The sequence below is a fragment of the Amycolatopsis acidicola genome (genome assembly GCF_007713735.2).
GTDB lineage: Bacteria > Actinomycetota > Actinomycetes > Mycobacteriales > Pseudonocardiaceae > Amycolatopsis_E > Amycolatopsis_E acidicola.
The window spans coordinates 1-46,034 of record NZ_VMNW02000076.1 but is presented as its reverse complement, the minus strand read 5'-3'; the positions used below and the strand labels follow the sequence as shown (position 1 = coordinate 46,034).

General features: G+C 70.5%; 47 protein-coding genes and 1 pseudogene. 18 read left to right on the top strand and 30 right to left on the bottom strand.

What is annotated here, in order from left to right; all coding sequences use genetic code 11:
* The first annotated feature begins 202 nt into the window (after positions 1 to 202).
* The 10 genes and pseudogenes from FPZ12_RS34645 to FPZ12_RS47150 all read left to right on the top strand — a co-directional run.
* Positions 203 to 1,087 carry an ABC transporter substrate-binding protein gene (locus tag FPZ12_RS34645; RefSeq protein WP_243770191.1) on the top strand — a complete coding sequence of 295 codons (885 nt, stop codon included), beginning with the start codon at positions 203 to 205 and terminating at the stop codon, positions 1,085 to 1,087.
* A 3-nt stretch (positions 1,088 to 1,090) separates the two neighbouring features.
* Positions 1,091 to 1,780: an amino acid ABC transporter permease gene (locus FPZ12_RS34640; protein WP_144759030.1), complete on the top strand. Its 690-nt coding sequence runs from the start codon at positions 1,091 to 1,093 to the stop codon at positions 1,778 to 1,780.
* A gap of 13 nt (positions 1,781 to 1,793) precedes the next feature.
* Positions 1,794 to 2,561, top strand: a complete 768-nt coding sequence (locus FPZ12_RS34635) for an amino acid ABC transporter ATP-binding protein (protein WP_144759033.1) — start codon at positions 1,794 to 1,796, stop codon at positions 2,559 to 2,561.
* Positions 2,562 to 2,565: 4 nt separating this feature from the next.
* Positions 2,566 to 3,270 (top strand): GntR family transcriptional regulator, encoded by a 705-nt coding sequence (locus FPZ12_RS34630; RefSeq protein WP_144759036.1) that lies wholly within the window; start codon positions 2,566 to 2,568, stop codon positions 3,268 to 3,270.
* Between the two features lie 22 nt (positions 3,271 to 3,292).
* Positions 3,293 to 4,519: a pyridoxal phosphate-dependent aminotransferase gene (locus FPZ12_RS34625; protein WP_243770190.1), complete on the top strand. Its 1,227-nt coding sequence runs from the start codon at positions 3,293 to 3,295 to the stop codon at positions 4,517 to 4,519.
* Positions 4,516 to 5,565, top strand: a complete 1,050-nt coding sequence (locus FPZ12_RS34620) for a mandelate racemase/muconate lactonizing enzyme family protein (protein WP_144759039.1) — start codon at positions 4,516 to 4,518, stop codon at positions 5,563 to 5,565. The genes FPZ12_RS34625 and FPZ12_RS34620 overlap by 4 nt, the downstream gene beginning before the upstream one ends.
* On the top strand, positions 5,562 to 6,719 hold the full coding sequence (locus FPZ12_RS34615) for a M20 family metallopeptidase (protein WP_144759042.1): 1,158 nt from the start codon (positions 5,562 to 5,564) through the stop codon (positions 6,717 to 6,719). Before FPZ12_RS34620 ends, FPZ12_RS34615 begins: the two co-directional genes overlap by 4 nt.
* Positions 6,716 to 7,498: a carbon-nitrogen hydrolase family protein gene (locus FPZ12_RS34610; protein ID WP_166463003.1), complete on the top strand. Its 783-nt coding sequence runs from the start codon at positions 6,716 to 6,718 to the stop codon at positions 7,496 to 7,498. Before FPZ12_RS34615 ends, FPZ12_RS34610 begins: the two co-directional genes overlap by 4 nt.
* Positions 7,479 to 8,627, top strand: coding sequence for a M24 family metallopeptidase (locus FPZ12_RS34605; protein ID WP_144759048.1), 1,149 nt, complete (start codon positions 7,479 to 7,481; stop codon positions 8,625 to 8,627). Before FPZ12_RS34610 ends, FPZ12_RS34605 begins: the two co-directional genes overlap by 20 nt.
* Positions 8,603 to 9,010: pseudogene (locus FPZ12_RS47150) on the top strand (Rid family hydrolase); the annotation flags it as partial. The gene FPZ12_RS34605 and the pseudogene FPZ12_RS47150, both read left to right, overlap by 25 nt.
* 36 nt (positions 9,011 to 9,046) lie before the next feature.
* On the opposite strand, the gene FPZ12_RS34595 reads toward FPZ12_RS47150, so the two are convergent.
* Positions 9,047 to 9,964: an alpha/beta fold hydrolase gene (locus tag FPZ12_RS34595; protein WP_144759051.1), complete on the bottom strand. Its 918-nt coding sequence runs from the start codon at positions 9,962 to 9,964 to the stop codon at positions 9,047 to 9,049.
* Between the two features lie 84 nt (positions 9,965 to 10,048).
* Here FPZ12_RS34595 and FPZ12_RS34590 point away from each other — a divergent pair, with 84 nt between their 5' ends.
* From FPZ12_RS34590 to FPZ12_RS34580, 3 genes are all read left to right on the top strand, one after another.
* Complete coding sequence (locus FPZ12_RS34590) at positions 10,049 to 10,630, top strand: TetR/AcrR family transcriptional regulator (RefSeq protein ID WP_166463002.1); 582 nt, start codon at positions 10,049 to 10,051, stop codon at positions 10,628 to 10,630.
* A gap of 103 nt (positions 10,631 to 10,733) precedes the next feature.
* Positions 10,734 to 11,027, top strand: coding sequence for a hypothetical protein (locus FPZ12_RS34585; RefSeq protein ID WP_144759057.1), 294 nt, complete (start codon positions 10,734 to 10,736; stop codon positions 11,025 to 11,027).
* Positions 11,028 to 11,127: 100 nt separating this feature from the next.
* A complete protein-coding gene (locus FPZ12_RS34580; protein ID WP_144759060.1) occupies positions 11,128 to 11,511 on the top strand; it encodes a Rossmann-fold NAD(P)-binding domain-containing protein in 384 nt (127 codons plus the stop codon).
* Positions 11,512 to 11,526: 15 nt separating this feature from the next.
* Here the strand turns inward: FPZ12_RS34580 and FPZ12_RS34575 are convergent, their stop codons facing one another.
* From FPZ12_RS34575 to FPZ12_RS34545, 7 genes are all read right to left on the bottom strand, one after another.
* A complete protein-coding gene (locus FPZ12_RS34575) occupies positions 11,527 to 13,002 on the bottom strand; it encodes a class I adenylate-forming enzyme family protein (RefSeq protein ID WP_208026121.1) in 1,476 nt (491 codons plus the stop codon).
* Positions 12,999 to 13,760: an SDR family NAD(P)-dependent oxidoreductase gene (locus FPZ12_RS34570; RefSeq protein WP_144759063.1), complete on the bottom strand. Its 762-nt coding sequence runs from the start codon at positions 13,758 to 13,760 to the stop codon at positions 12,999 to 13,001. The genes FPZ12_RS34575 and FPZ12_RS34570 overlap by 4 nt, the downstream gene beginning before the upstream one ends.
* Positions 13,757 to 14,695: an LLM class flavin-dependent oxidoreductase gene (locus FPZ12_RS34565; protein ID WP_150980624.1), complete on the bottom strand. Its 939-nt coding sequence runs from the start codon at positions 14,693 to 14,695 to the stop codon at positions 13,757 to 13,759. The genes FPZ12_RS34570 and FPZ12_RS34565 overlap by 4 nt, the downstream gene beginning before the upstream one ends.
* Before the next feature lie 139 nt (positions 14,696 to 14,834).
* A complete protein-coding gene (locus FPZ12_RS34560) occupies positions 14,835 to 15,455 on the bottom strand; it encodes a TetR family transcriptional regulator (protein WP_144762391.1) in 621 nt (206 codons plus the stop codon).
* Between the two features lie 62 nt (positions 15,456 to 15,517).
* Positions 15,518 to 16,099, bottom strand: a complete 582-nt coding sequence (locus FPZ12_RS34555; RefSeq protein ID WP_144762394.1) for an Rv1733c family protein — start codon at positions 16,097 to 16,099, stop codon at positions 15,518 to 15,520.
* Between the two features lie 13 nt (positions 16,100 to 16,112).
* Positions 16,113 to 16,604 carry a universal stress protein gene (locus FPZ12_RS34550; RefSeq protein ID WP_144762397.1) on the bottom strand — a complete coding sequence of 164 codons (492 nt, stop codon included), beginning with the start codon at positions 16,602 to 16,604 and terminating at the stop codon, positions 16,113 to 16,115.
* An 81-nt stretch (positions 16,605 to 16,685) separates the two neighbouring features.
* The gene (locus FPZ12_RS34545) at positions 16,686 to 17,318 is read right to left on the bottom strand and encodes a CBS domain-containing protein (protein WP_243770189.1); all 633 of its coding nucleotides are present in this window, start codon (positions 17,316 to 17,318) and stop codon (positions 16,686 to 16,688) included.
* A 137-nt stretch (positions 17,319 to 17,455) separates the two neighbouring features.
* Between FPZ12_RS34545 and FPZ12_RS34540 the strand changes: the two genes are divergently transcribed.
* On the top strand, positions 17,456 to 17,680 hold the full coding sequence (locus tag FPZ12_RS34540; protein WP_144762400.1) for a PLDc N-terminal domain-containing protein: 225 nt from the start codon (positions 17,456 to 17,458) through the stop codon (positions 17,678 to 17,680).
* Here FPZ12_RS34540 and FPZ12_RS34535 read toward each other — a convergent pair.
* The 3 genes from FPZ12_RS34535 to FPZ12_RS34525 all read right to left on the bottom strand — a co-directional run bounded on the left by FPZ12_RS34535 (position 17,664) and on the right by FPZ12_RS34525 (position 19,764).
* Positions 17,664 to 17,912 carry a hypothetical protein gene (locus FPZ12_RS34535; RefSeq protein WP_144762403.1) on the bottom strand — a complete coding sequence of 83 codons (249 nt, stop codon included), beginning with the start codon at positions 17,910 to 17,912 and terminating at the stop codon, positions 17,664 to 17,666. The genes FPZ12_RS34540 and FPZ12_RS34535 overlap by 17 nt on opposite strands.
* Positions 17,913 to 18,073: 161 nt before the next feature.
* Positions 18,074 to 18,865 carry a polyphosphate kinase 2 gene (ppk2, locus tag FPZ12_RS34530; protein WP_144762406.1) on the bottom strand — a complete coding sequence of 264 codons (792 nt, stop codon included), beginning with the start codon at positions 18,863 to 18,865 and terminating at the stop codon, positions 18,074 to 18,076.
* The gene (locus FPZ12_RS34525; protein ID WP_243770188.1) at positions 18,865 to 19,764 is read right to left on the bottom strand and encodes a universal stress protein; all 900 of its coding nucleotides are present in this window, start codon (positions 19,762 to 19,764) and stop codon (positions 18,865 to 18,867) included. The genes ppk2 and FPZ12_RS34525 overlap by 1 nt, the downstream gene beginning before the upstream one ends.
* A 177-nt stretch (positions 19,765 to 19,941) precedes the next feature.
* Between FPZ12_RS34525 and FPZ12_RS34520 the strand changes: the two genes are divergently transcribed.
* A complete protein-coding gene (locus FPZ12_RS34520; protein ID WP_144756501.1) occupies positions 19,942 to 20,601 on the top strand; it encodes a response regulator in 660 nt (219 codons plus the stop codon).
* Between the two features lie 4 nt (positions 20,602 to 20,605).
* Here FPZ12_RS34520 and FPZ12_RS34515 read toward each other — a convergent pair whose 3' ends face one another.
* On the bottom strand, positions 20,606 to 21,115 hold the full coding sequence (locus tag FPZ12_RS34515; RefSeq protein WP_144756499.1) for a flavodoxin family protein: 510 nt from the start codon (positions 21,113 to 21,115) through the stop codon (positions 20,606 to 20,608).
* A 196-nt stretch (positions 21,116 to 21,311) separates the two neighbouring features.
* Between FPZ12_RS34515 and FPZ12_RS34510 the strand changes: the two genes are divergently transcribed.
* A complete protein-coding gene (locus tag FPZ12_RS34510) occupies positions 21,312 to 21,536 on the top strand; it encodes a hypothetical protein (protein WP_144756497.1) in 225 nt (74 codons plus the stop codon).
* Here FPZ12_RS34510 and FPZ12_RS34505 read toward each other — a convergent pair.
* The 12 genes from FPZ12_RS34505 to FPZ12_RS34450 all read right to left on the bottom strand — a co-directional run bounded on the left by FPZ12_RS34505 (position 21,516) and on the right by FPZ12_RS34450 (position 37,651).
* Entirely contained in the window at positions 21,516 to 22,616 is a 1,101-nt protein-coding gene (locus FPZ12_RS34505) for an acetate/propionate family kinase (protein ID WP_144756495.1), read from the bottom strand. The two genes, FPZ12_RS34510 and FPZ12_RS34505, sit on opposite strands and share 21 nt — an antisense overlap.
* Entirely contained in the window at positions 22,616 to 24,991 is a 2,376-nt protein-coding gene (locus FPZ12_RS34500) for a phosphoketolase family protein (protein ID WP_144756493.1), read from the bottom strand. The genes FPZ12_RS34505 and FPZ12_RS34500 overlap by 1 nt, the downstream gene beginning before the upstream one ends.
* Positions 24,988 to 25,593 (bottom strand): CBS domain-containing protein, encoded by a 606-nt coding sequence (locus FPZ12_RS34495; protein WP_144756491.1) that lies wholly within the window; start codon positions 25,591 to 25,593, stop codon positions 24,988 to 24,990. Before FPZ12_RS34495 ends, FPZ12_RS34500 begins: the two co-directional genes overlap by 4 nt.
* A 107-nt stretch (positions 25,594 to 25,700) precedes the next feature.
* Positions 25,701 to 26,510 (bottom strand): SDR family oxidoreductase, encoded by an 810-nt coding sequence (locus FPZ12_RS34490; RefSeq protein ID WP_144756489.1) that lies wholly within the window; start codon positions 26,508 to 26,510, stop codon positions 25,701 to 25,703.
* Complete coding sequence (locus tag FPZ12_RS34485; protein WP_144756487.1) at positions 26,507 to 30,013, bottom strand: indolepyruvate ferredoxin oxidoreductase family protein; 3,507 nt, start codon at positions 30,011 to 30,013, stop codon at positions 26,507 to 26,509. Before FPZ12_RS34485 ends, FPZ12_RS34490 begins: the two co-directional genes overlap by 4 nt.
* Before the next feature lie 25 nt (positions 30,014 to 30,038).
* Positions 30,039 to 31,145 (bottom strand): enolase C-terminal domain-like protein, encoded by a 1,107-nt coding sequence (locus tag FPZ12_RS34480; RefSeq protein ID WP_144756485.1) that lies wholly within the window; start codon positions 31,143 to 31,145, stop codon positions 30,039 to 30,041.
* Positions 31,142 to 32,113: an ABC transporter ATP-binding protein gene (locus FPZ12_RS34475; protein WP_144756483.1), complete on the bottom strand. Its 972-nt coding sequence runs from the start codon at positions 32,111 to 32,113 to the stop codon at positions 31,142 to 31,144. Before FPZ12_RS34475 ends, FPZ12_RS34480 begins: the two co-directional genes overlap by 4 nt.
* Positions 32,106 to 33,095, bottom strand: a complete 990-nt coding sequence (locus FPZ12_RS34470; protein WP_144756481.1) for an ABC transporter ATP-binding protein — start codon at positions 33,093 to 33,095, stop codon at positions 32,106 to 32,108. The genes FPZ12_RS34475 and FPZ12_RS34470 overlap by 8 nt, the downstream gene beginning before the upstream one ends.
* Positions 33,092 to 33,991, bottom strand: a complete 900-nt coding sequence (locus FPZ12_RS34465; RefSeq protein ID WP_144756479.1) for an ABC transporter permease — start codon at positions 33,989 to 33,991, stop codon at positions 33,092 to 33,094. Before FPZ12_RS34465 ends, FPZ12_RS34470 begins: the two co-directional genes overlap by 4 nt.
* A 5-nt stretch (positions 33,992 to 33,996) precedes the next feature.
* Positions 33,997 to 34,941, bottom strand: a complete 945-nt coding sequence (locus tag FPZ12_RS34460; protein ID WP_144756477.1) for an ABC transporter permease — start codon at positions 34,939 to 34,941, stop codon at positions 33,997 to 33,999.
* Between the two features lie 5 nt (positions 34,942 to 34,946).
* Entirely contained in the window at positions 34,947 to 36,467 is a 1,521-nt protein-coding gene (locus tag FPZ12_RS34455) for an ABC transporter substrate-binding protein (protein ID WP_144756475.1), read from the bottom strand.
* Between the two features lie 74 nt (positions 36,468 to 36,541).
* A complete protein-coding gene (locus FPZ12_RS34450; RefSeq protein ID WP_144756473.1) occupies positions 36,542 to 37,651 on the bottom strand; it encodes an enolase C-terminal domain-like protein in 1,110 nt (369 codons plus the stop codon).
* Between the two features lie 206 nt (positions 37,652 to 37,857).
* Here FPZ12_RS34450 and FPZ12_RS34445 point away from each other — a divergent pair, with 206 nt between their 5' ends.
* Both FPZ12_RS34445 and FPZ12_RS34440 read left to right on the top strand, forming a co-directional pair.
* A complete protein-coding gene (locus tag FPZ12_RS34445) occupies positions 37,858 to 38,763 on the top strand; it encodes an enoyl-CoA hydratase-related protein (protein ID WP_144756471.1) in 906 nt (301 codons plus the stop codon).
* Entirely contained in the window at positions 38,760 to 39,917 is a 1,158-nt protein-coding gene (locus tag FPZ12_RS34440) for an acyl-CoA dehydrogenase family protein (RefSeq protein WP_144756469.1), read from the top strand. The genes FPZ12_RS34445 and FPZ12_RS34440 overlap by 4 nt, the downstream gene beginning before the upstream one ends.
* 12 nt (positions 39,918 to 39,929) lie before the next feature.
* Here FPZ12_RS34440 and FPZ12_RS34435 read toward each other — a convergent pair whose 3' ends face one another.
* The 6 genes from FPZ12_RS34435 to FPZ12_RS34410 form a co-directional block, all read right to left on the bottom strand.
* A complete protein-coding gene (locus FPZ12_RS34435; RefSeq protein WP_166463001.1) occupies positions 39,930 to 40,547 on the bottom strand; it encodes a TetR/AcrR family transcriptional regulator in 618 nt (205 codons plus the stop codon).
* Positions 40,548 to 40,575: 28 nt separating this feature from the next.
* Complete coding sequence (locus FPZ12_RS34430) at positions 40,576 to 41,247, bottom strand: TetR/AcrR family transcriptional regulator (RefSeq protein WP_144756465.1); 672 nt, start codon at positions 41,245 to 41,247, stop codon at positions 40,576 to 40,578.
* A gap of 140 nt (positions 41,248 to 41,387) precedes the next feature.
* Positions 41,388 to 42,224: a mycofactocin-coupled SDR family oxidoreductase gene (locus FPZ12_RS34425; protein WP_144756463.1), complete on the bottom strand. Its 837-nt coding sequence runs from the start codon at positions 42,222 to 42,224 to the stop codon at positions 41,388 to 41,390.
* A gap of 37 nt (positions 42,225 to 42,261) precedes the next feature.
* Positions 42,262 to 43,710 carry an aldehyde dehydrogenase gene (locus tag FPZ12_RS34420; protein ID WP_144756461.1) on the bottom strand — a complete coding sequence of 483 codons (1,449 nt, stop codon included), beginning with the start codon at positions 43,708 to 43,710 and terminating at the stop codon, positions 42,262 to 42,264.
* A 40-nt stretch (positions 43,711 to 43,750) separates the two neighbouring features.
* Positions 43,751 to 44,599, bottom strand: coding sequence for a mycofactocin-coupled SDR family oxidoreductase (locus FPZ12_RS34415; RefSeq protein ID WP_144756459.1), 849 nt, complete (start codon positions 44,597 to 44,599; stop codon positions 43,751 to 43,753).
* A gap of 29 nt (positions 44,600 to 44,628) precedes the next feature.
* Positions 44,629 to 45,564 (bottom strand): zinc-dependent alcohol dehydrogenase, encoded by a 936-nt coding sequence (locus FPZ12_RS34410; protein ID WP_144756457.1) that lies wholly within the window; start codon positions 45,562 to 45,564, stop codon positions 44,629 to 44,631.
* Between the last annotated feature and the right edge of the window lie 470 nt (positions 45,565 to 46,034).

Sequence of the window (46,034 nt, the reverse complement as noted above, 5' to 3'; positions counted from 1 at the left end):
ATCCCACACCCGAAGCCCCCGCCGCCACCCCGGCCAGCACCGGCCGTCACTGAAAGCCACGAGTCATCCGGTCTTCACCTGATCGGATTCATCGCAATCCGCCGTTAACGGCTCGGCAACGGGACCGACTCGATGTCCCCGCAAGCTTCTGGCAACTGTTTGCAGAATCGATTGACCTCGATATACAGCCCAGGGAGCTCGTGTGGGAACAGGTAAGACGCGGATCTTCGCCGTCGCCGCGGCGGCTCTGCTGGCGGTCACCGCGACCGCTTGCGGCAGTTCGGGAACCCAGTCCTCGTCACCGGCTGTAGTCGCTCCACCGGCGAGCCTGGTCAGTTCCGGGACCCTTACGTACGGCACGGCGGCGACCTTCCCGCCGTTCGAGTCGAAGTCGGCGGGCGGGGATTTCGAGGGCTTCGACATCGACATGATCAGCGCGCTGGCGGACTCGATGGGCCTCGGCACGAAGGCCACCGACATGGACTTCGACGGGCTCATCCCGGCGCTGGCCGGCAAGCGCGTGGACATCGTGAACTCCGCGATGTACATCAACGACGCCCGCGCCGCCAAGGTCGATTTCGTGCCGTACCTGGTGATCGGCGAGTCGTTGCTGACACCGGGCGGCAACCCGAAGCACATCACGCGGATCCCCGAGGACCTCTCGGGCAAGACGATCGCGGTCACCCGCGGCGCGATCGGCGAGACGTACATGAACGAGTACAACGACCAGCTGCGGCAACAGGGCCTGCCGGCCATGACGGTGATGAGCCTGCCCACCAACCAGGACGCCATGCTCGCCGTCCGCTCCGGGCGCGCCGACGCGTTCGACACCTCCACCCCGGGCGCGGCCACCACGCTCGCCAAGACCGGTGACGCCTTCACTGTCGCGGCGACCTTCAAGAACGAGACCAAGATCGGCATCGCCGTGCGCAAGGGCGACACGGACACCGCGACGGCGATCCGGAACGCGCTCGACCGGTTCGTCCAGTCCGGCGACTACGACAAGCTCCTGGCGAAGTACCAGATTCCGGCCGACTCCAGCCTGTTCAAGTCCACCGCCACCAGCACGGCGCCGGCGGGAGGCTGAGCGATGGGCATCCTGGACCGTGTCTTCTCCGGCACCTTCTTCTCCGCGACCCTGCTGACGTTCGAGCTGACCGTGCTGTCGATGCTGCTGGGCATCGCCGGTGGCGTGGTACTCGCCCTGCTCAAGGGCGGCCCGGCACCGCTGCGGTGGCTCGTCGACGGCTACGTGTGGCTCTTCCGCGGCACCCCGGTGCTGCTGCAACTGATCTTCGTGTTCAACGTGCTTCCCTTGTGGGGCTTGAACTTCACCCCGTTCACCTGCGCGGTGATCGCGCTGACGCTCAACGAGATCGCCTACATGGCCGAGATCATGCGCGGTGGCCTGCTGGGCGTGGACCGCGGGCAGCGCACCGCCGCGCGCATGCTCGGCCTGTCCGAGGTGAAGATCCTCCGCTGGGTCGTGCTGCCGCAGGCGCTGCGGCTGATCCTGCCGCCGACCGGAAACCAGTTCGTCGGCATGCTCAAGACCTCCGCGCTCGCATCGGTGGTCAGCGTCGGCGACCTGATGCTCACCGCGCAGCGGCAGGCGGCGGCCGACTTCGACTACGTGTCGGCCCTGTGCGCGGCCGCCGTCCACTATCTCGTGCTCACCACCGTGTTCACGCTCGTCCTGCGCTGGGCCGAGCGCCGGTTCGACGTGACCCGGCGCGCCGCGGCTCGGCGCTCGAAGCGACCCGCCGCCGTGGCGGCCTGAGGAGAGGCAGCAGATGAACGACCTCAAGCTCGCCCCGCCCGGGACCCCGATCGTGCTGGAGGCCCGCGGGCTGGGCCGCAGCTACCACGGCAAAGCCGTGGTGTCCGATGTGGACCTCGCGGTGCCCGCCGGGCAGACCGTCGCGGTGCTGGGCCCGTCCGGTGCCGGCAAGTCGACGATGCTGCGCTGCCTGGCAGGGCTCGAACCCATCCAGACCGGCAGCGTCGGGTTCCAGGGCGGCCCGCTGTCGGAGGCGGGCGGGCGACCCCGGTCCTTCCACGGCCGGATCGGCATGGTCTTCCAGCAGTTCAACCTGTTCCCGCATCTGACCGCGGTGCAGAACGTCGCGCTCGCGCCGGTCCGGGTGCGCGGGGTGGCGAAGGAGCAGGCGCGGTCCGAAGCGGTCGCGTTGCTGGATCGCGTCGGGCTGCCGGAGCACCGGGACCACTATCCGTTCGAGATGTCCGGCGGGCAGCAGCAGCGCGTGGCGATCGCCCGCGCGCTGGCGATGCGCCCGGAGCTGATGCTGTTCGACGAACCCACCTCCGCGCTCGACCCGGAGTTCACCCGCGAAGTGCTGGCGGTGATGCGGGATCTGGCCGAGGACGGGATGACGATCCTCGTCGTCACGCACGAGATGGAGTTCGCGCGGCGCAGTGCCGACCGCGTGGTGTTCATGGCGGAGGGCCGGATCGTCGAGGACGGCCCGGCGGCGACGGTGTTCGAGCAGCCACGCCACGAGCGGACACGCCAGTTCCTGGCCCAGGTGCTGGGAGAGTGAGCCCATGCCGAACACTCCTCCCGTCATCCCGCTGAGCCTGCGCAAGCAGGACTGGGCCTACCGGCAGCTGCGCGAACGCATCCTGACCGGCAGGCTGACCCCGGGCGAACAGCTCAGCCAGGAGGGCCTCGCCACCGAACTGGGCATCAGCCGCGGCCCGCTGCGCGACGCGCTGTCCCGGCTGGCGAGCGAGCACCTGGTAGTGGACCGCCCGCACCAGAAGTGGATGGTCGCCGACGTTTCCGCCGCCGACGCGCGCGACATCTACAACGGCCGCGCCGCACTGGAAAGCATGCTCGGAGCGGCTGCCACACAGGCTTCCGCCGCGCGCCGCGAAGCCTGCTACGGCCAGCTGGCCGAGCTGCTCGACGGGCAGCGTGCCGCGGCGGCGGCGGCCGCCGACCTGACCGAGCTGCGCGCGCTGGACCGCCGGTTCCACGACGCGATCTACCGCCTGGCCGACATGCCCGCGTCGATGGCGGCGCTGAACCACCTGCGCGCCAAGAGCGACCGCTACATCGCGTTGTACCTGGCCGATTCCGGGCGCGCCCACACGTCGCTCGAAGAACATGCCGGGATCCTCGACGCGCTGCGCGCCGGTGAGGCCGAGCAGTCCGCCGCGCTGACCAGGGCGCACGTGCTCGGCGGGCTCGGCCCGCTCATCGGCTCACTCGACCGCGAGCCGGCCAACCTGACCGAAACCCCTTGAAACAGCGAGAAAGAACGAGGAAGTGACCGTGCCCCACCTGCCCGAAGCCCTCACCCGCCTGTCCCTCCCGGAGCTGTCCGGCACGCTCGGCATGTCCCTGCGCGACGCCGAACGCGAGCTGGAGAACGCGCCGGGGCGAGGGCCGCTGCTCGACGCGACCTACGCCGACACGCACCGGTTCCCCGCGCCGGAGTGGGCACTGCCCGCGTTCACCGAAGCGGCGTCGGGCGGCGGGATGACGTACACCCCGTATCGCGGGGACCGGCCGGTGCGGGAAGCCGTGGCGCACAACGTTTCCACCGTGCTCGGTGTGCCGGCGACGGGCGCCGCGGACGTGATCCTCACCCCGGGCACGCAGGGCGCGCTGTTCGTCGCGCTCGCGTCCATCCTCTCCCCCGGCGACCTGGTCCTGTTGCCGGATCCCGACTACCTGTCCACCGAGCGGATGCTGCGCTACTTCGGGGCCCGCGTGCGGCGGATCCCGATGATCTGGCCCGACGAAAGCGAAACCGGCCGTGGCGCCAGGCCCACCCTCGACCTCGACGAGCTGGAGCGCGCGGCCGCCGAGAAACCGCGCCTGATGGTGTTCTCCCACCCCAACAACCCGACCGGCGCGATCTACGGCGAGGACACGATCGCCGCGATCGCCGCCGGGGCGCGGGAGCACGACTTCACCGTCATCGCCGACGAGCTGTACTGCCGGCTGGTCTACGAAGGTGAGCGCTTCCACCACCTCGCGGCGCTGGACGGGATGGCCGAGCGCACGGTGACCCTGCTCGGCCCGTCGAAGACCGAGTCGCTGTCGGGCTACCGGCTCGGGGTGGCCGCCGGGCCGAAGGCGCTCGTGGACGCGATGGAGGATGTCCAGTCGGTCACGGCGCTGCGCGCCCCGGCGTACGCGCAGCACCTGTTGTCGCACTGGATCGCCGAGGACGGCGAGTTCCTGGAGCAGCGGCTGGTCGAGTACCAGGCGCTCCGGGACGCGACGGTGAAGAAGATCAACGCCTCCTCGGTGCTGCGAGTGAACGCCAGCTACGGCACGGCATACGTTTTCCCGGAGGTGCTCACCGGCGCGACGGACCAGGCGATCGCCTTGGCGCTGAAGGAAAAGGCCGGGATCGTGGTGAACCCGGGCTACCAGTTCGGCGGCGCGGGCACCGGGCACCTGCGGCTGTGCTTCGCCCAGGACGAGGCCGCCTGGGACGCGGCGCTGGACCGCATCATCGACGTCATCGGCTCGCTCGCGTGAGAATCGCCGAGGCCGGGCTCGCCGTCGCGGGGCTTCCCCTGCGACGGCAGCTCCGGCACGCCGGCATCGACACCGGCGAGCTCACCGAGGTGTTCCTGCGGGTGCTGCTCGAAGACGGGCACGTCGGCTGGGCCGAGACCCGCGGGAACGGCGCGTACGCCACCGGGTGCTCCACCGAGGTGATCGTCGCCGCGCTGAGCACGCCCGGCTGGCACGACCCGGCCCGGCTGGCGCGCCGATGCCCGCCCGCGGCCATGCTGGTGGACATCGCCCGCCGGGACGCACACGCCCGTGCGGCCGGAATCCCTTTGTGGGCAACGCTTTCCGAGAAACCGGCACCCGCATCGCTGCCGACTCACGCGGCGATCGCGTTCGGCACCGAGGACCAGGCCGGGGAGCTCGCCGACGCCGCGGTGCGGGCCGGGTTCGGCCGGATCAAGATCCGGATCGGCGGCGACCCCGAGGTGGACCGCGCCCGCGTCGCGCGGGTGCGCGAGATCGCCGGGCCGCCGGTCGTCCTCGCCGTGGACGCCAACGGCGGCTGGGACACCGCGACAGCCATCGAAGCGACGCGCTGGCTCGCGGAGCTGGGCGTGGCCTGGTTCGAGCAGCCGGTGAAGGACCTCGTCTCGATGGCCGCGGTCCGCGCCGCTTCGCCGGTTCCGTTGTGGGCCGACGAATCGGTGCGCGACGCGGAATCCGTGCGGGCGGTGGCCGAGCTCGGCGCCGCCGACGGCGTGCACCTCAAGCTGGAGAAGGCCGGGACCGTGGATGAACTGGCGGCGGCGATCGGCACCGCCCGGCGCCACGGCCTCGACGTCGGCCTCGGCCAGATGGACTGCGGCCGCCTGGGCTGCGCCACCACCGCGCACCTGGCGGCCGGGCTGCACGTCGAGGTGGCCGAGCTGTGGGGCTGCGCCCATCTCGAACACGACGTCACCCCGGGGCTCGAACTGCGCGACGGCGCCGTGCCGCTGCCCGGCGGCCCCGGCCTCGGCCTGCGCCCCGAACTGGAGATCACGACCCCGATGAGGATCCCTTCATGACCACACCCGAAGTCGTCGGCCTGCTCACCGCGCTGGTCGGCTGCGATTCGACCACCCCGACCGGCGAGGAGACCAGCACCGCCGCGCTGCTCGCCGCGCACCTGACCGCGGCCGGTTTCGAGGCGGAGACCGAGACTCTCGCGCCGGGCCGGGTGAACCTGACCGCCCGCCGCCGGTTCGGGGACGGCCCGTCGATCATGCTGAACTCACACCTGGACGTCGTGCCTGCCGGGGCGGGCTGGACGAGCCCGCCGTTCGAACCGTCCATTCGCGACGGACGACTCTACGGCCGCGGTTCGGCCGACGCCAAGGGACCGCTCGCGGCGATGGCCTGCGCCGCCGCCGAACTCGCCCGCGACCCGGCCGGGCTGCCGGGCGAGATCGTGTTTTCCGCGGTGTCGCAGGAGGAAGGCGACTCCATGGGCGCGCGGCACCTGGTGCCCGCGCTCGCGGCCGCCGGCACCCTGCCGGACGCGGTGATCGTCGGCGAGCCGACCGGGATGCGGCTGCTCACGGCGCACAAGGGCTCGGTCCGGCCGGTGATCGAGGTCGTGGGCGTGGCGGCGCACGCGGCGACCCCGCGGTTCGGCGTGAACGCGGTGGACGCGGCCGCTTCCGTGCTGGAACTGCTGCGGGGCTACAGCGAAACCCTCGCCGGGCACGCGCATCCGCTACTCGGCGCGGCCACCTGCACGCCGGTGCTGATCGAAGGGGGCGAGGCGCCGAACGCGGTGCCGGAACGCTGCCGGATCACGTTCGACCGGCGCCTGCTCCCGGGTGAGTCGGACGAGTCGGTGCTCGCCGCGATCGACGAGATCCTGGCCGGCTACAACGAGAACGGCCCGGCCAAAGCCTCTATTGTGGACTGTGCGCCGAGCACCGGTGGCCCGTCGGAGACGCCGGACGGCCATCCGTTCGTCCAGGCCTGCCGCCGGGGTCTGGCCGCGCACGGCGCGGACTCCACGCTCGGCGGGCTCACGGTGAACTGCGACATGACCCATTTCCGCGCTGCCGGGGTGCCCGCGCTCGTCTGCGGCCCGGGCAGGCTGGAGGTGATGCACGCGGTCGACGAACACGTGGTGCTCGACGAACTGGCCGGATCGGTGGGCCTGTACAAGGCGATGCTCACCGAGGCGCTGGGCGGCCGGGCTTGAAGATCGCACTCGGCCAGCTGGCCAGCCGCCCCGGCGATGTCGGCACGAACCTCAAACGCGCGGCGGGTCTCGTGCGCGACCTCAAGACCGACGTGCTCGCCCTGCCGGAGCTGTTCACCTGCGGCTACGACCCGGAGGGCATCGCGGCGAACCCCGCGTGGTCACTGTCCACACAGGACTTCGGGCCCTTGGCGGAGGCGGCGGCCGAAGCCCGCACGTGGGTCCTGGCGGGCGCCTCCGTGGCCACCGAGGGAAAGCCGCGAAACGCGATCGTGGTACTCGGCCCGGACGGGGCCGTGCGCGGCCGGTACGACAAGAACCACCTGTGGGGCCGGGAAAAACAGGTTTTCGAAGCGGGCAGCGGACTCCTCATGCTGGACGTCGGCGGCGTGTCGATCGGGCTCGGCGTGTGTTACGACGCCGGGTTCCCCGAGCTGTCGCGCGCCTACGCACGTGCGGGCGCGCACGCCGTGTTGTTCTGCTCCGCCTTCGCGACCGGGCCCACCGAACACCGGTATCGCGTGTACCACCCGGCACGCGCGCTGGAGAACACCGTGTACACCCTCGTCGTCAACGCGGTCGGCGAACTCGCGGGCGAACGCTACTTCGGCGAAAGCGGCGCGTGGAGCCCGGCGGGACAACCACTGATCACCGCGGGCCGCCGCGAAGGAGTGTCCATAGTGGATATTTCCGCCGCGGAGGTCGCCCGCACTCGCGAACACCTGACCTACCTCACCGATCTGTCTCCAGGAGTCGATCATGTCGCCCGTGTTTCCTGAGTCCGAGTACGACCAGCGCCTGGCCACGTTGCGCGAGACGCTGAAGGCCGAAGGGCTCGACGCCGTCGTGGTGCACACGCCGGAGAACGTCTGTTACCTGTCCGGCCACGCCACGCCGGGCTACTACACCTACCAATGCCTCGTGGTCACCGCCGACGGCGAAGCGGCGTTGCTGATGCGCCAGACCGAAACCGAGAACGCGCTGGAGGCCACGTACTTCAAGCGCATCAACGGGTTCCCGGACAGCGCCGACCCGCTCGCCGCCACAGCCGAGCTGCTGGCGGAGCTGGCGCCGGGCGCGCGGACGGTCGGGATCGAGGCGAAGTCCTGGTTCCTGCCGCCGGAATCGTTCCTACGCCTGCGTTCCCTGCTGGCGGACCGTGGCGCGGAGACCACGCACATCGACGGCGCCCTGGCCGCGGCGCGGCTGGTCAAGTCCCCGTTGGAGATCGAACAGATCCGGCTCGCGGCGGCCAGCACCAACGCCGGCATGGCGGCCGCCGCCCGCGCCGCCGTCCCCGGCGCGAGCGAGCGCGCCGTCGCCGCGGCCACCTTCGGCGCGCTGATCGAATCGGGTTCGGAGTACTTCGGGATGGAGCCGTTCGTGGCTTCCGGACCGCGCGCGGGCACGATCCACGCGAGCTGGTCGGACCGGGTCATCCAGCGCGACGAGGCCGTCCTGCTGGAGATGTCCGCGACGCGCGGCCGCTACAACGCGCCACTGATGCATACCGTGTGGACCGGCGAACTCCACGGCGACGCGGCAGCGATGGCGAAGGCGTGCGACGACGCGAGGGCCGCGGCGCTCGCGGAAGTCCGTCCCGGCGGGTCGCCCGCGGCCGCCCACGCGGCGTGCAAGGCGGCGATCGCGGACGCGGGCCTGGCCCACACCTACCGCAAGCGCAGTGGGTACTCGGTGGGCATCGCCTTCGCGCCGGACTGGGGCGAGGGTCACCTGCTTTCGCTCGGCGAGAACGAGGAGAAGTCGTTCGAGGCGGGGATGATCGTGCACGTCGTGCCCACGCTGCGGATCGGCGGAGTGGCCGGGATCGGGCTGTCCGCGACCGTCCTGCTGACCGGAACCGGGCACGAAGTCCTCACCTCGTGCGAGATCGGGCCGCGGCTTTGACCGGTGTCGCCGCGGCCGGCGACTACGCCACCGCACGCGTGGCGGGCGGGTTCGTGTTCACCGCCGGCATGACCCCGCGCGCGAACGGGAGCGTCCTCGATCCCGGCCGCGTCGACGACCTGCCCCCGGAACGGGCACGCGCGCTGGCCGCGCTCGCCGCGGTCCGCGCTGTGACGGCGGCCCGGGAAGCCGGTGCGGCGCAAGGGCTTTCGCTGGAAAGCACGGTCAGCCTGACCGTCTACCTGCGCACCACGCCGGAGTTCACGACACACAGTGCCGTCGCGGATGGCGCCACCGAGGCGCTGCGAAAGGAGCTCGGCGGCCCACCGCCCGCCCGGGCCGCGATCGGGGTGGCGTCACTGCCCTCGGGCGCGGCGGTGGAGGTCTCCGCCGTGTTCAGCACCCGTGCGGAGCCGGTCTCAACGCCGGTCGAGGAACGCGGTCAACGCGTCCACGACCGCGGCGGGCTGCTCTTCCGGAATGAAGTGCCCGGCCTCGGGGATGACGACGCCCGTCGCGTTGTCCGCCCAGGGGCTGAGGGAAGCGGCCATGTCGGGGATCGAGCCGTGGGAGCCGGAGATTCCCAGGAGCGGGACGGTCAAATGCCCTCGTTCCAGTGCCTCATGGTTCTTGCGCGCTGATTCGGCGGCGTCGCGGTAGTAGGCGAGAGACGCCCGGAGACCACCCTCGGCCGCGATGGCGGCGGCGTAATGGTCGATCTCGGCGCTGTCGAACGTCTTGGGGGACAACGCTTTGACCGTCAGGAACCACTCGACGTAGGCACGCTCACGACCGGTGAGCAGGGTCTCGGGCAGATCCGGCACCAGGTGGAACGCGAAGTGCCAGGTCTTCCAGGCCCGTTCGGGATCCGTGGGAATGGCGTCCGGGAGGGTGATTCCGGGGATTCCGGCATCGAGCAGGGCGACACCGTGCAGGCGCTCTTCGTACTTCAGCGCCAGCGAGAAGGCGACCCAGGCGCCGATGTCGTGGGCGACGAGCCAGTACTTCGGCACGTCGAGCGCGGACACCGCGGCCTGGACGCGCGCAGCGACGGTGTGCGTGTCGTAGCTGTCGTCCGGGCGGTCGGAATTTCCTTGTCCCGGCAGGTCGATCGCGATCACGCGGAAGCGCTCGGCGAGGCCCGGCATCACGGTGCGCCAGGCCCACCAGGTCTGCGGGAACCCGGCGAGCAGGACCACGGCGGGGCCCGCCGGATTCCCGCCTTCCACGGCGTGGAGCCGGATGCCGCCCGCGTCGGGGAAGCGGTGCGTGAACCCCGCGAGGTCTTGCAGTGGCAACCCGGAGACCCGGTCGCCGGCGGGTGCGGTGTCGGTCATATCGCCACCCTAGGCATCTTGAACTGTCCGGTTCAAGATACTATGGGCCAGGGCACAACGACCCGGGAACGAGGTGCAGGCGTGATGGCCGGAAGGAAACAGTTCGATGTGGACAGCGCCCTCGACGCGGCGATGATCCAGTTCTGGCGGGCCGGATACGCCGGCACTTCTCTCGACGACCTCTCCCATGCGACCGGTTTGAACCGCAGTTCCATCTACTCTTCGCTCGGGGACAAGGATTCGCTCTATCTGCGTTGCCTGGATCGCTACGCCACGCGCTATGGGGACAAATACGACCGGGCCCTTTCACGCGCCTCCGAGGAACCGCTACGCGCGATCCGGGAGTTCTTCGGAGTCACCTTGGCGCGCATCGCCGACCCCGGCCTGCCGGACGGGTGCCTGATCGCCCAGACAGCGATGGCGATCCCGGTACTGAGCCCGGAAATCGCCGCGCGCGCGGTCGAAGCCTTGGGATTTCAGCGCGCCCGGCTGCGGAAAGCCTTGAAGGCCGCGAAACTCCCCGATGCCGACGCGTTCGCCGTGCACATCGCGGCGGTCAACCAGTCGCTGGCCGTGATGAGCAGGGCCGGGGCGCCCCCGAAGCAACTCCGGACGATCGTCGAGGTCAGCGTGAGCGCGCTTTCGCAGGCGTTGCCCGCGGATTAGCGCTGAATCCCAGCGGCGTTGGACCACAAGAGCGGCCGTACCGAATACTCGCTCCGCTACAAGGCGACGCACCCACCATTCCCGTCCCGCAGACGCGGCCCGGGTGAGCACCAGCGTGCCGCACGCCGCCCACACCGACATCACAGTGACCCACGCGAACGGACGGCGGCGGCCCGGGATGTCCTTGGCGGACGTGCCCGGCAGGCCGTGGATCATGCTTCGCGGCGACGCCGAGGAAGGCGCGTACTCGACGCTCCCCGGCGACGTGGAAGTGCGCTACTCGACCGTGCCCACCGCGATCACCCAGGACGCCGACGGGGTCGACGTGACCCTGCACGACACGGCGGCCGGCACCACCGCCACCGAACGGTTCGAGTCCCGGTGGGGTGCCGGGTAACCACAGGCGGCGACCATGAAGTTCAGGCGCCGCAAGTACTTCTCGTGTAGACCGAACACGAGCCTGCGCACGGAACTCGGAAGGCGCCCTGTTCGACTCCGTGGAGCAGGTGCACCTGGACACCTGGCATCGCGGCCGCGCCGACCTGCACGGCGATCTCCTCGAACGCCACCCCGGCGACCTCGCGACCGCCTTGGACGACTGGGAAACCGCGCTGCGCCCGCACATCCGGTACTACCAGGAAAACGCTTTCCAGGACCGGAAGATCTTCGTCATGGACAACGCGCGCGAGATCCGCCTGCGCCGCCTCATGCCGAAGCTCGCCAAGTCCCGACTCGGCAGCCGCGTCACCCGGCGAATGCTGAAGCCCGAGACGATGGAACGCAAGAGCAAGGACGTCGTCGGCGAAGTGCTGGCGGCGCTCCCGCTAGCCGCGCGGCCGGGCACTGCCCCGGCGCCGAGGTCCCGTCTCGTTCCGCCGTAGGACGGCGGCGCCGGCTCATCGCAGCAGTTCGCCCAGCCGCGGCCGGTCGAGTTTCCCCATGGCGTTGCGGGGAAGCTCGTCCGCCGTGATCCGCCAGACCTCGGGCACCTTGTAGCGGGACAGCTCGGCCGCGCAGCGTTCACGAAGCGCCGCCTCGTCGGTGGCACCCGCGCCGTCGGTCTGGACGACGATTCCCACCCTGGCGCCCAGGCGCGGGTCCGGGATCCCGAGCACCGCGCAGGCGACGACCCCGGGCGCGGTCCGGACGATCCGCTCGACCTCGGCCGGGTACACGTTCGCCCCACCACGCACGATCACGAGCTTCCGGCGGTCCTTCACGAACACCTCGCCGGACTCGCTGACCGTGCCGAGGTCACCGGTGCGCAGCACGCCGTCCGCCAGCACTTCGCCGGTGGCCTGCTCATTTCGCCAGTAACCGAGCATCGGCCTATACAGACCGGTATACGGCCCGGTGCTCGCGGCGCCGACGCACAACTCCCCCACCTCACCGCTCACCTCGTCGGCGAACACCCGCAGATGCGGCAGCACTTTGCCCGAGCTGCCGGGCACGTGCCCGCCGTCCAGCTCCTCGATCGCGACGACGGTCGGCGCCTCGGTGAGCCCGTAGGTGCCGTGGATCGGCGTCGCGAACTTCTTGGCGAACGCCGCCCGCAGCTCCTCGCTCAGGGTGTCGCCGCCCGACCACAGGTCCACGATCCCCGCCAGCGCCGAAGGTTCGATCGACTCGTCGCGCACCATGTCGTACAGCAGGGGCGGCACCCCGTTCCACACGGTCGCGCGCGTGTCGCGGAGCCACGCCGCCACGGCCGGGGCGTGCCGGAAGTCGGAGATGATCGCGGTGCCGCCGGCCTGGCTGGTGGTGAGCGTCGAGAGGCAGAGCATGTTGAGGATCGTCATCGGCAGGCAGTCGGCCTTGCGCAGATACCGGTCGTAGCCCCGGGTCGCGGTCAGCATCTCGCCCGGCACGAGGAGGTTGTGCTGACTGTGCACGACCCCTTTCGGGCGCCCGGTGGTGCCGCTCGTGTAGGCGATCGCGGCCGGGGCGAACGGGTCGGCGGCGTCGCGGATCCGGTACGGTCCGGCCGCGGCGGCCAGCGTCCGCCATTCCTCTTCGGACACCAGGATCTTGTCGTCCCCGAGGTCGCCGCAGCCGAGGCAGAGGCGTGCGCCCGCGTCGTCCACGATGGCGCGGCGCTCGCTTTCGGTGAGGGCGCGGTTGATCCCGACCCAGATCCCGCCGAGGCGCAGCACCGCGTGGAACAGGACGACGATGCGGCTGTCGTTGGGCAGGCTCACCGCGATGCGGTCACCGGCCGCGAGCCCGAGCTCGCGCAGCGCGCCGACCGCCCGGTCGATCTCCGCGTCGAGCTCGGCGTAGGTCAGCGTCCGGTCGGGCGCGACGAGTGCTGTCCGGCCCGGCTCGTCCCGGAGGACGTGATCGAGCACAGTGGACACTCCTTCGCGCGTCACAACGTCTCGCCTCCGTCCACGCCGACGGTTTCTCCGGTGATGAAGCCACTTTCGGCCGAGCACAGGAACGCGACGAGCGCGGCGAGCTCGTCAGGGTCACCGGTCCGGCCCGCGGGGATGCGGCGCAGCAGGCTTCGCAGGACCTTCTCGTCGTCGAACTGCGCCTGGGTCATCGAGGTCGGGAAATGCCCTGCTGCCACCGCGTTGACGGTGACGCCGTAGGGCGCCCACTCCCGCGCGAGCGACCGCGTCAGCTGCACGACCGCGCCCTTCGCGGTGTCGTAAGTGGTCGTGAACGGGAACGCGCGACGGACCACATTGGACACTACGTTCACCACCCGCCCGTACCCCCGCTCGAGCAGGCCGGGCCCGAACGTGCGCAGTATCCGCATCGTGCCGCCGAGGTGGACGTCCAGCACGGAGTTCCACTCGTCGTCGCTCGTGGGCGTGCTGTCCTCCTGGCCCGGCAACGGGACGAAAGGCTTGTACAGCAGGTTTCCCGCGTTGTTCACGACGATGTCCACCGGGCCGAGCCCGGCCAGGATCTCTTCGTGGGCGCGCGCTATGTCGTCGTTCGAGGTCACGTCGACCGTGAGGGCGAGCGCCCGCGCACCACTGTCGTGGATCTCCTTGGCGACGGACTCGATATCGCCCGCGGATCGGGCGAGCGCAGCCACTTCCGCGCCGTCGGCCGCGAGCCGCAGCGCGACCGCCCTGCCGAGGCCGCGACCCGCGCCCGTGACGACGGCGACGCTCATGCCGGACCTGAGAAATGCGGGGCGACGTCGCGTGCGAACAGCTCCAGCGTTTCGGCCGACGCCCTGTCGTGGGTGAAGAAGACGAACGAAGAAATGCCCGCCTCGACGAGTTCGCCGATCCGGTCGATGATTCGCCGTGGTGTCCCCGTGAAACCGCCTTCTTCCATTCCGTAGCCGGGATCCCCGTAATGCCGTCGCGCCCGCCGCACCGCTTCGTCGAGCCGTTCTTCGGGCGCGATGGTCAACACGGCCTCGACCGAACGCCGGATCGTGGCCGGATCGCGCCCGGCCTTTTCGCATTCGGCATCCAGCGCCCGGGAAAGCCCGGCTATCCGGCCCAGCGCGTACGTCGGCACGTTCCACACATCGGCGTACCGCGCGACGAGCGGGAGCGTGTACTTCGGGCCCACCCCGCCGATGTGCACGGGCGGGCCGCCGGGCTGCGCCGGGGCCGGGAGATTCGGCAGGTCGCGCACCGTGAAGTGCTTGCCATCGAAGGACATCGTGGCGCCGCGGAACATCCCGGTGATGATCTCCAGCGCCTCGCCGAGCCGCTCACCGCGTTCGGCGGACGACCCCCAGCCCAGCCCGGCCCGGCGGTGTTCCTCTTCGTGGGAACCGCTGCCGATACCGAACTCCAGGCGGCCACCGGAAAGCACGTCCACGCTCGTCGCCATCTTCGCCAGCAGCGCCGGATGCCTGAAGGTGTTCGACGTGACGAGGTGCCCGACGCGCAGCGTGGTCGTCCGCGCGAGCAAGGCCGTGGCCAGCGTCCACGCTTCGAACGACGGGACCTCGGGAAGCCCCGGGGGATAAAGGTGGTCGTACAGCCACAACGAGTGGTAGCCGAGGCGTTCGCAGTCGAGCGCCTTGGCGAGTATCGCGTCGAACCCGAGCGCGACCGGCGGCAGGTAGATGCCGAACTCGGCCCCCATCACGGGAGGTCCGCTTTCCTGGACAAGGCTCGTCCCTCCAGGCGACTCGGGGAGTCTCTCGCCTCACCACGGTAGGGATCAAATTTAACGGTGTCCAGTTATCCGGAAGACTCGCCGGATTTCCCGCCATGACGAGGAATCAGCCTTCTTCGATGAGCACCCGCCAGCCCGCCAGCAGCGCACGCAGCTGGAGCTGGAAGACGCGGTCCGCGGCTTTCGCGGTGGCACGGACGACCTTCTGCAGGTTCGGCTGGTCACCGCGGCCGTACAGGCCGAGTCTCTCCTGGAGGGGCAGCTGCCGCGGGTTCGTCATGACCGAGCCGAACACCAGCGATTCGGTGCTGTCGATGATCGGGTAGCACAGCCGCCTTGGCACGCCCGCTTCGAGCATCTTCGTGGCGATGAACTCCCGGTGCAGGTTGTCGAACGGCGGCCGCGTGCCGCGCGGGGCCATCAGCGGCGCGCTGTTCGGATGCGCCACCAGCGCCGCGCGGAACCGGGTGACCGACGCTTCGACGTAGTCCTCCCAGCCGCCGTTCTCGAGCCTGGGCAGCACTTCGCGCGAGAGCACCAGCTCCACCACGCCGCGCAGGATCTCCTCCTTGTCCGCGAAGTGGTGGTACAGGGCCGCCCCGGTGACGCCGAGCTCGGTGCCCAGGCGGCGCAGGCTGAGCGCGTCGAGGCCATCCTTGTCGATGATGCCGAGCGCCGTGGCGACCACTTCTTCCCGGTCGACGAGCGGGGTCTTCGGGCGTCCCATGATCACTTCCCTCCGGATACCTAACAGTGTAAAGTACCGGCCGGGATATCCGGGACGACCAGCTACTTCCCGCTGTCCGCGGGCGAGCGCGGCCACTCGCGTTCCCAGCGGGCGTAACGCCGGCGGTCGTCGAAGTACCGGACGAGGCAGAAGACGCCGGTCAGGAACCCGGTGAAGGCCAGCCAGCACAGCGCCGCGGTGGTCACGCCGACGATCAACGGCGAAGCCCGGCCGGGTGGCGCGGCCACCGGGTTCCCGGAGTCGTCCAGCCAGATCGGCACGGTCGTACCCGCCGTCGTGCCGCGCTCGGCCAGCACCGTGCCGGTGCGGTCGCTGCCGTCCGGCAGGCGCCAGGCCGCTTCGACGGACGTCTTCGCGTGCACGGGCATGCCCTCGGGGCTCACGATGTCGGGGGCCGCATCGGCCAGGAGCACCGCCTCCGCCGGGTGCCGGTCAGCGCGTGCCTGAAGGACCACGGCCTGTTGCGCGTCGAAGCTCTTCGCTCCCATCGTCCAGGCGACGGGCAGCGCGGCCAGCGCCAGGAGCACGAAGAACAGGAGCAACGCGGTTTCCACCCGGTCGCCCCGGCGTACCAACGGGTTGCGGCCCGCGTGCGCCAGCCGCCACCACCGTCTGCCGTCCACTGTGGACTCCTCGTCAGAGAACGGGGCCCGGCGCGTAGTCCATGGCCGCGGCCTCGTGCGTGGCCGTGCCCTCCGGGGCCACGGCGCGCAGCGGCAGGACGACCACGGGGCAGTTCGCCTTCCGCAGGCAGCGGGCGCTGACCGAGCCGAGGAGCGTCCGCATGACGGCGCCGCGGCCGTGTGTGCCCAGCACGAGCAGGTCGGCACCGTCGGACGCGGTGAGCAGGACGTCGGTGGGGTCGCCCTCGACGATCTCGCCGCGGATGGTCACGTCCGGCCTGGCCACGGCCTCCAGCACCTTCTGCTGTGCCGCGCGGTGCGCGGCCACCAGGTCGTCGACGGGCTGGCCCGGTGCGCCCGCGTCAGCCGCGACGACCTGGCTCCACGCTGTCATCACCAGCACGTCGCGCCGCGTGGCCGCCGCTTCCGCCACCGCCCAGCGCAACGCTGCCTCACTGCTCTTCGACCCGTCGACTCCGACGACGATCGTGCCCTGACCGCTCATGCCCGCGACGCTAGACCGCGGCGGGGCCTGTTGTCTGGGGCTGTTGGACCCTGGATCACGGGACCTTCGGCCGGGGGCCGGTCAGCGGTCCTCGTCGTCCCAGACGTAGTCGAGCCGGTTGCACACGCTGAGCACGCCGGGGATCAGCGCGCTCAGCTCCCCGGCCGCGCGGACGGCGCTCTTGCGCTCCAGCCGCCCGAGCAACGTCACGTCGCCGTTGACGACGGTGATGCTGTAGCGGCCAGGGTCGGCCAGCAGGGCGCGGTGGAACACCTCGTCCTCGATCTCGGCGGCGAGTTCCTCGTCCCCGCGCAGGAACACCCCGACGACGTCCCGGCGCGCGAGCACCCCGGCGAGCTTCCCGTCGTCCAGCACGAAAAGCCGGCGGACCCCGGCGTCGAGCAACTGGCGCACCACCTCGGCCAGCGGCGCGCCGATGTCGACCGTGCGGGCGGGGCTGGTCATCAGGTCACGGGCGAGGCTCGCTTCGGCCTTGTGCCGCCATCGCCGGGCGTGGCGGCCCGGCGCGCGCTGTTGCTTGGGGAGCAGATCGGCCTCCGACACCACCCCGAGCACGGTCCCGTCGCCCGCGACGACGGGCACGGCGCTGATCCGCTCGCGGGCCAGCAGCCGGGCGATGTCCTTGAACTCCGCTTCGGGCGGGACCGTGTGCACGTCGCGGGTCATCACCGCGCCGACGGTGAGCGTTCGCATGGCAGACCTCCAAGTTCGGTTCGCGATGCCAGTCAACGCAAGGACGGGTGGGCGTGAGCAGAGCCTTCGGCCCTTCGCGGCGGGGACTTTCGGCGTGGCCTCGCGGGCCGGGCGTCCATAGCGGAGGATGGGTGACCATGACGCACAAGAACTGGTCCGAGCTCTCGACCCCGGCGAAGGCGGCCGTCATCGGCGCGGGCGTCGTGCAGGTGACGCTGGCCGGGAGCGCCTGGTGGGACCTGTCGCGCCGGCCCGCCGAGCGCGTCCGGGGCCCGAAACGGTTGTGGGCGCTCGTGATCGGGATCAACTTCGCCGGTCCGGTGGCCTACTTCCGGCTGGGCCGCATCACCCCGCCGGACTGAGTCGCCGGGCGGACGCCGCGTGCTGGAGTTCGCCGCCGCCCTGGCCCTGCAGCTCGCGCGCGACCAGCAGCGGCTGGACGAGTACGAAGCGCTCGCCGACCGCGACGGCATCGCCCGTAACCCGCACGACCAGGTCATCCAGCGGCTCCCCGCGCCGCTGGCCGCGCAGGCCGAGGCCGAACGCCGCGTGCTGGAGGTCGCCGCTGCACCGGGCCCGAACATCCACAATCACCGCCGCACGTCCTCGGCGACGCCACGCTGGTGGCCACGGTCGCCGTCGGCCAGAACTCCTTGCCGGGCACGAGGATCCCGGCCGGGGACTAGAGCAGCGGCGAGGCGTTCCGCACGGCCGCATCACCCCGCCGGACTGAGTCGCCATGGCCGAACGCCGCGTCAGAGAGTGCTCGCGTGGTCGGGGACGTAGCTGCCCGGGTTCCGTTCCGGGCGCCGGTATCCGGTGCCTTCGGGGATCTCCGGCAGCCTGATCGCGGGCGGCGGGACCTCGTGGTAGGGCAGCGTGGACAGCAGGTGCGCGATCGTGTTGAGGCGGGCCCGCCGTTTGTCGTCGCTGTCCACAATGGACCATGGTGCTTCGGGGATGTCCGTGTACAGGATCATCTCGTCCTTCGCCCGGGAGTAGTCGTCCCACCGGCTGATCGACTCCAGATCCACTGCGGACAGTTTCCACCGCCGCACCGGGTCGTCGAGGCGGGCGCGGATGCGGCGTTCCTGCTCCCGCGCGCTGACCGAGAACCAGTACTTCCGCAGCAGGATCCCGTCCTCCACCAGCAGCCGCTCGAAAATGGGGCACTGGTGCAGGAACCGCCGGTGCTCCTCGGCGGTGCAGTACCCCATCACCCACTCGACCCCGGCGCGGTTGTACCAGCTGCGGTCCATCAGCACGATCTCCCCGGCCGCGGGCAGCTCGTTCACGTACCGCTGGAAGTACCACTCGCCCTGTTCCCGGTCGTCCGGTTTGGCCAGCGCCACGATCCGGGCCACCCGCGGGTTGAGGTATTCGGTGATGCGCTTGATCGTGCTGCCCTTGCCCGCCGCGTCCCTGCCCTCGAAGATCACGACGAGCCGCTGCCGCTCGGCGCGCACCCACTCCTGCAGTTTGACCAGTTCACCCTGCAGCCTGCCCAGTTCCGGCTCGTAGACCTTGCGGGGAATCCTGTTGCCCATCACGCCTCCGGCCGCACGACCGCGACCGGGCAGGCGCTGTGGTGCAGCAGGCTCTGGCTCGTCGAACCCAGGCCCATGCCCACGATCCCGCCCCGGCCCCGCGAACCGACCACGATCAGCTGCGCGCCCTCCGCCTCCTCCAGCAGCCCCCGCACCGGCCGGTCCCGCAGGACACGCTGACGCAACTCCACGTCGGGGAACTTCTCCCGCCAGCCCGCGAGCCGCTCCGACAGCAGCCTGCTCTCGTCCTCGGCCACCGAATCCCAGTCGATGTCGCGCGGCAACGCCGCCCACGTATCCGCGACCGACACATCCAGCCAGGTATGCACCGCCACCAGCACCGCCTGACGGAAACTCGCCTCCTCGAACGCGAACTCCACCGCCGCGTCACCGACCGCCGATCCATCCACCCCGACCACGACCGGCCCGGCCTCCGGCGGCGGATCGTCCGGCATCCGCCCCCGCACCACGACCACCGGGCAATGCCCGTGCGCCGCGACGCCCACCGACACGGACCCGACCAGCATCCCCTTGAAGCCGCCGAGACCGCGGGAGCCGAGCACCACCAGCCGGGACTTCGCCGACTCGTCGATGATCTCGCCCGCCGCAGGGCCCACCCGCAGATCGGTGCGCACCGTCAGCTCCGGGACAGCGGCCCGCACCTCCTCCCGCGCCCGGCGCAGCCAGTGGTGTCCCTGCTCCACCAGGGATTCGATCATCGCCGCCGTCGTCACGGTGGTGACGTGCGGCCCCATCGGCGGCACCACGCACGCGTGGAACAGCCGCACCGGAACCTGCCGCTCGGACGCCTCCTCCGCGGCCCACCGGGCAGCGTGCAACGCCGACTGGGAACCGTCGATACCCACCAGGATCGAATGCCGCGCCGCCGTGTCCATCATGCGAGCCAGGCTGCCCGCGGCACCCTCGCTCGGGACAGGGCCGCCCGTCCCCCGGCGAGGGGTCCAAGGGCCCTCGGCTCGGCGACTGAGGACTTTCGGCCTCCCGGCCGGGGACCTAGGCCGCGTCCGCCGCGGTGATCACGGTTCTAGCCTTGGTCACCACCGGAGGTGATTCCCTTGACCATCAAGGTGTTCCTGGTCGACGACCACGAGATAGTCCGCCGCGGCGTGGCCGACCTGCTCGAATCCGATCCCGGGATCACGGTCACCGGCGAAGCGGGCACGACCGCGCAAGCGCTTGCCCGCATCCCCGCGCTGCGCCCCGACATCGCGCTCCTCGACGTCCGCCTGCCCGACGGCAACGGCGTCGAACTGTGCCGCGACCTCCGCTCGAAACTCCCCGAGCTGAAGGTCATCATGCTGACCTCCTTCACCGACGAGCAGGCGATGCTCAACGCCATCCTCGCCGGGGCCGCCGGCTACGTCATCAAGGACATCGAAGGACTCCGCCTCATCTCCGCCGTCCACGAAGTCGGCGCCGGCCGCTCCCTGCTCGACAACCGCGCCGCCGCCACCCTCATGGCCAAACTCCGCGCCGACGCCGCCGACAAAGGACCGCTCGGCGCGCTCAACGACCGCGAACGCGAGCTGCTCGAACTGATCGGTGAAGGCCTCACGAACCGGCAGATCTCCCAGCGAATGTTCCTCGCCGAGAAAACCGTGAAGAACTACGTGTCCCGGCTCCTCACCAAACTCAACCTCGAACGCCGCACCCAGGCGGCGGTCCTGGCCACCAAACTCCGCGAGGAACGGGCGATGCGGAGCGAAGCGCAGTGATCCGTCAGCGTCGCTCTCCGGCGAACGCCGACAAGGCCTGGCCCCAGGACTCCGCCCGCTCGGCTTCCCCGGCGAGCAACCGCGCCGGGTTCTCCCCGCTGACGAAGAAGCTTTCCGGTGCCACCGACAGGTCGAATCTGTTGCGGCGCAACGACTTCCTGGCCCCGTTCGCCGCCGAGCCGGTGAGCCAGCGCGGCTTCTTCAACCGGGTGTCGTAGGCCGCGGCGCGGATACCGGCGGGCACCGTCCCGAGCGAGCCCAGCCACTCACGCAGCCCGGTGTGCGAGCGGACTTCCCCGTTGGCCTGCTTCGCCGCGCTCGTCCGCGTCGACGGGCGGCTCATCCCGTGCACATGCGTCGGCCCGCCCACGACCAGCAGGTCGACGCCGGACAGGTCCCGCGGCGCCGCGTCGACGTTGACCACCTCCACGTCGGTGCGCAGCCCGGCCGCGATGGCCTCGGCCACCCGCTGGGTGTTGCCGAACATCGACTCGTACACGATCAGCGTGTGCATCTCTCGTTCCTTCCCGGCGAATCGGCGCTTTGCCTTGACCTCTCAGCGTTTCCGGCCCGCACCGCGAACCGAAGGGGCGTTCGTCACCGGTGCACGGGACCATCGCCACGCCCAAAGTCCCGGCACCCGGTGGCCTTCTCCCGGCGCGCCGCACCGCCCGAAGCTGCGACCGTCAGGGAGAACGGAGGAGGGCCTGATGGAACTCACCAGCCGGGAAGAGAAGGCCAGAGCCGTGCGCGTGACCGCCGCGTGCGCCCGCGATGCCGAAGAGCTCAGGACGCTGCTGGACATGCTGGGCCTCGAAGCCGCCGACACCCTGCCGGAACAGGAGGACGCCGAGCCGGAAATGCCACAGGGGACGGGCCTGCCGATGGCGGAACTGACGGCCCTGCTGACGACGTTAGACCGGCAGCCTGCCTGACGCGCCGAGCAGCAGCTCCGCCCCGCGCGCCAGTTCGAGCTCTTCCCTCGCCCGCAGGCAGAACAGCCTGACCGCGGCGCCGTCCGGGCTGAGCAGGCGATCCCCTTCGTCGTCGACCCGCGCCGGGTCGACGGTCACGCCCAGCAGCCCGAGTCCGGCGACGAGTTCGCCGAGGAGGCCGGGCCGGTGCTCGGCGACGCCCCCGGTGAACACGATCGCGTCCAGCCGGTCCAGGCTCATCGCCACAGCCCCCATTTCCCGGCGCAACCGGTGCAGGAACACCTCGACCGCCGCCGCGGCCTGCTCATCCCCCGCCTCCCGCGCGGCCAGGATTTCCCGCAGATCCCCGCTGGTCCCGGTCATCCCGGCCAGGCCGGAATGGTGGTAAAGAACATCGGCGAGCCCGGCCGGGTCGATCTCACCGGTGCCCAGCACGTGCAGCAGCAGCCCGGGATCGACCGAACCGGACCGGGTGGCCATCACCGCCCCGTCCAGCGGGGTGAAGCCCATCGACGTGTCGAAGCTGCGCTCGCCGCGGATCGCGGTCACCGACACGCCCGAGCCGATGTGGCAGCACAGCAGCCGCGCCCGGGGGCTGCCGAGCAGTTTCGCGCAGCGGCGTGCGGCGTATTGGCAGGACAGGCCGTGGAAACCGTAGCGGCGCAAGCGTCCTTGTGCCGTCCATTCGCGGGGCAACGCGTATCGGGCCGCCGCGGCGGGCAGTCCACTGTGGAACGACGTGTCGAAGCAGCCGACCAGCGGGACTCCCGGCCGCCACCCCCGCGCCAGCCGGGCCGCGTCCAGCGACAGCGGCTGGTGCAACGGCGCCAGGCCACTCAGCTTTTCCAGCTGTGCCAGCGTCTCCTCGTCGAGCAGGACCGGTCCCGGCCGCGAACCGCCGTGGACGAACCGCACCGAGATCGCCTCCGGCTCCCCCAGCTCCCCGAACGCCACACGCACGGCGTCGTGGTCGGTGGCGACGTCGGTGACGTCCCAGCTGTCCGCCCGCACGACCTCGCCGTCCGCGACGAGCGCGGCCTTGAGGCTCGACGAGCCCGGGTTGAGCGTCAGGGCCCGCATCACGCCCACGTCCAGTTCCGGACCTCGGGCAGATCCTCACCGTGCTCGCGGATCCAGTGGCGGTGCCGTTCCCTGGCGGTGGCCATCTCCTGGCGCACCACCCCGGCGGTGCGGGCGAGCCCGGGCACACGGTCGATCACGTCGATCACGAGCCGGAAGCGGTCCATGTCGTTGAGCACGAGCATGTCGAACGGGGTCGTGGTAGTGCCGTGCTCCTGGTAGCCGCGCACGTGGAATCCGGCGTGGTTGGCCCGCCGGTACACCAGGCGGTGGATCAGCCACGGGTAGCCGTGGTAGGCGAAGATCACCGGGCGGTCCGGGGTGAACAGCGCGTCGAACTCGCGGTCGCTCATCCCGTGCGGGTGCTCGGACTCCGGCTGCAGCCGCATGAGGTCCACGACGTTGACCACCCGTACCGCCAGCTCCGGCAAATGCTTTCTCAGCAAGGAAACCGCCGCGAGTACCTCGATCGTCGGCGCGTCGCCCGCGCACGCGAGCACGACGTCGGGCTCGCGGTACGGGAACGTGCAGGCCCATTCCCAGATCCCGGCGCCGCGCGCGCAGTGCAGCGCCGCTTCTTCGGCGCCGAGCCAGTCCGGGGTCTCGTTCTTGCCGGCCACGATCACGTTGACGTAGTCGCGGCTGCGCAGGCAGTGCTCGGCGACGGAGAGCAGGGTGTTGGTGTCGGGCGGCAGGTAGACCCGCACGACCTCGGAGCTCTTGTTGGCGACGTGGTCGATGAAACCCGGGTCCTGGTGAGAAAAGCCGTTGTGGTCCTGCCGCCACACGTGCGAGGTCAGGAGGTAGTTCAGCGACGCGACCGGGCGCCGCCACGGGATCTCGCGGTGCACCCGCAGCCATTTGATGTGCTGGTTCACCATCGAGTCGACGATGTGGACGAACGCTTCGTAGCAGGAGAACAGCCCGTGCCGCCCGGTGAGGAGGTAGCCCTCCAGCCAGCCCTGGCACTGGTGTTCGGAGAGCACCTCCAGCACGCGCCCGTCGCGGGCCAGATGTTCGTCGACGGGTTCGGTCGCCTCCTGCCAGGCCTTCGCCGTCGCCTCGTACACGGCGTCCAGCCGGTTCGAGGCGGTTTCGTCCGGGCCGAACAGCCGGAAGTCGCGCGCTGAGTCGTTGGCGGAGAACACATCCCGCAGGTACCGGCCGAGCACGCGGGTCGGTTCGGTGCCGGTGCCGCCCGGCTCCTTGACCGTGACCGCGTGCGCACGGATGTCGGGCAGGCGCAACGGCTTGAGCAGCAGGCCGCCGTTCGCGTGCGGGTTGGCGCCCATCCGGCGGTCGCCGCGCGGGATCACCGCGGTGACCTCGGCGACCGGCGCGCCGGAGGCGTCGAACAGCTCCTCCGGCCGGTAGGACCGCAGCCACGCCTCCAGCGCGTGCAGATGGCGGGGATTCTCACGCACGGCGGGCAGCGGCACCTGATGCGCGCGCCACGTGCCCTCCACCGGCTTTCCGTCCACTTCGGACGGACCGGTCCAGCCTTTCGGGGTGCGCAGCACGATCATCGGCCAGGCGGGCCGCGGCCCGCCGCCGGACTGGATCGCCCGGATGCCGGCGAGTACGGCTTCCAGCGCGCTCGCCATCGCCTGGTGCATCGCGACCGGATCGCTGCCGGAAACGTAGTACGGGTCGTAGCCGTAGCCGCGCAGCAGGTCGTCGAGCTCCTCGCCGGGGATCCGGGCCAGCAGGGTGGGGTTGGCGATCTTGTAGCCGTTGAGGTGGAGGACCGGCAGCACCGCCCCGTCGCGCGCCGGGTCGAGGAACTTGTTCCCGTGCCAGCCGGTGGCCAGCGGGCCCGTTTCGGCCTCGCCGTCCCCGATCACGCACGCGACGACGAGGCCCGGATTGTCGAACGCCGCGCCGAAAGCGTGCGCCAGCGAGTAGCCCAGCTCCCCGCCTTCGTGGATCGAGCCCGGCACCTGCGGCGCGACGTGGCTGGGCACCCCGCCGGGGAACGAGAACTGGCGGAACAGCGTGCGCATCCCTTCGGCGTCCTGGGCCGCTTCCGGTGCCACTTCGGGGTAGCTGCCCTCCAGCCACGTGTTCGCCAGCAGCGCCGGGCCGCCGTGCCCGGGGCCGGTCACGAACATCATGTCGACGTCGTGCGCGCTGATGAGACGGTTCAGGTGCGCGTACACGAAGTTCAGCCCCGGCGACGTGCCCCAGTGGCCGAGCAGCCGCGGCTTCACGTGCTCGGCGCGCAACGGCTCGGTCAGCAATGGGTTGTCCAGCAGGTAGATCTGGCCGGCCGACAGGTAGTTGGCCGCCCGCCAGAGAGCGTCCACTCTGGACAGTTCTTCCTCGCTCAGCGCCACGGCCGGCGGGCCGGTGGCGGTCACGGGCGGCGTGGTCATCGGGCGGGCTCGTCGTGCGTCGAGGTCACCGACGCGCTCACCACGCCCGGCACCGCTTCGGCCAGCACGGTGGCGACGTGCCGGTCGGTCTCGTCGTCGTACTGGTCGACGACGTGCACGATCCCGTCGCGCACGTCGACCTGCCACCGGCCGGAGCCGCCGTAGACCGCCAGGTGGTGCCGGACGTCCGCGGCGATTTCGCGGTCCGGCCTGGCGAAGGTGCGCACGATGTCGCCCCTGGTCACGATGCCGACCAGGCGTGCCCCGTCGACGATCGGCATCGCGCGGATCCGGGAGTCGAGCAGCGCCCTGGCCACCTCGACGAGGTCGCTGCCCGGGGCCATGCCGGTGCACGGGGTCGTCATCACCTCCGCGACCGTCGCGCCCGGCTCCGGGCGGTTCCCGGTGCGGTGGCGCGGATCGTGGTGGAACCGGTCGACGATCAGGTCGGCCTCGGTGACGATCCCGATGACGCGCTCGTCCTCGTCCACCACCGGCAGCGCGGTGAACCCGTGCGCCGCCAGCAGCCCGGCGGCGCGTTTGGCCGTCGCGCCGGGGCCCACGGTGACCACCGGCCGGCTCATGATGTCCTGTGCCCGCATCGCTGCTCCTCGCCTCGGCTACGGGGAGAACGCTAGGGACCACGCGACGGCGCGTCAGCGGTCGATGTTCCCGAGCTTCGGGGACTTCGGACCCTCACCGAAGTCGCTCAGGAATCAGCGGAAAGGACCGCGGCGTTGAATCCGGCCGAGCCGGACATGGCCATGCCACCGTCGACCACGATTCGCGCGCCGTTGACGAACGACGCGATCGGCGAGAGCAGGACGGCCGCCATCCGGCCGACCTCGTCCTGGCGGGCGAACCGGCCCAGCGGGACCATTCCCTCCCACACGTCGCCGTCGGCGGTTTCGGTCAGCCGGCGCATGCCTTCGGTGCCTTCCACGGGGCCGGGGACGAGCGAGTTCGACCGGATGCCCAGCGGGCCCCACTCCAGCGCGAGCGTGCGCATCAGCTGGTCGACCCCGGCCTTCGCGGCGGAGACGTGCGCCTGGTGCAGGAACGGCATCCGCGACTGACCGCCCGACACGAACAGCAGCGCCCCGCCGGTCTGCTTCACCTGCTCGAAACCCGCCTTCGCACAGTGGAAACTGCCGAGCAGGTCGATGTCGGTGACCGCGCGGAACCCGTTCGTGCTGATCTTCTGGGCCGGCGCGAGGAAGTTCCCCGCCGCCCCGCACACGATCCCGTCCATCGGGCCGATTTCCGTCGCGGCGTGGTCGAAAGCGGCGGCCACCGCGGCCTCGTCGCGGACGTCGGCCACCGCGTAGGAGGTCTTGACGCCGTACTCGGCCAGCTCCCGCACGGCGGCCTGGAGCTTCGCCTCGGTGCGCCCGCAGATGGCGATGTTCGCGCCGACCGCGGCGCATTCGCGGGCGATCGCGAGGTTGACCCCGCTCCCGCCGCCACTGACGAAAACGTTGCGGCCACGCAACAGATCGGGATGCAGCAGCCCGGTCATCGTTCCTCCCCCACGCTCCGCAGGCGCTCGGTCAGCGCCGGATCGATGCCGAACTCCGCGCACAGCCGGCGGATCTCCTCGGCGTACCGGGCGACGTTGCGGAGTTTGACGTGCTCGTACCCGCGCACCTGGTCGATGGCCTGCAGTAGTTCCGCCGCCGCGCCGGCGTTGCCCGCGTCCAGTTTCCCGGCCACGGCGCGCACCAGCGCGGTGTAGTGCCGGACCAGGTCGCGTTCGGTCCTGCGGACACCGGCATAGCCGAACACGTCGAACGGTGTGCCGCGCAGCACCTTCAGCCAGGCCAGCACGGCGAACACCGGGCGGAACCACGGCCCGAGGCGGAGTTTCCGCTTCATGCCCAGCGCACGCAGGATCGGCGGGTGCAGGTACCAGGAAACCTTCGCGCCCTGCCCGAACTCCGCCTCCACCGCGTCGCGCGCGGAGTCGAGGAGGTGCAAGCGCGCCACCTCGTACTCGTCCTTGTACGCGGTCACGTGGTGCAGCTGCCGTAGCGCGGTGTCGGTGACCGGGCCCGGCGCTCCCGTCGCCGCAGTTTCGGCGGCGGCCACCTCACCGATGGCGTCGAGGTAGCGGGCGGCGGTGGCCTCGTTCTGGAAAGCGACCAGGTCGCCGACACGCCGCTCCAGCGCCTCATCCGGCCAGATGCGCCGGACACTGGCGGCGAGATCCGCGCTCAGCGCACGGGATCGACGCCCGGATCCGGCCCGGAAACCGGCGACGGCCGCCGGGTCCGCGACGGCCACGCGGCCCCACCGGAACGCCTGGATGTTGGCCTCGACGGCGGCACCGTTGAGGCGCAGGGCCTCTTCGATGGAGGACGCCGAGATCGGCAGCGCACCACTCTGGAAGGCCGCGCCGACGAGCACCGTGTTGGCCATCAGGTGGTTGCCGAACACCCTGGCGGCGATCTCGCCGGGGTCGATGAACACGTTGTCCGCCGCGCGGCTCACGGCGTCGAGCGCGGCCGTCAGCTCGTCCCGCCCCGGGTACGGGATGCTCGGGTCCACGGCCTGGTCCGCGGTGGGGGTCGGGCTGAGCGAGCCCACCGCGACCGTCCTTCGTGGACCGGCTTGGGCGAGGTTCGCCGGGGTCAGCGAGGCCAGGAGGTCGAAGGCCAGGAACAGATCGGCGCCACCGTCCGGGATCCGCGCGGCGGGTTCGGTGGCCGCGTCACGGTAGATCTGCAGCTGCGACACCACCGGCCCGGCCTTCTGGCTCGAGCCGGTCAGGTCGAGGTTGCGCACGTGCTTGCCGTCCAGCGCCGCCGCGGTCGCCAGCACCTGGCTCATGGTGACCACGCCGGTGCCGCCGATCCCGGTCATCGTGACGTTGAAGGCGTCGGCGGGCACGATGGCCCGCGGTTCGGCCACTTCCGGGGCCGGTTCGGCCTTCCGGGCCGTACGGCGCGCGTTCGTGGTGTCCACCGCGAGAAACGACGGGCAGTCGCCCTTGACGCACGAATAGTCGAAGTTGCAGGACGACTGGTGGATGGTCGTTTTGCGGCCGAACTCGGTCTCGACCGGTTGCACGCTCAGGCACTGGGACTTCGCGTTGCAGTCGCCACAGCCCTCGCACACGCGGTCGTTGACCGCGATCCGCCGGGTCGGCCGCGCCATCTTGCCCTGTTTGCGCAGCCGTCGTTTCTCCGCGGCGCAGTACTGGTCGTGCAGCAGCACCGTCACGCCCGGCGTCGCGGCGAGGGTTTCCTGTGCTTCGATCAGCCTGTCCCGGTGCCACACCTCGACACCGCGGGCGAGGCGCACTCCGCGATACCGCTTCACGTCGTCGGTGGTGACGATGGTGCGGGCGACCCCTTCGGCGTCGAGCAGCCTGGTCAGCTCGGGCACGGCCATCGCGCCGGCGACGTCCTGCCCGCCGGTCATCCCGACGGCACTGTTGTAGAGCAGCTTGTAGGTGATGTTGACCCCGGCGGCGACAGCCGCGCGCAGGGCGAGGCTGCCGGAATGGTGGAAGGTGCCGTCGCCGACGTTCTGGAAGATGTGCGGGATTCCGGTGAACGGCGCCATCCCCGCCCATTGCGCGCCTTCGCCGCCCATCTGCGTGAAGCCCGCCATCACGCCGTACTCTTCGCGCGGCACGACGAGTTCCAGGATGTGGCAGCCGATCCCGGCGGCGACCGTCGCTCCTTCCGGCACGATCAGCGAACTGTTGTGCGGGCAGCCGGAACAGAAGAACGGTTTGCGCGAGGTGACCAGCGGGAGCAGTTTGCGCTCCCGCTCGGGCTCGGGCAGGGCGAACGACAACGGTGACGCCGCGCTCAGCGCGCCGCGCAACCGCCGGGCCACGAGATCCCCGTTCAGTGCCCCGTATTCGGGGAACAGCTCCCGCCCCTCGGCGTCGGTCTTCCCGTACACGCGGGGCGCGTCCGGCTTGCCGTACAAGGCTTCCTTGAGGAACCGCTCGATCAGCGGCCGCTTCTCCTCGACCACGATCACGGTCTCGACGCCCTCGGCGAAGTCGCGCCACTCGTCAGTGCCGACGGGGTAGAGAGCGCCGACCCGCTTCACCCGGATCCCGTTGGCGCGCAAGGCTTCCTCGTCCAGGCCGAGGATGTCGAGCGCCTTGCGCAGGTCGTAGTACGTCTTCCCGGCGGCCACCAGCCCGACGCGGGGCCGCTCCGGCTCGACGGTCACGGGGTTGAGGTTGTTGCGGCGGATGTAGAGCCCGGCGAGCTCCCGCCGCTCCCCCACCAGATCCCGCTCGGCCTCACGCATCGGCCCGCCGGGCGTGTTGATCCACAGCCGCGGCTCGAAGGGTTTCCCGCCGCGCATGAGCCGCGGCCTGTCCAGCCGCAGCCGGTCCGGCGTGATGTCCGCCGAGCCCGACGCGTCGGCGGTTTCGGTGACCAGCTTGAAGCCGACCCACAACCCGCACAGCCGGGACAGCTCGTAGCCGTGCGCCCCGAGGTCCAGGATTTCCTGCACCGAGCCCGGATAGAGCACCGGCATACCCCAGTCGACGAAGGCGCCGGCGCTGTCGGTCGGGAAGTTCGTGGAGGCCGCGTCCGGGTCGTCTCCGGCCACCACCAGTACCCCGCCGTTGCGCGCCGTGCCCCGGATGTTGCCGTGCCGCAACGCATCCCCGGCCCGGTCCACGCCGGGCGCCTTGCCGAACCACATGCCGAAAACGCCGTCGGCCTTCGCGTCGGGGAGAGCGGTCACGGTCTGGCTGCCCCACAGGGCCGTCGCGGCCAGGTCCTCGTTCAGCCCGGGCTGGTGCAGGATCCGGTGCCGCTCGAGAATCGCGCGCTGCCGGTTCAGCTCGACGTCGACGCCGCCCAAGGGCGATCCCGGATATCCGGAGACCAGGCCCGCCGTGTCGAGGCCACGGGCCTGGTCCCGCAGCCGCTGGTCGGTCAGGACCCGGATCAGCGCCTGGATCGCGGTGAGGTAGACGCGGCCCTCTTGCCGGGTGAACCGCTCGTCGAGGCTCCGGGCCGGTGCGGGAGAAATGGCTGTCATGTCCTGCCTTTTCGCTTGCGGGGTCCTACAGTTCGGCGATCGTGTAGCGCTCGACGTAGTCCCAGTCGATGTTCACCCCGAGGCCCGGCCCGTCGGGCGCGACGGCGTAGCCCTCGGAGTCGATCCGCACGGGCTGCTCGACGGCGAAGTCGAACGTCCGCGTCGGCACGAGCTGCTCGAAGAAGTCCGTGTTGCGCATCGAAAGCGCGACGTGCAGGGCGGCGGCGTCCATCATCGGGTTCGGGTTCGTGTGGATCTCGCAGTTGAGCCCGAACGCCTCGGCGAGCGCCCCGATCTTGCGGGTCTGCCCGATGCCGTAGGTGAACGACGGGTCCGCGCGCACGATGTCCACCGCGCGCGACGCGGCGAACTCGGCGCGGGCGAGCAGGCCGCCCTCGTTGGTCTCGGTACCGGCGATCGGCGTCTTGAGTTTGTCGGCGAGCAGGCGATAGCCGTGCAGGTCGTAGTCGCGCAGCGGCTCCTCGTACCAGTAGTAGTCCAGCTCGTCGAGCACCTGGCCGACGCGCAGGGCGTCACGCTGGTCGTAGCCGGACACGACGTCCACCATCAGCGCCCAGTCGCCCACGGCCGCACGGACGGCCTGGCAGCATTCGATGTCGAACTCGGGGTCGCCGAGCACGTGGAGCTTGTAGCCGTGGTAGCCACGGCCCTGGAACTCCAGCGCCTCCTCGACGAACTCCTCCACCGTGGAATGCGTCATCGAACTGGCGTAGGCCGGGATCCGGGTGCGGTAGGTGCCGAGGATCTCGTGGATCGGCGCGCCCCGGATCTTGCCGTACAGGTCCCAGAGCGCCACGTCGGCGGTGCCGACCATGAACAGCGGCGAGAACCACAACCGGTTGGCGTCCCACATCTCCTGCCACAGGGCCTCGCGCTCGAGCGGGTTGCGGCCGATCAGGAACGGTTTGACGGTGGAAGCGAGGTAGTGGCCCATGCCGAGGCCGCCGCCGAGGCTGAGCGTCTCGCCGGTGTGGCCTTCGTCGTCGGTGATCCGCAGCGCCACCAGCTCGGTGTGCAGCGACTGCATCGACTGGCCCTTGATGAACGTCTCGGGCGCCGAGTCGTCGGCGGGCCGCCGGAAAACCGAGATCCGGACGTCGTCGATCTTCATGGGGTTCCTCCCTCGTGGATGTCTGCCGAGCCGGTGACTTGGTGACAGGCGGCCGTTCCCCCGCCCGCGATGGCGACGAGCGGGGGTGGCGTGGTGTGGCAGGTTTCGTCGGCGATCGGGCACCTTCCGGCGAAGACGCACCCGCGGTGCGCTTCGGTCTGGTCCGGTGGCTCGCCGGTCAGCGGCCCGCGCCGGCCGCGGCGTGCGGTGGGGTCGGCGACGGGCATGGCCGACACGAGCGCCTGGGTGTACGGGTGTGCCGGCGCCACGTGCACGCGCTCGGCCGGGCCGGTCTCCACGACGTGTCCCAGGTACATCACGACGGTCTCGTCGGCGATCCAGCGGACCACGCCGAGGTTGTGCGAGATGAACACGTAGGCGAGACCGTGTTCGCGCTGCAGCTGCCCGAGCAGTTCCAGAATCTGGTTCTGCGTCGAGACGTCGAGCGCGCTGACCGCTTCGTCGAGGACGAGCACATCCGGTTTCGTCGCGATCGCACGGGCGATCGCGACGCGCTGGCGCTGCCCGCCGGAGAACTCGTGCGGGTACCTTTCCGCGGCGTCGGCGGGCAGCCCGACGTCGCGCAGCAGTTCGGCGACCCGCCTTTCGCTGTCTTTTTTGGACAGTCGCTCGTGGACGACGAGCGGTTCCGCCAGCGAGTTCCGGATGGTCGCGGACGGGTCGAGTGAGGAGCACGGGTCCTGAAACACCAGCTGGATGTGCCTCCGCTGCTCCCGCCGCGGCCGCCGGAACTCCTTCCCGAGCACCCGCACCGTGCCGCCGCTGAGGGGGACCAGCCCGGTCATCCCCCTGGCCAGGGTGGACTTGCCCGATCCCGACTCGCCGACGACCGCCAGCGTGCGGCGTCGCTCCAGCCGCAGGCTGACTCCGGACACCGCGCGCAGCCGGCGGCGTCCCTGCCGGAACTCGACGCTGACGTCGTCGAGTTCGAGTGCCTGCTCAGACATGCGCCGCTCCTTCCGGCCGCAGGTCCAGCCCGGCCGCGCGGGAGCACGCGGCGGCGTGGCTGCCGCCGAGCGTTTCGAGCACGGGAAGTGCGCCGGCACAACCGGGTTCGGCGAATCCGCAGCGCGGCTCGAACCGGCATCCGGGCGGGAATTCGCCGGGTCTCGGCGGCGACCCCGGGATCGAGTACAGCCCGCCCTTCGCGCCCGAAGGCACTGATCGGAGCAACCCTGCGGTGTAGGGATGCCGGGGCCTGGCGAACAGCTCCGCGACCGGAGCCCGCTCGACGATGCGGCCCGCGTACATCACGGCGACCGTGTCGGCGATCTCCGCGACCACCCCGAGGTCGTGGGTCACGAAGATCATCGCCATCCCGTTGCCGGACCGCAGTTCCCGCAGCAGGTCGAGGATCTGCGCCTGGATGGTGACGTCGAGCGCGGTGGTCGGTTCGTCCGCGATCAGCAGCCGCGGCCGGCAGCCGATCGCCATGGCGATCATGACCCGCTGCCGCATCCCGCCCGAGAACTCGTGCGGGTAAGCCCCGGCGCGGCGTCCGGCGTGCGCGATACCGACCGCGTCCATGGCCTCCACCGCCGCACGCCGGGCCTCGCGGCGGTTCAGCCCGCGGTGCCGGCGCACGGCTTCGGCTATCTGCTCGCCGACCGTGAACGCCGGGTTCAGGCTGGTCATCGGCTCCTGGAAGACCATCGACAGCGGGCCGCCCCGCACCTTGTCCAGCTCGCGGCGGCGCAGGGTCAGCAGGTCACGGCCGTCGAAGCGCACCTGGCCCGTGACACGGGCGCGGTTCGCCGGCAGCAGCCGCATCACGGCCATCGAGGTGACCGTCTTACCGGAACCGGATTCCCCGACCAGTGCCACGGTCTCGCCCCGCCCGACCGTCATCGACAGTCCGCTCACCACCTGGTTCCAGCCCGCCCCCGCGCGGAATCCGACGGTGAGATCTTCGATTTCGAGAACGGTCATCGCCGCGCCCCCGATCCGCGCCCGAGCGCGTCGCGCACGCCGTCACCGACGAGGTTCAAGGCGAGTACCGCGACCGCGAGCGTGAGGCCGGGCAGCACGACCAGCCACGGTTGCTGGTAAAGGAAGTTGTAGCCCTGCGAGATCATCAGGCCCCAGCTGGCGGCCGGTGGCGTGACCCCGAGACCGAGCAGGCTGAGGCTGGCCTCGGCGATCAGCGCGAGCCCGGTGACGATCGAGATCTGCACCAGCACGGGCGGGAACGCGTTGGGCAGCACCCGGGTCGCCACCAGCCGTACCGCGGAAGTGCCGATCGCCCTGCTCGCGTCCACATAGGACTCGCGCAGCACCTCCGCGGTGGACGCCCGGACGAGGCGCAGGAAGGCGGGCGCGAACACCAGCCCGATCACGACCATCGCGTTGGTCAGCCCCGGGCCGATCGCCCCGAGCAGCGCGATCGCCAGCATCAACGGCGGCAGGCTCTGCAGGGCGTCGGTGATCCGCAGGATCACCATGTCGGCCCAGCGGCCGAAGTACGCGGCCACGAATCCGAGCGGGATGCCCACGGCCATCGCCACCACGACGGCCGTCAGCGCGGCCCGCAGCGCCACCTGGTCCGCGGCGATCAGCCGGGAGGCGACGTCGCGTCCGAGGTTGTCGGTGCCGAGCAGGTGCCCCGGGCTGAACGGTGCCGCGAAGGCGTGGCCCAGATCCTGCGCGTCCGGGTCCCGCGGCATGATCCACGGCTTGCACACGGCGGCCAGCACGAAGAGCCCGAGCAGGACGGCGCCCGTCATCGCGGGGACGTCCCGCCGGAAACGTCGTAGCGTGCCGTCGCGGCGAGCCGGGCGTGCCGCGCGCGGGGTGGCGGGCGGCCCGCTGATCGTCACGGGTTCCATGGCGTTCACCCCTTCCTCAGTTTCGGGTTGAGCCAGCCGTACGCCAGATCGACGGCGAGGTTGATGAGCTGGACGGCGATCGCGCTGATGAGCACGACGCCTTGCACGACGGGCAGATCCCGTTGCAGCGCCGCGTTGTAGGCCAGCGCGCCGAGCCCCTGGATCCCGAAGATCTGCTCGATCACGACGGTGCTGCCGATGACGACGGCCAGCTGCGTGCCCAGCGCCGTCACCCCGGGGATCGCGGCGTTCTTCAAGGCGTGTTTGAGAACCACCACGCGTCCCGGCAGTCCCTTCGCGATCGCGGTACGCGTGTAGTCCTGTTCCAGGACCCCGGCCAGCGACCCGCGCAGCTGCCGCGCGAGGATCGCCGCCGGCACCAGTCCGAGCGCGATCGAGGGCAGCACGAGGTGCTGGAACCACGGGCCGGCGCCACGGGCGGCAGGCACGTAACCGGCCGAGGGCAGCAGGCGCAGTTCGGTGGCGACCACGACGATCAGCACCAGGCCCACGACATAGCTGGGCGCCGCGAGGCTGATCGCGGAGAAGAACGACGCCACGCGATCAGGCCAGCCGCCGCGCCGTGCGCCCGCGACGATCCCGAGGAGACCACCGAGGACCACGGCGACGACGAAAGCGCCGAGTATCAGCGAAAGCGTGGCCGGGAGCCGTTGCGCGATCGCGTCCAGCACCGGTTGCGAGGACGCGAGTGAGCGGCCGAAGTCCCCGCTCAGCACCGACCCCAGCCAGTGCACGTACTGCACGACCAGCGGCTGATCGAGCCCGAGCGCGGTGCGGATCGCCGCGACCTGCGCCGGGCTCGGCGAGTCCCCGGCCAGTGTCACCGCGGGATCGCCGGGCACGAGCTGCACGAGCGAGAACGCCAGGATCGACACCAGGAACAGGACCGGCACGATGACGAGCAGGCGCCGGAGTACCAGCTTGCCCATCCCGATCAGCTCCCGGCACCACGGGTGGGCGCGTAGGCACCCACGTAGGACGCCTCGTACTTGGTGAGTTTGTCCGGGTCGTAGGCGAAGAGCACCTCGGGCTGGACCAGGGGCACGTTGAGCACCTGGTCGGTGGCGATCCGCGTCGCCTCGGCGGAAAACCGCTGCCGGCCGGCCTGGGTGGTGGCCGAGTTCAGGCTGTCGATCACGGCGTCGAGCCCGCCGGGCGCGTCACCGCTGGCGTTCAGCGTGGCACCGGACCGGAACTCCTTCTGCAGCGACAAGCCGGGATCGGCGACCTGCCCGCCGCCACCGAGCATCGCGTCGGCGTTCTTCTCGACGAAGTACACCGGGGAGAGCTGGTTGATGTCGACCGGTTTGAGGTCGAGCTTGATGCCGACCGCGGCCAGCTGGCTTTGCAGCAGTTCCGCCAGCTGCGGGTACGGGTCGGCGCCCGCGGCGTAGAGCATCGTGAACTCGAAACCGTCCGGGAGCCCGGCGTCGGCCAGCAGCTTGCGGGCGAGGACCGGGTCGTAGTGGTCGTAGTCGGGCCCGGCGTCCGGTGAGCCGCCCCAGAAGTCACTGGGGAAGATCGACGACGTCGGCTTGCACCGTCCGAAGTAGACGGCGGAGCAGATCGCGTTCCGGTCGATCGCGTGCGCGATCGCTTGGCGCGCCTGGAGATTGCCGAGCTCGGAGCGGGTGCGGTTGGTGAAGATGTTGATGAACCACAGCCCCGCCTTCTCCTCGACGCCGAGCCCGGCGCCCTTGGCCGCGTCGAACTGCGAGGGGGTCAGGTAGGTGATGTCGTACTGCCGCGAGATCGCGCCGTTGAGCCGGGCCTGGCCGTCGCCGACCGCGTCGATCTCGAGGTGCCGCGCGACGGCGGCCCCGGGGTCCCAGTATTCCGGGAACTTTTCGTAGACGGCGTGGTCCCCGGTCTTGTAGTCGGTCAGCCGGTACGGGCCGGAGCCCGCGTCCTGGGTGCTGAGGTCGACGCCGTCGGCGATGGCCTTGGGGCTGACCATCGCACCGCCGCGGTCACCGAGCGCCGCGGGCAGCGCGGAGTCCATTCTGGACAGTGTCAGCCGCGCGGTGTACCGGCCGGTGACCTCGGCACCGGTGACGGCGGTGAACATGCTTGCCACCGGGGACTTCCTGGCGGCCAGCAGGCGGTCGATGTTGGTCTTGAACGCCTGCGCGTCGAACGGGGTGCCGTCGTGGAACTTCACGTCCTGGCGGAAGGTGAAGTCGATCGAGGAGTCCCCGAAGGTCCAGGAGGTGGCCAGCATCGGCTGGACGTTGCCGTCGGCGTCGATCCTGGTCACCGTGTCGTACAGGGGTTCTTCGTAGGTCATCAGCTGCCAGATGGGGACCTGCAGCGGATCGAGACTGGCGGGGGCGAGGTGGAAGGCGATCTTCAGCGTGCCGTCCGCTCCGATCGCGGATCCGCCGGTACCGCACGCGGCCGTGGCCGCGACGAGCAGGGCGGCACCGGCCGCCGCGAGGTGTTTCCAGCGCTTCATGGGCCCGAGGTCCTTTCCAGGGTGCCGACACGGGCTGTGGTGGGGCGTCACGCCTGTGGAGGTGCGTGGCGGAGTCAGAGCTCGGCGACCTTGTGGTGGGCGATGTAGTCCCAGTCCAGCTCGCGGCCGATCCCCGGGCCGTCGGGCAGGTGCACGAACCCCTCGTTGTCGATCTTCACCGGCTCACACGCCGGGAAGTGGAAGAACCGTTCCGGCACGAGCTGCTCGAAGTACTCGGAGTTGTGCATCGCCGCGATGCAGTGCAGATGCGCGGCGTCGATGTGGCTGTTGGCGTTGGTGTGCACTTCCATGGCGAGCCCGAAGGCCTCGGCCAGCCTCGCGGTCTTCATCACCCCGGTGACGCCGCCGGTGAACGAGATGTCGCCGCGGACGATGTCGATCGCCCTGGTCACGATGTACTCCGGCTTCGCGTACACCGAGCCGGGGATGACTTCGAGCGCCATCAGCGGGATGTCGAGCTTGTCGGCCAGCATCTTGTAGCCGTGGATGTCCCAGTCCCGCAAGGGTTCCTCGTACCAGTGGAACTCCAGCTCCTCGAGCGCGCGGCCGACCTTGAGCGCCTCGGACTGGGTGTAGGCCCCGGCGGGGTCGATCATCAGCGGGTAGTCCTCGCCCACGGCCTCACGCACCGCGCGGCAGGCCGCGATGTCCTCTTTCCACTCGCCCTTGACGTGCAGTTTGTAGCCCTGGTAGCCGGCTTCCTTGTACTTCAGCGCGTCCTCGGCGAAGCCCCGCGGGCTGGGCAGGGTCATGCCGCTGGCGTAGGCGGGCACCTTGTCGCGCACGCCACCGAGCACGCGGTACAGCGGCTCGTTCAGCGATTTGCAGTACAGATCCCAGATCGCGAGGTCCACGGTGCCGATGGCGAACTGCGTGGAGTAGAGCAGCCGGTCGAGCTTCCACAGCTCCTGCCAGATGGCCTCGCGGTTACCCGGGTCCTGCCCGAGGACGAACGGGCGGATCCGGTCCGCGATGGAGTGCCCGAGGCTCAGCCCGCCGTAGGGGCTCACGGCCTCACCGACGAGACCGTCGTCGGACACGACCTCCACGGCGATGAAGTCCGTGACGTAGGGGGCGATCGACTGGCCCTTGATCATCACCTCCTCCATCCCGCCGGGGAGCGGGATACGGAAGGAAGTGATCCGGACGTCCTGAATCTTCACTGAACACCTCGCTGTGTTTCCTGGCCGCCGGCACGGCACCCGAGCACGGGGACCGGACTCGAATTGACGAACGCGTCAAGTGTGGGAGGTGGAAAGGATGCTGTCAAGAGAACCGGCGGGATCGAAAATCGCAGCAGGGCCATCCTTTGCCGCCGAAATCCCACGCAACACTTGACACACATGTCAATCAAGGGTGTGCTGTGGCCATGCACGTTCGCTACGAGGTGAGCGGCCACGTCGCCGTGGTCACGCTGGACCGGCCCGGGGCGATGAACGCGTTCACCGACGAGATGGAGTCCGGGCTGATCGAGTGCTTCGACCGCGCCGACGGGGACGACGACGTGCGGGCCGTGGTACTCACCGGCGCGGGCTCCGCGTTCTGCGCCGGCATGGATCTGGGCTCGGCCGCCGAGGGCGTCGCGCCCTTCGCCGCTTGGCGGGCGAGCGAATCCGCTCCTCCGGGCACACAGGACCGCGCTGGAGACGGGGAGCTCCCCTTGCGGCGAGACGGCGGCGGCCGGGTCGCGCTGAGGATCTTCGACGCGCGCAAGCCGGTGCTCGCCGCGATCAACGGGCACGCCGTCGGCGTCGGGATCACCATGACCCTGCCCTGCGACCTGCGGCTCGCCGCCGACGAAGCCAAGATCGCGTTTCCCTTCGCCCGCCGGGGATTCGTCCCGGAGTCCTGCTCCTCCTGGTTCCTCCCCCGGCTGGTCCCTCCCCAGCGGGCACTGGAATGGATGCTCACCGGGCGGACGGTGTCGTCCGAGGAGGCCCGCGAGAGCGGGCTGGTGCTGAGCGTGCACCCGGCCGGAAGCGTCCTTGACGCGGCGCTCGAGCTGGCGAGCCGGATCGCCGCGACCGCACCGGTGTCGAGTTCCTACACCCGGCGCCTGCTGTGGCGGATGCTCACCGCGTCGCACCCGATGGAGGCGCACCGCGTCGAAACCCTGGCCCTCAACGAGTTCGGGATCAGCGAGGACGCCGAGGAAGGCGTGGCCGCTTTCCTGGACAAGAGAACACCTTCCTTCACCGGCCGGGTCTCGGCGGCGCCGGACTTCCTGGCCGGCCTCCCCCGCCCCGGCTACCGCCCCACGAAAGGATCCTCATGAAGCGCGCCCTCTACACCGACGACCACGAGCAGTTCCGCGGTGTAGTCCGGGAGTTCGCCAGCCGCGAAGTCGCGCCGCACGTCCAGCGCTGGGAGGACGACCGGCTCATCGACCGCGGCGTGTGGCAGGCCGCGGGAAAACAGGGCGTTCTCGGCTTGAGCGCGCCGGAACAGTACGGTGGCGGCGGCCAGCGGCGCGACTACCGCTATCGCGCCATCGTGCTGGAGGAGCTGGCCCGGGTCCACGCCACTTCGCTGGCGTCGGGCTTCTCCCTGCAGGACGACATCGCCATCCCGTACCTGGACAGCCTGGCGACCCCGGAGCAGAAACAGCGGTGGCTGCCCGGGATGGCCTCGGGCGAGCTGATCGGCGCGATCGCGATGACCGAACCCGGCACCGGCAGCGATCTGCGGGGGATCCGCGCCACCGCGGCCAAGGTGGCCGGTGGCTGGGTCGTCAACGGGGCGAAGACCTTCATCACCAACGGAATCCAGTCCGATCTGGTGATCACCGTCGTCCGCACGGGCCCCGGCGGCGGCAGCCGGGACTTCAGCCTGCTGGTCGCCGAACGGGACATGCCCGGGTTCAGCCGGGGCCGCAAACTCGACAAGGTGGGACTCCACGGCCAGGACACCGCCGAACTGGTCTTCCAGGATGTGTTCATCCCGGAGGACAACCTGCTGGGCGAGCCCGGCGGCGGGTTCGGTCACCTCGTGGACCACCTGCCGCTGGAGCGGCTCTCGATCGCGGTGCAGGCGGTGTCCTCGGCCGACGCGATCTTCCGGTCGACCGTGGCCTACACCGACGAGCGCACGGCCTTCGGGGAGAAGATCGCCGACTTCCAGCACACCCGGTTCGTGCTCGCCGACATCGCGACCGAGCTGGACGTCACGCGCACGTTCGTGGACCAGGCCATCCTGGCGTACAACGAAGGCGCACTGTCCGTTGTGGACGCGGCGAAGGCGAAGCTGTGGGCGTCGGAGATGCAGAACCGGGTCGTGGACCGCTGCCTGCAGCTGCACGGCGGCTACGGCTACATGCTGGAGTACCCGGTGGCGCGCGCCTACCAGGACGCGCGGATCCAGCGGATCTTCGGCGGTACCAACGAGATCATGCGGCAGATCATCGGCAGGGACGTCGTCGGGCGCCGCTGAGGCCCGCTTCCCTCAGTGCTCCCCCAGCTCCTCGAACCACGTCCGGGCGAGCGCACGCACGGCCTCGTCCTCGTCGAACGCCATCCCGCGGAGGAACGCGAGGAAGCAGAACCGTTCGTGCTGCATCGACAGCAGCGCTATCCGGGTGTGCGGGCTTTCCCCGGTGTCTCCTGGCCGCGGCCTGCTCAGCGGCGCCAGTATCCCGGTGACCTCCCGGGTGTGTTCGAAGTAGACCTCGGCGAGCCGCGGCTCCAGCGCGATCGCTTCGTGCACGGCCAGCAGCCGGTGCCGGTTCCGGCGGTAGAACAGGAAAGTCTTGCGCAGCCACCGCTCGAGGGCCGCCAGGTCTCTCGGCCGCGTCCGGGTCAGCTCGCGGTAAAGCCCGATCAGCCGCACCCTCGCGACGTCCCACAGTCCTTCGGCCAGCTCGTCCTTCCCGGCGAAATGGGTGTAGAACTCCGCTTTGCCGGCCCCGGCCCGGCGCGCGATGCGCTCGACGCTGCTCTGGGCGTAGCCGTGTTCTTCGAACTCCTCCGTCGCCGCGGCGACAAGCCGTTGCCGGACCAGCGCTTCGTCCTCGATCCGGCTGCCGCCACCGGATCGTCCCGTGGCACGTGATCGTGACGCCACCAGCGTCCCTCCTCTGCCGGAACCCGCGCTAGCGCGCCCGTCCCGCCCGTTTCCTGGTCCCCTTGCGGGCAGGCAGCGGCAGGAGTGCTTTTTCCCAGATCGCCGACAGCGCGCCTACGAGGCGTTCCTCTTCGAAGGGGCGGTCCAGCGAGAACCACACGTAGCAGACGTATTCCAGCATGGCGCCCAGCGATTCCGCGGTGTACTCGACGTCCAGGTCCGCGTCGGCGAGCCCGGCGTCGATCATCCGGCGGATCCCGCGCTCGGTCCGGCGCACGAACGTCTCCCGCGCGTCCAGCCGTAGTTCACGCAGTTCGGGTGAGACCGTGCCGACCTGTTCCATCAGGGCGAGCATCGTGGCGTGCGGCCGGTAGGCCTGGACGAACCGGCGGATCGAATCGTGCACCCGGTCGTGGAAGTCCTCGCTGGGGATGAGGATCGCCATCGAGGCCAGCATCGACTCGATGACCGCGTGCGCGACCTCCTTGAAGATCGCTTCCTTGGTGTCGAAATACGTGTAGAAGGTGCCGTGGGAGACCTGTGCCTCCTTGGCGATGTCGCTGACGCGGGTCTCGATGAACCCCTTGCGTTCGAACACGCGGCGGGCCGCGGCCAACAGCTCTTCCCTGCGTTGCGCGCCACGGCCGGTGGTCGGCCCCTGGTCACGGCGCGCTTGCTGGACTTCCGTCGGCCCAGGCATGGTTTCTCCTCACTTCACCGACCGCGGCACCGGGTCGGGCACCGCGGCGCCCTCGGCACAGAGCGTACGGCGAGCCGTACTCCCGGCCAGTATCCGCCCGACTTGACACTCTCGTCAAGTCGGGCGGATCCGCGCGTTTCTCAGTACTTGGCCAGGAAACCGAGGTCCACCTGAAGTACGGTACCGGTGATGTTCTTCGCCTCGTCGGAGGCCAGGAACAGCACGGCGTTGCTCACGTCCGAGGGCTGCTGCCACGGCTCCGGCAGGATGTGGAACGGCGTCAGTACGCGCGCCGCGTCGTCCTCCGTCGGGTTCTCCACGTCCGGGACGAACGTCGACATCAGCGCGTCGTTGAGGATCAGCGGGGTCGCCACGTTCGTCGGCGCGACCGAGTTGACCCGGATCCAGTGCTGCCCCAGCTCGTTCGCCAGTGTCTTCATGAGACCGGCGACGCCGTGTTTGGCCGCGACGTAGTTCGCGATGTGCGGGACGCCCTTCTGGTACGCCGTCGAGCTGGTCAGGATGATGGAACCACCGTTGCCCGCCTCGATCATGGCGGGGATCGCGGCCTTCGTCGTCCGCCAGACCCCGTTGAGGTTGATGTCGATGGTGGTGAGCCACTGCTCCTCGGACATCTCCCACGCCGATTCCAGCGACAGCACGCCCGCGTTCGCGCAGACGATGTCGAGGCGGCCGAACTCGGCCACCCCGGCCGAGACCGCGGCGTCGAGGCTCGCCTGGTCGCGGACGTCGGCGACCTTCGAGACGATCTTCCGCCCCTCTTTTTCCACCAGCCGCACGGTTTCGGCGAGATCCTCCGCTCCGGCCATCGCGTAGGGGACGGTCTCGACGTCGGTGCAGGCGTCGACCGCGATGATGTCGGCGCCCTCCCTGGCCAGGCGCACCGCGTGTGCCCGCCCCTGTCCCCTCGCGGCACCGGTGATGAACGCGACCTTGCCCTCGACCCTGCCGGTCATGTGCCCGCTCCTTCCGTTGTGGTTTCCGTCTTCCCGTTCAGGACGCCAGGTAGATCGACCGCGACTTCAGGTACGCCGCATAGCCTTCCGGGCCCAGTTCCCGGCCGTACCCGCTGTCCTTGACCCCGCCGAACGGCGCGTTGAAGTGCTGCTGGTAGTAGTTGACGCCGATCGTGCCGGTCTCGACGCGGCCGGCGACCGCGGTCGCGTGCTCCACGTCGGCGCCGAACACCGCGCCGCCGAGGCCGTACCGCGAGTCGTTGGCGATCCGGACGGCGTCTTCCTCGTCGTCGTAAGGGATCGCGACCAGCACGGGGCCGAAGATCTCGTCACGGGCGATGGTCATGTCGCCGGAGACGTCGGCGAACAGCGTCGGCTCGACGAAGAAACCCCGGTCCATCCCCTTCGGCCTGCCGCCACCGGTCACCAGGCGCGCGCCTTCGTCCACCCCGGACCGGATGTAGCCCTCCACGCGGTCCCGCTGGCGCCCGGCCACGACGGGGCCGATTTCGGTGGCCGGATCCGCCGGGTCGCCGACCTTCATCGCCCGCATGGTGTCCGCGACGGCGTCGAGGGTCTCCCGGTACCGCGAGCGGGGCACGACCAGCCGGGTCATCAGCGAGCAGATCTGTCCACTGTGGGCGATGCAGTATCCGCCGATCCACGGCAGGAACGTCTCGAGGTCGAAGTCGTCCAGCAGGATCGCGGCCGATTTTCCGCCCAGCTCCAGCGTGTTCGGGGTGAGGTTCTCCGCGCAGGCGCGGGCGATGGCCCGGCCGGCACCCGGGGAGCCGGTGAAGCTGACCTTGTCGATGTCGCGGTGCCCCACCAGCGCGGCACCGGTGTCCGCGCCGCCGAACACGACGTTGACGACGCCGTCCGGCACGCCGGCCTCTTTCAGGATGTCCATGAACAGGTAGGCGTCGTAGGGGGTTTCGGGCGCGGGCTTGAGGACCGCGGTGCACCCGGTGGCGATCGCGGGACCGACCTTCTCCACGTAGATCCCCTGCGGCACGTTCCACGCCGTGACGAGACCGCAGACCCCGACCGGCTCCTGCCGCACGACCGTCCGCGCGCCGTTCCACACGCGCTGTTCCTCGAGTTCGGTGTTCTCCAGCAGATCGGCGTAGTAGCGGTACAGCGCGGCCGGAACCTTGACGTTCCCCCATTCCGCGATGGGGACGACGCTGCCGTTCTCCTCGATGATCGTGTTCTTCATCTCGTCGGCGTGCCGTTCGAAACCGTCGGCGATCGCGCGCAGGATCGCCGCGCGCTCCTTCACCGGCGTGCTGGGCCAGCCGCTCTCGTGAAACGCGCGGCGGGCCGTTTCGACGGCGGCGTCCACGTCCGCGGCGTCACCGGCCGGGACCGAACCGATCACCTCCTCGGTGGCCGGGTTGACAACCTCGAACCGGTCCTGCCCGTGTGATTCCACCGGCCGTCCGCCGATGATGTGTTCCGTGCGCTCGCCAGGGGCGATGGCCATTTTCGGAGCCTCCTCGTCTCTGCCGTCCACAATGGACTTTTCAGTTCATGCCGAACTTCGCCAGCAGGCCGAGGTCGACCGACAGCACGGTGCCGGTCACGTACCGCCCTTCGTCGGAAGCCAGGTACAGCACGGCGTTGCTGATGTCGACCGGCTCGACCCAGGCCAGCGGGAGGATGTGCAGCGGCCGGTACGCCTCGGCCATGTCCGCCGCGGTGGGTTCGTCCTTGTCCGGGTTGAACACCCGCATCACGGACTCGTTCAGCAGCAGCTTGGTGTTCACGTTCGTCGGCGCCACCGAGTTCACCCGGATCAGGTGCGGGCCCAGCTCGTTGGCCAGTGATCGCATCAGGCCCACCGCGCCGTGTTTGGCCGCGACGTAGTTGGCGATGTTCGGCACGCCCTGGTGGTAGGCCATCGAGCTCGTGATCACGATGGACCCGCCGTTGCCCGCTTCGATCATCGCGGGCGCCACCGCCTTGCAGGTGTGCCAGACCCCGGTCAGGTTGATGTCCAGCGTCGTCTGCCAGCGCGACTCCGTCATCTCCCACGTGGGCGCCATCGAGAGCACGCCCGCGTTCGCGCAGACGATGTCGATCCGCCCCAGCGCGTCCAGGCCCTTGGCGACGGCCGCGTCGAGCTGCTCCTGGCTGCGGACGTCGGCGACCGCGGTGACGGCCTTCCGGCCGAGCGCTTCGACCTGGCGCGCGGTCTCCGCCAGCTCCTGGGCGCTGCCCATCTCGTAGTCGACCGTCTCCAGTTCCGGGGACGCGATGTCGACCGCGATGATGTCCGCGCCCTCCTCCGCGAGCCGGCGGGCGTGCGACCGCCCTTGCCCGCGCGCCGCGCCGGTGATGAACGCGACCTTGCCCTCGACCCGACCGGCCATGGGGTGTTCTCCCTTCCGTTGCGCCCGTTTCAGGGGTGGATGAGTACCTTGATCGCGCCCGTGGGCCCGCGATCCGCCGCGAGAGCGAAGGCCCCGGCGGCGTCCGCCAGCGCGAACCGGTGTGTCACCAACGCGTGCTGGAGATCCGCGCGACGCGCGACGAACTCGAGACCGGCCTGGAATTCCTCCGGGGTGTAGATCAGCGCGAGCCGGAGGTTCACTTCCTTGAACACCGCGGCCGTCGAGAGTTTCGGCGCCCAGCTCGCGGAACCCAGGCTGACGACCGTCCCACCCGGACGGACGGCGTCGAGCGCGGCCGCCAAGGAGGACTGGGATCCCGCGGCGTCGAGCACCGCGTCCGCGTCGCCCGCGGCGGTGGCCGTGCGGACCCCGATGGCCTCGGCCGCACGGAACTGGTGCTCGTGCCGTGCCACGAGCCGCACCCGGTGGGTCTTCGCGAGCATCGCCGCCGCCGTCAGCCCGATGGCGCCCGCGCCGATCACCGCCACCTCGGCCCCGGGCGGGGCGCCCATCCTGCTCAACGCGTGGGTGGCGACCGCGGCGGGTTCGCCCAGCGCACCGGATTCCAGCGGCAACCCGTCAGGCAGCGGGTGGAGGTTCTTCGGCGCCGCAAGGACCTCGTCCGCGAACCCGCCGTCGAGTTCCGCCATGCCGGTGAACCGGGTCATCGCGCGGGGACACAGATTGGACCGGCCGGCTTGGCACATCCCGCAGACGGCGCACGGGTGATCGGGCCGCACGGCCACCGGCCTGCCTTCATCGGTCAGCCCGGCGACCTCGTGCCCCGGGGTCACGGAAAGCGCGCCCTGCGCTAGAAACCCCAGATCGCTGCCGCAGATCCCGGCGGAGCGAACCCGCACACGGACGGTTTTTCCCGGTACCGCGACGGGGTCCGGAACCTGCCGGACGGTTACGGCGTGGTCGGCGATCCGGACCGCACGCATGGCTCACCGCTCCCCGGCGCCGGAGGCGGTCAGGGACTCGAAGGGGGAATCCGGCAGACCGGCGGTGACGAGGAGCCCCTTCCCGGCCGGCGCACTCAAGACCGGCTCCGGACGGCATTTTCGGTCGAGGACAGCGGGAAACACGCGTCGTACATCGTCGTACTCCTTCGTGACGCACCTGCTGATGCGGCGACACAGTTGACATACGAGTCAACTTGCGAGTTCGAGGCTTCCTGTTCTTGAAGCTATTGAAGGTTTTCGATCGAGCACCAGGGCTCGTTACTTGCTCACCATAACCGATCTATTGATACCGATGTCAAGTGTTGGCCCGGGTGGAGGGAGACACGAACGGCAAAGAGCCCGGCGCGTCCGGCGACGCACCGGGCTGTGCCGGGTTGGGTTGGGTCGTGCTGGGGAGGGCCGTGACGGGGAAGGCTGTGCCGGGCTTGCCGGGCCAGGCCATGCCGGGC

Bases quoted from the DNA above. Each gene is read 5' to 3' on its own strand.
- FPZ12_RS34500 (WP_144756493.1), bottom strand. From the start codon at position 24,991: ATGACCACGCCGCCCGTGACCGCCACCGGCCCGCCGGCCGTGGCGCTG.
- FPZ12_RS34595 (WP_144759051.1), bottom strand. From the start codon at position 9,964: ATGACCGACACCGCACCCGCCGGCGACCGGGTCTCCGGGTTGCCACTG.
- FPZ12_RS34590 (WP_166463002.1), top strand. From the start codon at position 10,049: ATGGCCGGAAGGAAACAGTTCGATGTGGACAGCGCCCTCGACGCGGCG.
- FPZ12_RS34605 (WP_144759048.1), top strand. From the start codon at position 7,479: ATGTCGCCCGTGTTTCCTGAGTCCGAGTACGACCAGCGCCTGGCCACG.
- ppk2 (WP_144762406.1), bottom strand. From the start codon at position 18,865: ATGGGCAACAGGATTCCCCGCAAGGTCTACGAGCCGGAACTGGGCAGG.
- FPZ12_RS34485 (WP_144756487.1), bottom strand. From the start codon at position 30,013: ATGACAGCCATTTCTCCCGCACCGGCCCGGAGCCTCGACGAGCGGTTC.
- FPZ12_RS34415 (WP_144756459.1), bottom strand. From the start codon at position 44,599: ATGGCCGGTCGGGTCGAGGGCAAGGTCGCGTTCATCACCGGCGCGGCG.
- FPZ12_RS34470 (WP_144756481.1), bottom strand. From the start codon at position 33,095: ATGACCGTTCTCGAAATCGAAGATCTCACCGTCGGATTCCGCGCGGGG.
- FPZ12_RS34445 (WP_144756471.1), top strand. From the start codon at position 37,858: ATGCACGTTCGCTACGAGGTGAGCGGCCACGTCGCCGTGGTCACGCTG.
- FPZ12_RS34615 (WP_144759042.1), top strand. From the start codon at position 5,562: ATGACCACACCCGAAGTCGTCGGCCTGCTCACCGCGCTGGTCGGCTGC.
- FPZ12_RS34440 (WP_144756469.1), top strand. From the start codon at position 38,760: ATGAAGCGCGCCCTCTACACCGACGACCACGAGCAGTTCCGCGGTGTA.
- FPZ12_RS34515 (WP_144756499.1), bottom strand. From the start codon at position 21,115: ATGCACACGCTGATCGTGTACGAGTCGATGTTCGGCAACACCCAGCGG.
- FPZ12_RS34480 (WP_144756485.1), bottom strand. From the start codon at position 31,145: ATGAAGATCGACGACGTCCGGATCTCGGTTTTCCGGCGGCCCGCCGAC.
- FPZ12_RS34635 (WP_144759033.1), top strand. From the start codon at position 1,794: ATGAACGACCTCAAGCTCGCCCCGCCCGGGACCCCGATCGTGCTGGAG.
- FPZ12_RS34455 (WP_144756475.1), bottom strand. From the start codon at position 36,467: ATGAAGCGCTGGAAACACCTCGCGGCGGCCGGTGCCGCCCTGCTCGTC.
- FPZ12_RS34525 (WP_243770188.1), bottom strand. From the start codon at position 19,764: ATGATGGACACGGCGGCGCGGCATTCGATCCTGGTGGGTATCGACGGT.
- FPZ12_RS34430 (WP_144756465.1), bottom strand. From the start codon at position 41,247: ATGCCTGGGCCGACGGAAGTCCAGCAAGCGCGCCGTGACCAGGGGCCG.
- FPZ12_RS34570 (WP_144759063.1), bottom strand. From the start codon at position 13,760: ATGAGCGTCGCCGTCGTCACGGGCGCGGGTCGCGGCCTCGGCAGGGCG.
- FPZ12_RS34465 (WP_144756479.1), bottom strand. From the start codon at position 33,991: ATGGAACCCGTGACGATCAGCGGGCCGCCCGCCACCCCGCGCGCGGCA.
- FPZ12_RS34460 (WP_144756477.1), bottom strand. From the start codon at position 34,941: ATGGGCAAGCTGGTACTCCGGCGCCTGCTCGTCATCGTGCCGGTCCTG.
- FPZ12_RS34490 (WP_144756489.1), bottom strand. From the start codon at position 26,510: ATGACCGGGCTGCTGCATCCCGATCTGTTGCGTGGCCGCAACGTTTTC.
- FPZ12_RS34425 (WP_144756463.1), bottom strand. From the start codon at position 42,224: ATGACCGGCAGGGTCGAGGGCAAGGTCGCGTTCATCACCGGTGCCGCG.
- FPZ12_RS34640 (WP_144759030.1), top strand. From the start codon at position 1,091: ATGGGCATCCTGGACCGTGTCTTCTCCGGCACCTTCTTCTCCGCGACC.
- FPZ12_RS34545 (WP_243770189.1), bottom strand. From the start codon at position 17,318: ATGCGAACGCTCACCGTCGGCGCGGTGATGACCCGCGACGTGCACACG.
- FPZ12_RS34540 (WP_144762400.1), top strand. From the start codon at position 17,456: ATGACGCACAAGAACTGGTCCGAGCTCTCGACCCCGGCGAAGGCGGCC.
- FPZ12_RS34560 (WP_144762391.1), bottom strand. From the start codon at position 15,455: ATGGGACGCCCGAAGACCCCGCTCGTCGACCGGGAAGAAGTGGTCGCC.
- FPZ12_RS34420 (WP_144756461.1), bottom strand. From the start codon at position 43,710: ATGGCCATCGCCCCTGGCGAGCGCACGGAACACATCATCGGCGGACGG.
- FPZ12_RS34410 (WP_144756457.1), bottom strand. From the start codon at position 45,564: ATGCGTGCGGTCCGGATCGCCGACCACGCCGTAACCGTCCGGCAGGTT.
- FPZ12_RS34630 (WP_144759036.1), top strand. From the start codon at position 2,566: ATGCCGAACACTCCTCCCGTCATCCCGCTGAGCCTGCGCAAGCAGGAC.
- FPZ12_RS34550 (WP_144762397.1), bottom strand. From the start codon at position 16,604: ATGAGCGGTCAGGGCACGATCGTCGTCGGAGTCGACGGGTCGAAGAGC.
- FPZ12_RS34510 (WP_144756497.1), top strand. From the start codon at position 21,312: ATGGAACTCACCAGCCGGGAAGAGAAGGCCAGAGCCGTGCGCGTGACC.
- FPZ12_RS34565 (WP_150980624.1), bottom strand. From the start codon at position 14,695: ATGGGGGCCGAGTTCGGCATCTACCTGCCGCCGGTCGCGCTCGGGTTC.
- FPZ12_RS34475 (WP_144756483.1), bottom strand. From the start codon at position 32,113: ATGTCTGAGCAGGCACTCGAACTCGACGACGTCAGCGTCGAGTTCCGG.
- FPZ12_RS34495 (WP_144756491.1), bottom strand. From the start codon at position 25,593: ATGCGGGCACAGGACATCATGAGCCGGCCGGTGGTCACCGTGGGCCCC.
- FPZ12_RS34505 (WP_144756495.1), bottom strand. From the start codon at position 22,616: ATGCGGGCCCTGACGCTCAACCCGGGCTCGTCGAGCCTCAAGGCCGCG.